Annotated in this window: 57 protein-coding genes and 1 tRNA gene (2 of these 58 running past the window's edge); 42 read left to right on the top strand and 16 right to left on the bottom strand. The window is 54.4% G+C overall.

All coding sequences use genetic code 11. The annotated features are described in order from the left end of the window. The 13 genes from ABIC79_RS07215 to dkgB form a co-directional block, all read left to right on the top strand. Nucleotides 1-1,152: the 3' portion of an AMP-binding protein gene (locus ABIC79_RS07215; protein ID WP_225444878.1), read on the top strand. The gene continues 228 nt to the left of window position 1, outside the view; 1,152 of the gene's 1,380 nt are visible here — the last part of the coding sequence; its start codon lies off the left edge, out of view; its stop codon occupies nt 1,150-1,152. Next, entirely contained in the window at nt 1,149-1,493 is a 345-nt protein-coding gene (locus tag ABIC79_RS07210) for a 3-hydroxyacyl-ACP dehydratase FabZ family protein (protein ID WP_013574232.1), read from the top strand. The genes ABIC79_RS07215 and ABIC79_RS07210 overlap by 4 nt, the downstream gene beginning before the upstream one ends. Next, nucleotides 1,493-3,205 carry a glycosyltransferase family 2 protein gene (locus ABIC79_RS07205; protein WP_373689699.1) on the top strand — a complete coding sequence of 571 codons (1,713 nt, stop codon included), beginning with the start codon at nt 1,493-1,495 and terminating at the stop codon, nt 3,203-3,205. The genes ABIC79_RS07210 and ABIC79_RS07205 overlap by 1 nt, the downstream gene beginning before the upstream one ends. Before the next feature lies 1 nt (nt 3,206). Next, nucleotides 3,207-3,650 carry an acyl-CoA thioesterase gene (locus tag ABIC79_RS07200; RefSeq protein WP_013574234.1) on the top strand — a complete coding sequence of 148 codons (444 nt, stop codon included), beginning with the start codon at nt 3,207-3,209 and terminating at the stop codon, nt 3,648-3,650. Next, nucleotides 3,647-4,252: a LolA family protein gene (locus ABIC79_RS07195; RefSeq protein ID WP_013574235.1), complete on the top strand. Its 606-nt coding sequence runs from the start codon at nt 3,647-3,649 to the stop codon at nt 4,250-4,252. Before ABIC79_RS07200 ends, ABIC79_RS07195 begins: the two co-directional genes overlap by 4 nt. Then, complete coding sequence (locus ABIC79_RS07190) at nt 4,242-6,548, top strand: MMPL family transporter (protein ID WP_126124641.1); 2,307 nt, start codon at nt 4,242-4,244, stop codon at nt 6,546-6,548. The genes ABIC79_RS07195 and ABIC79_RS07190 overlap by 11 nt, the downstream gene beginning before the upstream one ends. Then, nucleotides 6,545-7,120 (top strand): DUF3261 domain-containing protein, encoded by a 576-nt coding sequence (locus ABIC79_RS07185; protein WP_119261303.1) that lies wholly within the window; start codon nt 6,545-6,547, stop codon nt 7,118-7,120. The genes ABIC79_RS07190 and ABIC79_RS07185 overlap by 4 nt, the downstream gene beginning before the upstream one ends. A gap of 1 nt (nt 7,121) precedes the next feature. Then, the gene (locus tag ABIC79_RS07180) at nt 7,122-8,294 is read left to right on the top strand and encodes a beta-ketoacyl-[acyl-carrier-protein] synthase family protein (RefSeq protein ID WP_112151337.1); all 1,173 of its coding nucleotides are present in this window, start codon (nt 7,122-7,124) and stop codon (nt 8,292-8,294) included. Further along, entirely contained in the window at nt 8,291-8,770 is a 480-nt protein-coding gene (locus tag ABIC79_RS07175) for a hotdog family protein (protein WP_013574239.1), read from the top strand. The genes ABIC79_RS07180 and ABIC79_RS07175 overlap by 4 nt, the downstream gene beginning before the upstream one ends. After that, on the top strand, nt 8,767-9,498 hold the full coding sequence (locus tag ABIC79_RS07170; RefSeq protein WP_013574240.1) for a 3-ketoacyl-ACP reductase FabG2: 732 nt from the start codon (nt 8,767-8,769) through the stop codon (nt 9,496-9,498). The genes ABIC79_RS07175 and ABIC79_RS07170 overlap by 4 nt, the downstream gene beginning before the upstream one ends. Then, nucleotides 9,495-10,724 (top strand): beta-ketoacyl-ACP synthase, encoded by a 1,230-nt coding sequence (locus ABIC79_RS07165; RefSeq protein ID WP_013574241.1) that lies wholly within the window; start codon nt 9,495-9,497, stop codon nt 10,722-10,724. The genes ABIC79_RS07170 and ABIC79_RS07165 overlap by 4 nt, the downstream gene beginning before the upstream one ends. A 2-nt stretch (nt 10,725-10,726) precedes the next feature. Further along, the gene (locus ABIC79_RS07160; RefSeq protein WP_354566656.1) at nt 10,727-11,413 is read left to right on the top strand and encodes a 4'-phosphopantetheinyl transferase superfamily protein; all 687 of its coding nucleotides are present in this window, start codon (nt 10,727-10,729) and stop codon (nt 11,411-11,413) included. A 113-nt stretch (nt 11,414-11,526) separates the two neighbouring features. Next, nucleotides 11,527-12,330 carry a 2,5-didehydrogluconate reductase DkgB gene (gene dkgB / locus ABIC79_RS07155; RefSeq protein ID WP_013574243.1) on the top strand — a complete coding sequence of 268 codons (804 nt, stop codon included), beginning with the start codon at nt 11,527-11,529 and terminating at the stop codon, nt 12,328-12,330. Nucleotides 12,331-12,370: 40 nt separating this feature from the next. Here the strand turns inward: dkgB and yafC are convergent, their stop codons facing one another. Then, complete coding sequence (yafC, locus tag ABIC79_RS07150; RefSeq protein WP_013574244.1) at nt 12,371-13,267, bottom strand: DNA-binding transcriptional regulator YafC; 897 nt, start codon at nt 13,265-13,267, stop codon at nt 12,371-12,373. 106 nt (nt 13,268-13,373) lie between these two features. Between yafC and ABIC79_RS07145 the strand changes: the two genes are divergently transcribed. After that, on the top strand, nt 13,374-14,549 hold the full coding sequence (locus ABIC79_RS07145; RefSeq protein WP_354566655.1) for an MFS transporter: 1,176 nt from the start codon (nt 13,374-13,376) through the stop codon (nt 14,547-14,549). 194 nt (nt 14,550-14,743) lie between these two features. Continuing rightward, nucleotides 14,744-15,544: an endonuclease/exonuclease/phosphatase family protein gene (locus ABIC79_RS07140; RefSeq protein WP_013574246.1), complete on the top strand. Its 801-nt coding sequence runs from the start codon at nt 14,744-14,746 to the stop codon at nt 15,542-15,544. Nucleotides 15,545-15,630: 86 nt separating this feature from the next. Here ABIC79_RS07140 and mltD read toward each other — a convergent pair whose 3' ends face one another. Then, on the bottom strand, nt 15,631-17,019 hold the full coding sequence (gene mltD / locus ABIC79_RS07135) for a murein transglycosylase D (protein WP_013574247.1): 1,389 nt from the start codon (nt 17,017-17,019) through the stop codon (nt 15,631-15,633). A 69-nt stretch (nt 17,020-17,088) separates the two neighbouring features. Beyond that, nucleotides 17,089-17,844 (bottom strand): hydroxyacylglutathione hydrolase, encoded by a 756-nt coding sequence (gloB, locus tag ABIC79_RS07130; RefSeq protein ID WP_013574248.1) that lies wholly within the window; start codon nt 17,842-17,844, stop codon nt 17,089-17,091. Nucleotides 17,845-17,887: 43 nt separating this feature from the next. Here gloB and ABIC79_RS07125 point away from each other — a divergent pair, with 43 nt between their 5' ends. Next, nucleotides 17,888-18,613, top strand: a complete 726-nt coding sequence (locus ABIC79_RS07125) for a class I SAM-dependent methyltransferase (RefSeq protein WP_223509678.1) — start codon at nt 17,888-17,890, stop codon at nt 18,611-18,613. 60 nt (nt 18,614-18,673) lie between these two features. Here the strand turns inward: ABIC79_RS07125 and rnhA are convergent, their stop codons facing one another. Beyond that, nucleotides 18,674-19,141: a ribonuclease HI gene (gene rnhA, locus ABIC79_RS07120; RefSeq protein WP_013574250.1), complete on the bottom strand. Its 468-nt coding sequence runs from the start codon at nt 19,139-19,141 to the stop codon at nt 18,674-18,676. A gap of 260 nt (nt 19,142-19,401) precedes the next feature. Here rnhA and aguB point away from each other — a divergent pair, with 260 nt between their 5' ends. The 4 genes from aguB to ABIC79_RS07100 all read left to right on the top strand — a co-directional run bounded on the left by aguB (nt 19,402) and on the right by ABIC79_RS07100 (nt 22,409). Then, a complete protein-coding gene (gene aguB / locus ABIC79_RS07115) occupies nt 19,402-20,286 on the top strand; it encodes an N-carbamoylputrescine amidase (protein WP_013574251.1) in 885 nt (294 codons plus the stop codon). Nucleotides 20,287-20,289: 3 nt separating this feature from the next. Further along, the gene (gene aguA / locus ABIC79_RS07110; RefSeq protein ID WP_013574252.1) at nt 20,290-21,375 is read left to right on the top strand and encodes an agmatine deiminase; all 1,086 of its coding nucleotides are present in this window, start codon (nt 20,290-20,292) and stop codon (nt 21,373-21,375) included. An 81-nt stretch (nt 21,376-21,456) separates the two neighbouring features. Continuing rightward, nucleotides 21,457-22,194 carry a DNA polymerase III subunit epsilon gene (gene dnaQ, locus ABIC79_RS07105; RefSeq protein ID WP_013574253.1) on the top strand — a complete coding sequence of 246 codons (738 nt, stop codon included), beginning with the start codon at nt 21,457-21,459 and terminating at the stop codon, nt 22,192-22,194. Nucleotides 22,195-22,332: 138 nt separating this feature from the next. Then, nucleotides 22,333-22,409: transfer RNA gene (locus ABIC79_RS07100), tRNA-Asp, on the top strand. Between the two features lie 72 nt (nt 22,410-22,481). On the opposite strand, the gene ABIC79_RS07095 is transcribed toward ABIC79_RS07100, so the two are convergent. Then, a complete protein-coding gene (locus ABIC79_RS07095; protein ID WP_013574254.1) occupies nt 22,482-23,984 on the bottom strand; it encodes an NCS1 family nucleobase:cation symporter-1 in 1,503 nt (500 codons plus the stop codon). Between the two features lie 177 nt (nt 23,985-24,161). On the opposite strand from ABIC79_RS07095, the gene ABIC79_RS07090 reads away from it, so the two are divergent. From ABIC79_RS07090 to puuE, 3 genes are read left to right on the top strand one after another with little or no spacing between them, the layout of a single operon-like run. After that, complete coding sequence (locus tag ABIC79_RS07090; RefSeq protein WP_354566654.1) at nt 24,162-24,896, top strand: GntR family transcriptional regulator; 735 nt, start codon at nt 24,162-24,164, stop codon at nt 24,894-24,896. After that, nucleotides 24,896-25,654 carry an aspartate/glutamate racemase family protein gene (locus tag ABIC79_RS07085; RefSeq protein WP_119261308.1) on the top strand — a complete coding sequence of 253 codons (759 nt, stop codon included), beginning with the start codon at nt 24,896-24,898 and terminating at the stop codon, nt 25,652-25,654. Before ABIC79_RS07090 ends, ABIC79_RS07085 begins: the two co-directional genes overlap by 1 nt. Then, complete coding sequence (gene puuE, locus ABIC79_RS07080) at nt 25,647-26,585, top strand: allantoinase PuuE (protein WP_112151331.1); 939 nt, start codon at nt 25,647-25,649, stop codon at nt 26,583-26,585. Before ABIC79_RS07085 ends, puuE begins: the two co-directional genes overlap by 8 nt. Nucleotides 26,586-27,211: 626 nt before the next feature. On the opposite strand, the gene hpxZ is transcribed toward puuE, so the two are convergent. From hpxZ to ABIC79_RS07060, 4 genes are read right to left on the bottom strand one after another with little or no spacing between them, the layout of a single operon-like run. Next, nucleotides 27,212-27,595 (bottom strand): oxalurate catabolism protein HpxZ, encoded by a 384-nt coding sequence (gene hpxZ, locus ABIC79_RS07075; RefSeq protein ID WP_013574258.1) that lies wholly within the window; start codon nt 27,593-27,595, stop codon nt 27,212-27,214. A gap of 54 nt (nt 27,596-27,649) precedes the next feature. Next, nucleotides 27,650-29,053: an AtzE family amidohydrolase gene (locus ABIC79_RS07070; protein WP_223509681.1), complete on the bottom strand. Its 1,404-nt coding sequence runs from the start codon at nt 29,051-29,053 to the stop codon at nt 27,650-27,652. Further along, nucleotides 29,050-29,244 (bottom strand): oxalurate catabolism protein HpxX, encoded by a 195-nt coding sequence (gene hpxX / locus ABIC79_RS07065; protein WP_013574260.1) that lies wholly within the window; start codon nt 29,242-29,244, stop codon nt 29,050-29,052. The genes ABIC79_RS07070 and hpxX overlap by 4 nt, the downstream gene beginning before the upstream one ends. A 36-nt stretch (nt 29,245-29,280) precedes the next feature. Continuing rightward, nucleotides 29,281-30,867, bottom strand: coding sequence for a gamma-glutamyltransferase family protein (locus ABIC79_RS07060; RefSeq protein WP_217243979.1), 1,587 nt, complete (start codon nt 30,865-30,867; stop codon nt 29,281-29,283). 198 nt (nt 30,868-31,065) lie between these two features. Here ABIC79_RS07060 and ABIC79_RS07055 point away from each other — a divergent pair, with 198 nt between their 5' ends. The 9 genes from ABIC79_RS07055 (at nt 31,066) to uraH (ending at nt 38,407) form a co-directional block, all read left to right on the top strand. Further along, nucleotides 31,066-31,905 (top strand): MurR/RpiR family transcriptional regulator, encoded by an 840-nt coding sequence (locus ABIC79_RS07055; protein WP_037036543.1) that lies wholly within the window; start codon nt 31,066-31,068, stop codon nt 31,903-31,905. Between the two features lie 258 nt (nt 31,906-32,163). Beyond that, nucleotides 32,164-32,955, top strand: coding sequence for a transporter substrate-binding domain-containing protein (locus ABIC79_RS07050; protein WP_037036542.1), 792 nt, complete (start codon nt 32,164-32,166; stop codon nt 32,953-32,955). Nucleotides 32,956-32,979: 24 nt separating this feature from the next. Next, nucleotides 32,980-33,645 carry an amino acid ABC transporter permease gene (locus tag ABIC79_RS07045; RefSeq protein WP_013574264.1) on the top strand — a complete coding sequence of 222 codons (666 nt, stop codon included), beginning with the start codon at nt 32,980-32,982 and terminating at the stop codon, nt 33,643-33,645. Nucleotides 33,646-33,647: 2 nt separating this feature from the next. After that, nucleotides 33,648-34,298, top strand: a complete 651-nt coding sequence (locus tag ABIC79_RS07040; protein ID WP_099049209.1) for an amino acid ABC transporter permease — start codon at nt 33,648-33,650, stop codon at nt 34,296-34,298. Next, nucleotides 34,298-35,050 (top strand): amino acid ABC transporter ATP-binding protein, encoded by a 753-nt coding sequence (locus tag ABIC79_RS07035; protein WP_037036540.1) that lies wholly within the window; start codon nt 34,298-34,300, stop codon nt 35,048-35,050. Before ABIC79_RS07040 ends, ABIC79_RS07035 begins: the two co-directional genes overlap by 1 nt. An 18-nt stretch (nt 35,051-35,068) precedes the next feature. Further along, nucleotides 35,069-36,307, top strand: a complete 1,239-nt coding sequence (locus ABIC79_RS07030; RefSeq protein ID WP_013574267.1) for a pyridoxal-phosphate-dependent aminotransferase family protein — start codon at nt 35,069-35,071, stop codon at nt 36,305-36,307. Beyond that, a complete protein-coding gene (gene hpxK / locus ABIC79_RS07025; RefSeq protein WP_112197224.1) occupies nt 36,307-37,581 on the top strand; it encodes an allantoate amidohydrolase in 1,275 nt (424 codons plus the stop codon). The genes ABIC79_RS07030 and hpxK overlap by 1 nt, the downstream gene beginning before the upstream one ends. Then, on the top strand, nt 37,578-38,072 hold the full coding sequence (gene uraD, locus ABIC79_RS07020; RefSeq protein ID WP_166859922.1) for a 2-oxo-4-hydroxy-4-carboxy-5-ureidoimidazoline decarboxylase: 495 nt from the start codon (nt 37,578-37,580) through the stop codon (nt 38,070-38,072). Before hpxK ends, uraD begins: the two co-directional genes overlap by 4 nt. After that, nucleotides 38,072-38,407: a hydroxyisourate hydrolase gene (gene uraH, locus ABIC79_RS07015; RefSeq protein ID WP_354566653.1), complete on the top strand. Its 336-nt coding sequence runs from the start codon at nt 38,072-38,074 to the stop codon at nt 38,405-38,407. Before uraD ends, uraH begins: the two co-directional genes overlap by 1 nt. Before the next feature lie 13 nt (nt 38,408-38,420). On the opposite strand, the gene ABIC79_RS07010 is transcribed toward uraH, so the two are convergent. After that, nucleotides 38,421-39,689 (bottom strand): glutamine amidotransferase-related protein, encoded by a 1,269-nt coding sequence (locus ABIC79_RS07010; RefSeq protein WP_119261314.1) that lies wholly within the window; start codon nt 39,687-39,689, stop codon nt 38,421-38,423. Between the two features lie 213 nt (nt 39,690-39,902). Between ABIC79_RS07010 and ABIC79_RS07005 the strand changes: the two genes are divergently transcribed. Further along, nucleotides 39,903-40,409, top strand: coding sequence for a DUF1993 domain-containing protein (locus tag ABIC79_RS07005; RefSeq protein ID WP_013574272.1), 507 nt, complete (start codon nt 39,903-39,905; stop codon nt 40,407-40,409). A 53-nt stretch (nt 40,410-40,462) separates the two neighbouring features. Here the strand turns inward: ABIC79_RS07005 and ABIC79_RS07000 are convergent, their stop codons facing one another. Together ABIC79_RS07000 and ABIC79_RS06995 are read right to left on the bottom strand one after the other, a co-directional pair. Continuing rightward, on the bottom strand, nt 40,463-41,236 hold the full coding sequence (locus ABIC79_RS07000) for an amidohydrolase (RefSeq protein ID WP_112151324.1): 774 nt from the start codon (nt 41,234-41,236) through the stop codon (nt 40,463-40,465). Then, nucleotides 41,224-42,384 (bottom strand): pyridoxal phosphate-dependent aminotransferase, encoded by a 1,161-nt coding sequence (locus ABIC79_RS06995; protein ID WP_354566652.1) that lies wholly within the window; start codon nt 42,382-42,384, stop codon nt 41,224-41,226. The genes ABIC79_RS07000 and ABIC79_RS06995 overlap by 13 nt, the downstream gene beginning before the upstream one ends. Before the next feature lie 219 nt (nt 42,385-42,603). On the opposite strand from ABIC79_RS06995, the gene ABIC79_RS06990 reads away from it, so the two are divergent. From ABIC79_RS06990 to ABIC79_RS06980, 3 genes are read left to right on the top strand one after another with little or no spacing between them, the layout of a single operon-like run. After that, nucleotides 42,604-43,218, top strand: a complete 615-nt coding sequence (locus tag ABIC79_RS06990) for a methylthioribulose 1-phosphate dehydratase (protein ID WP_013574275.1) — start codon at nt 42,604-42,606, stop codon at nt 43,216-43,218. Further along, nucleotides 43,215-43,901 (top strand): acireductone synthase, encoded by a 687-nt coding sequence (gene mtnC / locus ABIC79_RS06985; RefSeq protein ID WP_013574276.1) that lies wholly within the window; start codon nt 43,215-43,217, stop codon nt 43,899-43,901. Before ABIC79_RS06990 ends, mtnC begins: the two co-directional genes overlap by 4 nt. 11 nt (nt 43,902-43,912) lie before the next feature. Further along, the gene (locus tag ABIC79_RS06980) at nt 43,913-44,458 is read left to right on the top strand and encodes a 1,2-dihydroxy-3-keto-5-methylthiopentene dioxygenase (protein ID WP_166859927.1); all 546 of its coding nucleotides are present in this window, start codon (nt 43,913-43,915) and stop codon (nt 44,456-44,458) included. 178 nt (nt 44,459-44,636) lie between these two features. Here the strand turns inward: ABIC79_RS06980 and mtnA are convergent, their stop codons facing one another. Continuing rightward, a complete protein-coding gene (gene mtnA / locus ABIC79_RS06975) occupies nt 44,637-45,665 on the bottom strand; it encodes an S-methyl-5-thioribose-1-phosphate isomerase (RefSeq protein WP_153374800.1) in 1,029 nt (342 codons plus the stop codon). A 117-nt stretch (nt 45,666-45,782) separates the two neighbouring features. On the opposite strand from mtnA, the gene mtnK reads away from it, so the two are divergent. From mtnK to ABIC79_RS06960, 3 genes are all read left to right on the top strand, one after another. Then, entirely contained in the window at nt 45,783-46,982 is a 1,200-nt protein-coding gene (mtnK, locus tag ABIC79_RS06970) for an S-methyl-5-thioribose kinase (RefSeq protein WP_354566651.1), read from the top strand. Nucleotides 46,983-47,077: 95 nt separating this feature from the next. Beyond that, the gene (locus tag ABIC79_RS06965; RefSeq protein WP_013574280.1) at nt 47,078-47,548 is read left to right on the top strand and encodes a YehS family protein; all 471 of its coding nucleotides are present in this window, start codon (nt 47,078-47,080) and stop codon (nt 47,546-47,548) included. A gap of 292 nt (nt 47,549-47,840) precedes the next feature. Further along, nucleotides 47,841-49,238, top strand: coding sequence for a carbohydrate porin (locus ABIC79_RS06960; RefSeq protein WP_354566650.1), 1,398 nt, complete (start codon nt 47,841-47,843; stop codon nt 49,236-49,238). Between the two features lie 168 nt (nt 49,239-49,406). Here ABIC79_RS06960 and fadE read toward each other — a convergent pair whose 3' ends face one another. Further along, nucleotides 49,407-51,875: an acyl-CoA dehydrogenase FadE gene (gene fadE / locus ABIC79_RS06955; protein ID WP_121019606.1), complete on the bottom strand. Its 2,469-nt coding sequence runs from the start codon at nt 51,873-51,875 to the stop codon at nt 49,407-49,409. 269 nt (nt 51,876-52,144) lie between these two features. On the opposite strand from fadE, the gene lpcA reads away from it, so the two are divergent. Together lpcA and ABIC79_RS06945 are read left to right on the top strand one after the other, a co-directional pair. Beyond that, nucleotides 52,145-52,726 carry a D-sedoheptulose 7-phosphate isomerase gene (gene lpcA / locus ABIC79_RS06950; RefSeq protein ID WP_013574283.1) on the top strand — a complete coding sequence of 194 codons (582 nt, stop codon included), beginning with the start codon at nt 52,145-52,147 and terminating at the stop codon, nt 52,724-52,726. A gap of 26 nt (nt 52,727-52,752) precedes the next feature. Continuing rightward, entirely contained in the window at nt 52,753-53,520 is a 768-nt protein-coding gene (locus ABIC79_RS06945; RefSeq protein WP_015696178.1) for a class II glutamine amidotransferase, read from the top strand. Here ABIC79_RS06945 and dpaA read toward each other — a convergent pair. Then, nucleotides 53,491-54,216: a peptidoglycan meso-diaminopimelic acid protein amidase gene (gene dpaA, locus ABIC79_RS06940; protein WP_013574285.1), complete on the bottom strand. Its 726-nt coding sequence runs from the start codon at nt 54,214-54,216 to the stop codon at nt 53,491-53,493. The two genes, ABIC79_RS06945 and dpaA, sit on opposite strands and share 30 nt — an antisense overlap. 283 nt (nt 54,217-54,499) lie before the next feature. Here dpaA and dinB point away from each other — a divergent pair, with 283 nt between their 5' ends. Then, nucleotides 54,500-55,558 carry a DNA polymerase IV gene (gene dinB, locus ABIC79_RS06935; RefSeq protein ID WP_121019605.1) on the top strand — a complete coding sequence of 353 codons (1,059 nt, stop codon included), beginning with the start codon at nt 54,500-54,502 and terminating at the stop codon, nt 55,556-55,558. A 134-nt stretch (nt 55,559-55,692) separates the two neighbouring features. Here dinB and pepD read toward each other — a convergent pair whose 3' ends face one another. Beyond that, on the bottom strand, nt 55,693-55,928 hold the end of the coding sequence (gene pepD / locus ABIC79_RS06930) for a beta-Ala-His dipeptidase (protein ID WP_013574287.1). The gene runs 1,225 nt beyond the window's last position; the window shows 236 of its 1,461 coding nt (coding positions 1,226-1,461); its start codon lies beyond the right edge, outside the window — the gene reads right to left on this strand; the stop codon is at nt 55,693-55,695.

The raw sequence follows: 55,928 nt of genomic DNA, 5'->3' as shown, positions 1-55,928 counted from the left end.
GCAGTGCTTTACAGCGGTAACACGCCGGTTTTACCTGGACATTTTCGCCCGGCCGTTCTGGCTGAACAACGCGATGAATTTGATGCGTTAATAACCGATCTTGATTTGACGATTGATTGCCCTGTTCTGCGTTTGCCTTGCTCAGTGGATCAGCCATTGACTGTTTTACCCAACTGGCCAGAAAATCCCGCGCTTCACTTATTTACCTCCGGTTCGACCGGTAAACCGCAAAAAATAATCAAACCAATTACCTGTCTTGAACTGGAGAGCCAGTGGCTTTCAGCGCGATGGGGCGATCAATTCGCAGATGCACACTTTGTTGCCACCGTGGCGCCTCATCATATGTACGGCCTGAGTTTTGCTTTTATGTTGCCGCTGTCGCTTGGCCGGCCTTTTGCGACGAAAAGTGTGGAGTATCACGAACAGTTGCAGTCACTTGCCAGTAAAAATACTTTGGTGCTGACCAGCAGTCCGGCTTTTCTTAAACGCCTTGATCCGGCTTTGGAGCCAACCCACTGCCGGCATGTCTTTTCTGCCGGAGGCCCGCTAAGTAATGAGGCCGCCTTGCTGGTAGAAAATGTCTGTGGTTGTCTGCCGACAGAAATCTATGGCACCAGCGAAAGCGGCATTATTGCTTTTCGTACGCAACATCAGCCAGACGAAGCCTGGACGCTTTTTGAAAATATCCGATTCTCTTCCTGTGCTGATGGCAATATTTCCCTGATTTCTCCGCTGATCCCGCAGCCGGAAGGCATGATCCTCAGTGATAAAATCCAGCTATTGCCCGCCGGACAACGCCAGTTTGTTCTTTTAGGCCGTAAGGATCGGATCGTTAAGATTGCAGAGCAGCGGATCTCACTGACTGAAATTGAGCAGCGTTTGTGTGCGTTGGATCTTTTAAGCGACGCCAGCGTGCTGACACTCGAAAAACAGGGGCGGCTTTATATCGCAGCCGTACTGGTATTAAGTCACGGTGGAGAGCTGTTATTACAGGCGCAGGGGCAGGCCGCGCTGCTTGGGCAGATTCGCCTGACGCTGCACCAGTGGTTATCGCCGGTCTCTGTGCCGCGATACTGGCGTCTGGCGTCTGCCATTCCTCTTAACCAGCAAGGCAAACGCGCGACTGCTGAATTACAGGAACTGTTCTTATGATTTTGCCGCAAGTGCTGAACCAGCAACTCGTCAGCGACACCCGTCTGCTTCTCACGTTCCGGTTGTCTGCGGATTTATTCTGGTTTAAAGGCCATTTCCCGTCGTCTCCGATTTTGCCTGGCGTGACACAGGTGAACTGGGCCATGGGCTACGCCGAAGAACTTCTGGGGCTGGATAAAGCGTTTTCCGGCATGGAAGTGGTGAAATTCCAGCGACCACTTTTGCCTGAAGAAACCGTAGATTTGCACATCGACTGGCTGAAAGAAAAAAACCGGCTGGTATTCCGGTACAGCGTAGGTGATGCCGTCGCCAGCAGTGGAAAAATTACCTTATGTCCATAATGCTGTCAGTTTCTTTTTCTCCCTGCCTGATTATTCCCTGCTACAACCACGGGCCGATGATGGCCGGTGTACTTGAGAGTCTCCGCCCATTCGGTTTGCCCTGCATTGTGGTGGATGATGGCAGCGACGTGCAGACAGCAGAAGAGTTGCAACGCCTGGCCAGTGTGACGCCGTGGATGAGCCTGACGCGATTAACTGTAAATCAGGGGAAAGGTGGGGCTGTGATGGCGGCCCTGCGGCTGGCCGTTGAAAAAGGCTTTACGCACGCCTTACAGGTGGATGCCGACGGTCAGCATCAGCTTTCAGATGTTCCCGCGATGCTGTCTGAAGCCAGAAGTCATCCGGATTGTCTGATCTCCGGGCAGCCGGTTTACGATGACAGCGTGCCGAAATCGCGCCTGTATGGCCGCTATATCACCCATTTCTGGGTCTGGATTGAAACCCTGTCATTCTCAATCAAAGACAGTATGTGTGGATTTCGCGTGTATCCTCTCAAACCTTGTCTGCAACTGATGGCGGAAAAAACACTGGGTTTACGGATGGATTTCGATACGGAAATCATGGTGCGCCTTTACTGGCAGGGCACGCGCAGCCGTTTCCTGCCCACGCGGGTGACCTATCCCGAAGATGGCCTCTCGCATTTTGATGCAGTGAAGGACAATCTGCAGATTTCCTGGATGCACACGCGGCTGTTTTTTGGCATGTTGCCGCGTATTCCTTATTTGCTGCGTCAGCGAAGAAAATGTCCCCGGCACTGGTCTGCTACACAGGAACGCAAAGGATTGTGGGGTATTCGCCTGATGCTGGCGGTTTACCGGACACTGGGATATCAGGCTTTTCGTCTGCTGCTTTATCCGGTCATCACCTATTTTTGGCTTACCGGCCGCAAACAGCGCAATGCCTCTGCCAGCTGGCTGGAACGTGTCCGCGTAACGGCCGCACATCGCAATATTTCCCTGCCTTATCCGCTGAGCACTTTCCGGCATTTCATGCGGTTTGGTGAATCTATGCTGAGTAAACTGGCGAGCTGGCAGGGCGATAAAACCCTGACCGATGCGGTACTGGTCAATCCCGAAATTTGCGAATCGCATATTGCCTCGGGGCGTGGCACGGTGATCCTCGCCTCGCATTTAGGCGATATCGAATCCTGCCGCGCGATTGGCGCGCTCAATCACCGCATTACCGTTAATGCGCTGGTATTTACCGAACATGCCGAGCGGTTCAATCAGGTAATGAAAGAGATTAACCCGCAGGCCGTGGTTAACCTTATCCAGGTGAACAAGATGGGGCCGGAGACCGCCATTTTATTGCAGGAAAAACTGGATGCCGGTGAGTGGGTGGCGATTGTCGGCGACCGGACATCTGCCAGTCCTCATCAGCGTGGAGAGCATGCCCGCGTGATTTACAGCGAGTTTCTGGGTGAACCCGCCGCATTCCCGCAGGGGCCCTTTATTCTGGCTGCAGCGCTACGCGCGCCCGTCATGCTGATGTTTGGCATCATGCAGCGACAGCGTCTGCATATTTACTGCGAATCTTTTGCGGATCCTCTGATCCTGCCGCGTGCCAGCCGCCTGTCTGCGTTACAGTCTGCCGTCGATCACTATGCCGCACGACTTGAGCATTACAGCCTGCTGGCGCCTCACGACTGGTTCAATTTTTATGATTTCTGGCAACATCCGACGGATGTTGCCCCTGACAGGAAACCTGACTGATATGACTTCCAAACTTGATCCGCGTTTTAACGATCCGCGATTTTCTACCCGCGTTGAAATCACGGTTCCTTTCCACGACGCAGATGCAATGGGCGTGGTCTGGCATGGCAACTATTTCCGTTATCTGGAAGTCGCGCGCGAGCAGTTACTCAAGCAATTTGATTACGGTTATCGTCAGATGCAAGCGTCAGGTTATGTCTGGCCGATTGTTGATACCCGCGTGAAATATATCGCGCCGCTGCTCTTTGAACAGCGTATTGCCGTTCATGCGCAGCTTGAGGAAATCGAAAACCGTTTGCGCATCGGCTATCAGATTTACGACATCGAAACCGGTAAACGCACAACGACAGGTTACACGTTACAGGTCGCGGTAGACGCTGCCACCAAAGAAATGTGTTTTGTCTCGCCGCAGGTTCTTTTTGATAAAACAGGAGTCAGCCTGTGAAAGCCTTTTTGCTATTTGTACTGACGGTTTTCAGCGTAACGGCAAACGCTGTTACGCTGGAAGAATTACAACAGCGTTTCAGTCAGGTGCCGGTACTCCGTGCTGAATTTGCGCAGCAAAGAACCATCAGCGGGATGGCGCAACCGCTCAATTCCAGCGGAAATCTGCTGATTGCCCGGCAACAAGGGCTGTGGTGGCAGCAGGAAAAACCGTTCAGCCTGACATTATTACTGACTGAAAACCGCATGGTGCAAATCATGGCGGGGCAGCAGCCACAGGTGGTCACGGCGGAGACGAATCCGCAAATGTTCCAGTTTAATTCCTTGCTCAGCGCGCTGTTCCACGCAGACCGCAAGGTGCTGGAAGAGAATTTTTCGCTTGATTTTACCGATCACGGTAAAGGCGCCTGGACGCTGATTCTTACGCCGAAGGTCTCGCCGCTAAACCGTCTGTTCCGCAGTATTACGCTCAATGGCGAAACCTTTCTGAACAATATCGATATTAATGACATGCAGGGCGACGCCACGCATATTCGTTTCTTCAATCAGAAAACGACGCCTGCCATGCTGACTGACGCAGAGAAACGCCATTTTGCATCCTGACCTTCATCGAAAACTGGCGCAAAGCTGGCTGCTGATTATCGTGCTACTGGTCGCAGCGTTGTTCTGGTTACTGCCACGCAGCCAGATTAACAGCAGCGTTCTGGCGCTGTTGCCGCAGCAGCAGGAAACGGATATTCCGCAGGCTTTTTCTGACGGCTTTACTCAGCGTCTGGATCGCCAGCTTATGTGGCTGGTCAGCCCGCCGCCGGGAGCGGGTATTCAGCCCGCTGCTGAGTGGCTGAAGCATTTGCAGGCGCTGCCTGAACTGAGTCAGGTACAGGGCCCGATGGACGCACAGCGTCAGCAGGAGTGGGGCACTTTCTTCTTCAAACATCGCAATGCGTTGCTCGATGACGCCACACGCCAGCGTCTGAAATCGGGCGCTGATGCGCAAAGTCAGTGGATCCTCGGCCAGATCTATTCGGCATTTTCAGGCGTCAGTGGCAAAGAGCTGGCAAACGATCCGTTATTGCTGGTTCGTGCCTCGCAGATGGCGCAACAGCAGAGCAGCGGCGGTATGACGCTGGATCAGGGCTGGCTGATGGTCCGTGATAAAAAGGGGCGTAGCTGGTACATGGTGCATGGCGAGCTGAAGGCGTCTTCTTATGACATCACGTCGGCTAAACAAACCGTAGCGGCTCTTGGTGCGGTGAAAGAAGCTTTTGAGGCGCGCTGGCCGGGTGCAAAAGTGCTTGAGCGTGGCACGATTTTCTACAGCAATTATGCCAGCCAGCAGGCTGAGCACGATCTTTCCACGATTGGTGCGGCGTCAGTAACTGGCGTGTTTGTGCTGATTTTACTGATGTTTCGTTCGGTCCTGCCGATGCTGCTCAGCTTACTGTCAATCGCCATCGGCGCGCTGTCAGGCACGGTGTTTACCCTGTGGGTATTTGGTGAAATCCACGTGATGACATTGGTGCTGAGCACCAGCATTGTTGGTATTTCTGCCGATTACACGCTGTATTTCCTGACCGAACGGCGGGTGCATGGCGATTCCAGCACACCGCTGGAAAGTCTGAAAAAACTGTTCCCTGCGTTATCGGTGGCGCTGCTGACCACGGTGGTGGCCTATCTGATGTTGCTGATTGCGCCATTCCCCGGCTTGCGGCAGCTGGCAGTGTTTGCCGCCGCCGGGCTGAGTGCGGCCTGCATCACCGTGATGTGCTGGTATCCGTATTTGTCCAGGCGTTTGCCGACAGGGCCAGCGCCGGGGCTGACGCTGATCATGCGCTGGTTACTGGCCTGGCGTAGTCGCAAAGCTGTGCGCATTGGCCTGCCGTTACTGATTTTAGTGCTGGTGGTGGCAGGAATATCGCGGCTGAAAATCAATGATGACATTGCGGATTTGCAATCTCTTCCGGCTGGTTTGCAACTACAGGAACAGCAAATTGCCGCGCTGACCGGGCAGACGAACGATCAGAAATGGCTGGTGGTATACGGCGATAGCGCAGAGCAGACACTGCAACGTCTGGAAGCATTGCGGCCAAAGCTGGCGCAGGCCAAAGAGAAGGGGGTGATTGACGGATTCCGGGCGATCACTCTGCCTTCTCAGGCACAGCAGCAGCGGGATTTATCGCTGCTTCGCCAGCACGCACCGCAAATTATTGCGCAATTGCAGCAGGCGGGGATCCCGGTGGCGAAGCCGGATCTCAGTGCGCAGACGGTTGATGTGCCGGAATGGCGCAACAGCGTGGTCAGTGAGGGCTGGCGTTTGTTGTGGCTGTCCCTGCCGGACGGGCGCAGCGCAGCACTGATCCCGGTGAATGGCGTTCATGACAGCGCAGCCATGGCGGCGCTGGCGGCATCCATGCCGGGAACCGGCTGGATCGATCGTAAAACTGAATTCAGCGAACTGTTTTCGCAATACCGTGTTTATCTGACCTGGCTACTGGCGCTCGCCGTTGCAGTCATTGCGGTCACTTATCTCTGGCGTTTTCGTCTGCCACACGGGCTTGTTTGCCTGGTTCCGACCTTACTTTCCCTTGGGATGGGCGTCGCTGCGCTGGGCTTCAGTGGCCATAATCTTAATTTGTTCTCCCTGCTGGCGCTGATTCTGGTGCTGGGGATCGGCATCAATTACACCCTGTTTTTCACCAATCCACGCGGCACTCCGACGACATCCATGTTTGCCATTTTTATGGCTGCGGTCACCACGTTGCTGACGTTCGGTATGCTGGTGTTCAGTTCCACGCAGGCGATCAGCAGTTTTGGCATCGTGCTGAGCTTTGGCATATTAACGGCATTTCTGTTGTCGCCACTGACCTTGCCAGCTAAAAAAAGAGGACGCAAAAAATGACCCGGTTTATGCTGCCAGCGCTGACACTCCTGATTTTTATGCTTGGCGGGTGCGCGACAAATCCCCCTTCAGATACGCAGCCGCAAGCCTGGCTGAAACGCGGCGTGCAGGTGAAATTACCCGCGCCCACCCTGGATAAACCGGTCAGCCAGCAGCAGTTGCTGACGGCCACGGTGAAAGGTAAACAACAGTCTTTGCTGGTGCTGCTCAATGCAGATGGAAAGTCGTTACAGCTTGCCGGGCTTTCCCCTCTGGGGATCCGCCTGTTCAAAGTGGTCTACGATCAAACGGGGATCCACACCGAACAGGCCATGAAGATCGACGGTTTACCTCCAGCAAATCAAGTTCTGGCCGATATTATGTTGAGCTACTGGCCAGCGCAGCGCTGGCAGCCGCTGTTGCCGGCGGGCTGGAAACTGGACGATCAGCCGCTGCGCCGCACGTTACTGGATAACCAGGGCCATACGATCACCCGCATCGACTATCTGCCACAGGGCAGCGGACGTCAGCCGGTATCAATCACGCAGATGGCGTTTCACTACCAGATAACTATCCAGAATGTGGGTGACTAACATGATTTATTTTTCGGCCGTGGGCATGGTTAACGCGCTGGGAAACAGCAATGCGCAAATCGCTGCCAGCCTGACATCAGGTGCCGCGCCGGGAATGTCGTTGCAGGAAGGATGGCTGACGGAAGAACGGCCGGTCTGGCTCGGCGCGGTGACCGGCGAACTGCCCGCGATCCCCGGCTCTCTGTCAGCGCACCGCAGCCGCAACAACCAGTTGTTGCTGGCTGCGCTGGCACAGATTGAGTCTCAGGTTCACGCGGCTGTCAGCCGGTACGGTAAAGATCGTGTCGCGGTCATTATGGGCACCAGTACCTCGGGCATTGCCGAAGGCGAAGAGGCGGTGCGCCATCTGCACCGGCATGGGCAATTTCCGTCGGGCTATGATTACCAACAACAGGAACTGGGCGATCCTTCACTTTTTATGGCGGAGTTGCTGGATCTCTGTGGCCCGGCTTACACATTATCAACAGCCTGCTCATCCAGCGCGCGAGCGATTATCAGCGGGAAACGCCTGATTGACGCCGGGCTGGCCGACGCGGCGCTGGTGGGTGGCGCTGACAGCCTGTGCCGGATGCCGGTGAACGGCTTCAACAGCCTGGAATCTTTCTCCCGCGGACGCTGTACGCCGTTCGGGCAAGATCGCGATGGCATCAATATCGGTGAAGCCTCGGCGTTGATCCTGCTGACCCGTGAGCCCGCAGACGTCGCATTACTGGGGGCTGGCGAATCATCCGATGCGTGGCATATGTCTGCACCGCATCCGGAAGGTCTCGGCGCGGAACGGGCAATCCGCATGGCACTGGCGCAGGCCGGGCTGAGTGCGGCAGACGTGGGTTACATCAACGCACACGGTACCGCCACACCGCTCAATGATCAGGCAGAAGCCGCTGTCATACACCGGCTGTTTGGCAGCCAGACGCCGTGCAGTTCGACCAAGCATCTCACTGGCCATACGCTGGGCGCGGCGGGTGCGACAGAAGCGGCGCTGGGCTGGCTGATCCTGACGCAAAATCTTAACCTGCCGCCACAGGATTTCAGCGTGATGCCCCGTGATACCCGTCTGGCGGCGATCCGGCTGGTGGAAAAAGGCGAAGCGCTGGTGAAACCCGTTATTCTCTCCAACTCGTTTGCCTTTGGCGGTAATAACGCCTGCATTGTGATCGGGAGGCCGTCATGAGTATGCTCAGCGCGGAGCATTATCTGCCGCATGAATCACCGATGGTTTTGCTGGATAAGGTACTTAGCGTCACAGAAGAGACCGCGCTGTGCAGCGTGGTGGTGTCCGAAAACAGCGTGCTGGCGCCGTTTCTCAATGTCCGTGGCGCGTTACCTGCGTGGTATGCCCTTGAGCTTATCGCGCAAACGGTCGGCGTCTGGAGCGGCTGGCACGGTGCACAAAGTGGCGAACCGCCTCAGGTTGGCATGTTGCTGGGCGGCAGGGCTTTGAAATGCAGCGTGCCGGAATTTGCGGCAGGCAGTGAATTATTCATCAGCGTCTCAATGGTGCTGCGCGATGAAAAACTCGCCAGCTTCGAAGGCGTGATCTGCATTAAACAAGAAAAAGACAACCTGCAGGTTGCAAAAGGACGGCTGAATACATACCAGCCAGACAAGGATGAACTTATTAAGTTAACTCAGGGGAAACAGGAATGATGCGTTCGGTATTAGTAACCGGTGCCAGCAAAGGGATCGGCAAAGCCATTGCCAGCCAGTTAGCCGGCGATGGTTTTTTGGTGGTCATTCACTACCACAGCGATAAAGCAGGGGCAGAAAGCACCCTGCAACAGATAACCGACAACGGCGGCAGCGGGCGAATTGTGCAGTTTGATATCAGCAACCGCCAGCAGTGCCGCGACGTTATTGAAGCCGATATTGAGGCGCATGGCGCGTACTACGGTGTGATCAATAATGCCGGGATTACCCGCGACGCGGCATTTCCGGCACTGACCGACGAAGACTGGGACGGCGTGATCCACACCAATCTCGACAGCTTCTACAATGTTTTACAGCCCTGCGTGATGCCGATGATTGGGCTGCGTCAGGGCGGGCGTATAATCGCGCTTTCCTCGGTTTCCGGTATTACGGGCAACCGCGGACAGGTCAACTACAGCGCGGCGAAAGCCGGAATTATCGGTGCCTGTAAAGCGCTGTCGCTGGAACTGGCGAAACGCAAAATCACTGTTAACTGTATTGCGCCGGGGCTGATCGACACTGGCATGCTGGATATGGAAAAAACGGCACTCGATGCCGCAATGGGTATGATCCCGCTCAAACGTATGGGCCGGGCAGAAGAAGTTGCCGGACTGGCAAGCTATCTGATGTCAGATATCGCCGGTTATGTGACCCGCCAAGTGATCTCCATCAACGGAGGCATGGTATGAGCCAGCGCGTAGTCATTACCGGTATGAAAGGCATAACGGCGTTCGGCAATCATTGGGACGAGATTTCCACCCGCCTGCAGCAGGGTAAAAACGCTGTCCGCCACATGGACGAATGGCTGATTTACCAGGGGCTGAATACGCATCTGGGTGCGCCGGTGGATGATTTTGTTATCCCGGCGCATTACACCCGCAAGCGCATCCGTTCGATGGGCCGCGTCTCGCTGCTGTCAACCCGTGCGGTTGAACTGGCGCTGGAGCAGGCCGGTTTACTGGAAGACCCGGTGCTGACTGACGGCGAAACCGGTATTGCCTTCGGGTCATCCACCGGCAGCACGGGTCCGGTCAGCGAATTCGCGACCATGCTGACGGAAAAGCATACTAACAATATTACCGGTACGACTTACGTGCAGATGATGCCGCACACCACAGCGGTGAATGCAGGTTTGTTCTTTGGCCTGAAAGGACGGGTGATCCCAACCTCCAGCGCCTGCACCTCGGGCAGCCAGGCGATCGGTTATGCCTATGAAGCCATCAGACACGGTTACCAGACGGTGATGGTGGCAGGCGGCGCGGAAGAACTTTGCCCGTCAGAAGCTGCTGTGTTTGACACGCTGTTCGCCACCAGCCAGCAAAATGAGCACCCTGAACTGTCGCCGCGTCCGTTTGATACGCAGCGCGACGGACTGGTGATCGGCGAAGGTGCCGGGGCGCTGATCCTCGAGTCACTGGAACATGCACAGGCGCGCGGTGCGAAAATTTACGCCGAGATCGTGGGTTTTGCCACTAACTGCGACGCGTCCCATATCACTCAGCCGCAGCAATCGACGATGCAGATTTGCATCGAAAAAGCGCTGAAAAATGCCGGTATACCTGCTTCTGAAATCGGTTATATCAGTGCACATGGCACGGCCACCGACCGCGGTGATATTGCCGAAAGCCACGCGACCGCTGCGGTGTTTGGCAATCAGACGCCAATCTCGTCACTGAAAAGCTACTTCGGTCATACACTCGGTGCCTGCGGTGCACTGGAAGCGTGGATGTCGCTGGAAATGATGCGCGAAGACCGGTTCGTGCCGACTATCAACCTGACGCAGCCGGATCCGCTTTGCGGCGAACTCGACTACGTAATGGGCGAATCACGTCATATTCAGACTGAATTTATCCAGTCGAATAACTTTGCATTCGGTGGAATTAATACCTCTTTAGTTTTCCGTCGCTGGCCGTAACGATGAATTTTGCGCGTGTCATTACTGCGTCGCTGGATGACAACTTTTCGTTGTCACGTTTGCCCGCAGAATGGCTCGAAAAAAGTGAAGGGATGAATCCTGCCCGCCGCCAGCAATGGTACGCGGGCAGGGCGCTTCTGGCCGAGGCCATGTCAGTTTTCAACGGCTGTGACAACTTACCCGTCCTGCAGATTTCCGCGCAGGGAAAACCGTCTTTTGCGGATGCTTCTCTGCCACATTTCTCCCTCAGCCACAGTAAAAATCATCTGCAACTGTTGTTATGTCCGGCGGGTGAAAGCGGCGGCGACGTGGAGCAAATCCGCCCGCGCCCACGTTATCTTGACGTGGCACGCGCAGCATTCAGTGATATCGAATGTCAGTGGCTGGTGGAGCAGGCTTGCCCGCAAACGGCATTCTGGCAGCTGTGGTGTCTGCGTGAGGCGTGGCTGAAACAGCAGGGCGGCAGTGTGTGGCAGATGGACAGGCTTCGCCTGGATCCAGGCAATCAGCAGTTTACTTCACAACTTGCCGCTGAAAGCCGGTTATGGTGCGCTGCGGATGAGTCCGTGATGCGCGCGCTGGCGTTGCCTGCCGGTGTCTCTGACGTTGATGAATATCGGTTTGATGCCGCGTCAGGCGGTTTTATCTGGCAGGTTTCACGGCACTGGACCCGTTTTTCCCTTTTCTGATTATTGCGCTCACATCAAAAGTCTTCTGGCAAAGCGGTCGTTTTTATCCATGAATGCGCAGTCCATACTCTCTCCAAGATTTATCTTCCTGAAACATTAAAAGAGAGAACACGATGAGTATTCCTGCATTCGGTCTGGGCACATTCCGCCTGAAAGATGACGTGGTCAAAGCGTCCGTAGCCACCGCCGTGGAACTGGGCTATCGCGCCATCGATACCGCACAAATTTATGACAACGAAGCGGCTGTCGGCGATGCACTGGCTGAAAGCGGTGTCTCGCGTGAAGAGTTTTACATCACCACCAAAATCTGGATTGAAAACCTTGCGGCTGACAAAGTCATCGACAGCCTGAAAGACAGTCTGCGCAAACTGAAAACCGATTATGTCGATCTGACGCTGATCCACTGGCCGTCACCGAATCAGGCCGTCAGCGTGGCAGAAACAATGCATGCGCTGGTTGAGGCGAAGAAAATGGGCCTGACCCGTGAAATCGGTATTTCCAACTTTACCGTTGCACTGATGCAGGAAGCGATCGACGCGGTGGGCGCGGATCAGATTGCGACTAACCAGATTGAACTTTCACCGTTCCTGCAAAACCAGACCGTAGTCGATTTTGCCCGCCAGAACGGTATTGCCGTGACGTCTTACATGACGCTGGCTTACGGCGACGCGTTGAAAGATTCGACGATTATTGAGATTGCCGCCCGCCATAACGCAACACCTGCACAGATCGTTCTGGCCTGGGCATTGCAACTGGGTTACGCGGTGATCCCGTCATCGACCAAACGTGAAAACCTGCAAAGTAATCTGCTGGCGCAACAACTGACGCTGACAGATGCGGATATGCAGCAGATCGCTGCGCTTGAACGCAACGGGCGTCTGGTCAGCCCTGAAGGTCTGGCGCCTGCGTGGGATTGATCCACAACGCCTTCCCCTGCAAAGGGGGAGGCGCAGGCATTTAAGCTCTTCCAGCCCCAAGCTTCTCACTCAGAAAATCAATAAAACACCGGATACGTGTGCTGACGGTCTGATCGCTGTAATACACCGCGTGCAACGGCATGGCGATGCGCATAATGTCCGGCACCAGCAGTTTTACCAAATCACCCCGCGCCACATCTTCATCAGTCATAAAATCCGACAGACAGGCAATACCATTGCCCTGCAAACACAGCCTGCGCAGTGTTTCACCGCTTCCTGAACTGATAAATGGTGTGACCGTCAGTTGCTGACCGTCAGCGCACAGCAGCGGCCATTTATTCAGCGCAACCACTTCGTTAAAGCCCAGACAACGGTGTTTCAGTAAATCATCGGCGCTTTGCGGCGTTCCCCATTTTTTCAGGTAATCCGGCGAAGCCAGCACGCTGCGATAGCTCAGCATCAGTTTGCGCGCCCGCAGGCTGGAATCTTCCAGCTCACCGACGCGGATCGCCACATCCACTTTATGGTCGATCAGATTGATATTGCTCTCGGAGGAGAATAGTGCGAGCGACATCTTCGGGAAACGTTCAGTAAATTCGGCCACCAGCGGTGAAATGACATGCAAAATGACCGGGGTTGCGGCATCGATTCGCAACAGCCCCTGCGGATCGTCGCGGTTCTCCAGCAAATCATCTTCTGCAGCCGCCATCTCATGCAGGATTTTTTGTACCCGGACGAAATAGCGCTCGCCTTCGTGCGTCAGGCTGATCTGACGCGTGGTGCGGTTGAGCAGGGTGATCCCCAGCTTTTGTTCCAGACGTTTTAATGTCCGGCTGACCACTGAATTATCCTGACCCAGTTGTTCAGCGGCACGGCTGAAACTGCCACTTTCCACCACAGTCACAAACGTAATCAACTCTTCGGAACTGGCTCGCATTGTTGTTACTCCAGCATAAATAAATTGATACTTTGGTTATTTAAGTCATTTAAGCACAAGCTGATAATCGTCGCCATCAAATCGATATTCATGTGGAGTAAAGGTTATGCCGCTTGCACTATTAGCACTGACCATCAGTGCGTTTGCTATAGGAACAACAGAGTTTGTCATCGTCGGGCTGGTGCCGACTATCGCGCAGCAACTGGGGGTTTCGGTCCCGTCAGCCGGTTTGCTGGTGTCTATATACGCCCTCGGTGTGGCGATTGGCGCACCGGTTCTGACGGCGCTGACCAGCCGCGTACCGCGCAAAGCGCTGCTGATTGGTTTGATGGTGTTGTTCACGCAGGGTAATCTGCTGGCGTGGCAGTCACCGAATTACAGCACGCTGGTGATGGCGCGTCTGCTGACCGGTCTGGCGCATGGCGTTTTCTTCTCTATTGGCTCGACGATCGCCACCAGTCTGGTGTCGAAAGAAAAAGCGGCTTCTGCGATTGCGCTGATGTTTGGCGGTCTGACCGTCGCGCTGGTGACCGGTGTGCCGCTCGGGACATTTATAGGTCAGCATTTTGGCTGGCGCGAAACCTTCCTCGCCGTGTCAGTTATTGGTGTCGTGGCGATTATTGCCAGCGCTATTCTGGTGCCCAATAACATCAAAAACAAACCTGCGTCACGCATTGTAGATCAGGTAAAAGTGCTGATGAATCCGCGACTGTTACTCATTTACGCCATTACCGCGCTGGGTTACGGTGGCGTATTCACTACCTTTACGTTCCTTGCTCCGATGATGCAGGAACAAGCCGGTTTCTCAGCCAGCATGGTGAGCTGGATCCTGCTGGCGTATGGCGTGTCGGTGGCCATCGGGAATATCTGGGGCGGCAAACTGGCTGACCGTCATGGCGCAGTCAAAGCGCTGACGATTATTTTTGCCGCACTCGCTGTGCTGCTCCTGATTTTCCAGTTCACTTCAGGTTTCGGTATTCCGGCGTTAATCACGCTGTTGGTGATGGGCATCTTTGCTTTCGGTAACGTACCGGGATTACAGGTTTATGTGGTGCAGAAAGCCGAAGAGGTGACGCCAAATGCGGTCGATGTTGCTTCCGGCCTGAACATTGCGGCCTTTAACGTCGGTATTGCCCTGGGGTCAGTGATTGGCGGGCAGGTGGTTTCCACCCTTGGCCTGGCGCAAACGCCATGGATTGGAGCGGTTATCGTCGCGGGCGCGCTGCTGCTTATCTGCCTGAGCGGGCATCTGGACCGAAAACCCAAAGCGGCGCTGGCCTGATTATCCTGTCATTCTGCGTCTGCACGGCTCGCCTCTGGCGGGCCGTTTTTATTTTTATGCTAGCCTATAGATGTGACCAGGTTGTATACCAATGTAAACAGATTTGGCCTGAGCGCTTGCGGGCGTATACTGAGCTTTCGCTGTGAGAATCTCTCTCATATAGCAACGATATAACGGGTAAACAGGCGATTAGCGTGCGGAAAAAAACATATGCAATGAGGTATGTCGCAGGTCAGCCCGCAGAGCAAATCTTTCCGGGAGTCCTCGCACATTTAGGACCAGATTTGCCGCCGGGTGCTGCACTGCCCAATTCGAATATTTTGCGCGTGATGGTGTGGAATATCTTCAAACAACAGCGGGCTGACTGGTTGTCAGTTCTGCGTGATTATGGCAAAGATGCGCAACTGGTCTTGCTTCAGGAAGCCCAGACAACCCCTGAACTGATCCGTTACGCGACCTCAAATTATCTGGCCGCCGATCAGGTGCCTGCCTTTATGCTGCCTCAGCACCCCTCTGGCGTGATGACACTCTCTGCGGCACATCCGGTTTATTGTTGCCCGCTGCGTGAGCGTGAGCCGCTTCTGAGGCTGTCTAAATCGGCTTTAGTTACGGTGTATCCGCTTGTAGATGGTCGTTTATTGATGGTGGTGAACATTCATGCGGTCAATTTCAGCATTGGCATCGACGTTTACAGCAAGCAGTTGGATCCGATTGGTGAGCAGATTGCTAATCACAAAGGGCCGGTGATCATGGCCGGGGATTTTAATGCGTGGAGCAAACAGCGTATCAATGCCTTGTTTGGCTTTGCGGGAAATATCCATCTGGAGGAAGTCCGTTTTCCTTCTGATTACCGCAAGCGGGCGTTCGGCAGACCGCTGGACTTCATTTTCTACCGGGATCTCAGCGTCACCAGCGCATCGGTGATGGAAACACGAGCCTCTGACCATAACCCGTTGCGGGTAGAATTTATGGCGGGAAAACCGCTGACGCAATAACGCTTAATTCGTCCGCTAAAAAACGCAGACATAAAAAAAGCACCCGGAATATTCAGGGTGCTTTTTTATTACCGGTACCTTTCGAATCAGGTATCAGGACTCATCTTGTTGCTGACGAACAACGTTAACTTGTTGCCCGGTTGCAGGTTGTCGGCATTGGTGTTCCAGCGCATCACATCCTTGATGTTGACGCCGTGACGCTTAGCAATGCTCGACAATGAATCACCTTTACGTACCTGATAAGTGATACTGCCGCGATTGGCACTGGTATTGCTGACGCTGTTATCCGCCACCTGCAGTGTTTGCCCAACTTTTAACGCGCCTGCTGAGCGCAAATTGTTCCAACGCTGTAAATCACGGGTCTTCACATTCAGCCGGGCTGCAATGCCAGACAAGCTGTCGCCGGAGCGAACCTTGTACTGTTTTGCACCTGACGGAGTGTTGCTGGCCAGTTTGGTTTCCTGTACTGCGGCAATATCGCCATCAGCCAGTGAATCTTTTAACTGGTCGGCATGCGCCTTCGGCAGAACAATGTAATGCGGGCCATTCGGCGCGGTTACATTTTTCTTGTAGCCAGTGTTAAACGACTTAAGCTTGGTCAGGGACATGCCCGCCATCTCAGCCGCCTGGGTCAGTTGCATCTGCTGTCCGACTTCAACACGCGCAAGAGCACGGTCTTCACTCGGTTTCGGCAGATTGATACCGTATTTCTTGCTGTGCTTGAGAATGTCGCTAAGGGCTAACATTTTCGGCACATAAATCGATGTTTCACGTGGCAGCGCCAGTGCCCAGAAATCCGTGGAACGGCCTCTGGCTTTGTTCGCTTTCACCGCTTGCATGACACGGCCTTCACCGCTGTTATACGCAGCAACGGTCAGTAACCAGTCGCCACCAAACATCTTGTTCAGACGTTGCATCATATCAAGCGCAGCAGTTGTCGAAGCCACAACATCGCGGCGTCCGTCATACCACTGGTTTTGTTTCAAACCATAGTTTCGACCCGTCTGCGGCACAATTTGCCACAACCCTGCAGCGTTAGCTGATGAGGTTGCTTTGGGGTCAAAAGCGCTCTCCACTATGGGTAGCAGTACCAGTTCCATCGGCATATTACGTTTCTTAATCTGCTCGGTGATCCAGTACATGTACGGCTCTGCCCGTAATGTTACATCGTGGAGATAGCTCTTATTTTTTAAATATTTAACTCTTTGCTCGCGGATCCGGGGATTATCCGGAACCTTCATCTTCAGCTCGTCGCCTATGAAGTTCCACAGATTTTGTTGGGAGACGGTGTCGTTTCCATCCAACCATCCCCCAGAGGCCGCTCGGCCATCACCTGTGAACTGTCCTGCTTCTTCACTTTGACTTGCTGAAGACAAACTCTGTGCATGTTGTTCCGGTACCTTCACGCCCTGCCTGGACGCCTGGCAACCTGTGAGCAACATGGAGGCGATTATTAGGATCGCGTTTGCCTTCATGTGTGTGTCATAGTTGCTTAAAAGACGAGCGATAATACTTTGCTTCGGAAAAAAACACAACCTTTGGGTCTAGTAGCTATCCTTGAGTGCCCTTAAATAGGCAAAAACCTGCCAGTCAGGCTTTAAGGGATCGTTAAGGTTTAATTTGTTTTGTAAATCAACGTCATCGCATCGTAAAAAGAGGTTGATTTTACGCTCAAGACCGAGGGTTGAAGGCAGGGAAGATTGTCCCTTTTCACGCATTTGTTGCACTTTGTGCTCATGAGAAAGAATATCATCATCCTCCGGTAAAATAGAGCGCGCAAACTTAAGATTTGAAAGAGTGTACTCATGTGCTGCGCAGACTAATGTTTCGTCAGGCAACGCCGCTAACCGTTGAAACGACTGGTACATTTGCTCCGGCGTCCCTTCGAACAAGCGACCGCATCCGGCGGAAAACATCGTGTCTCCACAGAAAAGATAAGGCGCGCTATAGTATGAAATATGACCAAGTGTATGACCGGGCGTAGCAAAGATCTGCCATTCCAGACCGCCAATTACCCTTTTTTCACCATTTTTAAGACTAGTCTGACTAAATTTATTCTCAGTTTCGTGAGGTCCGTATACTTTTAGACCCGGAAAATGGCTCGAAATCTCATCAACGCCCCCCACATGATCGTGATGATGATGTGTCAGAAGGATGGCTGTCGGGGTTAAATTGGCCTTTTTCAACGCGGCCAAAACAGGCGCTGCTTCGCCGGGATCGACGATCAGGCAATGCCCCTGCTGGTCATCGAGCATCCAAATGTAATTGTCCTGCAACGCCGGAATACTGATAAGATTCATGGCAACCTCTCTTTGGCAACTGCTTGAAAGAAGATAATAAACTATGCGACCAGCCCGCATCCGCAAGACCATTGTTGCTCCGGCTTCCTGGGATGAGATCCCGTGCGGCGGCTACTACCGTGCCGCGCTTGAGCAACAACTGCAACCCTGGTGGGGGAAACTTTACGGTTTCCACCTGCTGAAAATCGGCGCATTAAGTGCCGAAATCGACGCTCAGGCGTGCCCGATCTCGCATCAGGTAAATTTTGCCCAGGAAGGCGAGGGGCTGCATGTTCGGGGGGATCCGTACCATTTACCTTTCGCAGCAAAATCAGTGGATGCCTGCCTGCTCAGCCATACGCTGGCCTACGCGGATGACCCGCACCGCATTCTGCGCGAAGTGGACCGCGTGCTGATTGATGATGGCTGGATGGTGCTCAGTAGCTTTAATCCGCTCAGCCTGCTGGGCATTGGCAAACTGATGCCGCTTTTTCGCAAGCGTCAGCCGTACAGCAGCCGCTTGTTTACCCAAATGCGTCTGCTCGACTGGCTGTCGTTGCTTAATTATGAAGTGATGTTGCACCGGCGTTTTCACGTGCTGCCATGGAAAAAGAATGGCGGAAAATTGCTGAGTACGCACCTTCCCGCGCTGGGGTGCATGACGCTGATTATTGCCCGTAAACGGACTTTCCCGCTGACGCCAACCGCGAAAAAAGTTCTTGCGCAGAAACAGAAAATACCGCAGGCGGTGGGTGCAACGAAGAGTTACCGGAAGGAGCATCGCGACTGAAGTCTTGCGCCTTCCCCTTTCACAAGGGGAAGGTTGAGATGGGCTGTGGGGCCTGCGGAATTAATTCTCCGCCTGATAGCCTAAATCGTCCAGCGTCGGATTCCCTGCGGCTTCTTTCGCCAGTACATCACAGCGTTCATTTTCAGGGTGTCCGGCATGGCCTTTCACCCACATCCAGTTCAGTTCATGCGTCTGGATCGCGGCATCAAGACGCTTCCACAAATCGACGTTTTTCACCGGTTTTTTATCGGCAGTTTTCCAGCCACGTTTTTTCCAGTTGTGGATCCACAATGTGATCCCCTGGCGAACATACTGGCTGTCGGTGCTCAGCGTCACTTCGCATGGCGTGCTCAGAGCTTCAAGCGCCACAATCGCCGCCATCATTTCCATGCGGTTATTGGTGGTCAGACGAAAACCTGCGCTGAACTCTTTTTCGTGTTGCTTATAGCGTAAAATCGCGCCGAAACCGCCGGGGCCGGGATTACCCAGGCAGGAGCCGTCGGTGAAAATTTCTACCTGTTTGGTCATATCTGGCAGGCTCTTTCATCAAATGTAAAAACCAAGTCTGACATAAACCGCCGTGCCGGGCACAGCAATATCTTGAGGTGTAACTGTCTGAAAGCGGGGGGATGAAACAGGTTGCCCGGGCATTCATCACTCTTTTGGCTGGAGAGCGCTGTCTTTTGCAATATAATAGGAAAATGCAGAGTGCCAGTTCAAAACTCTGAGCGAGTTGAGCCTTTCATGGTTTTTTCACTGCCAATTTTTCAATGCTTTAAGGATGTCTGATGAGAAATGTAACGGTTTCTGCAACACAAATGAGCTGCAGCTGGGATCTGGAAAATAATATTGTTAACGCCGAAAAGCTGGTTCGCCAGGCACATGCCAAAGGCGCGCAAGTTATTCTGATTCAGGAACTTTTTGCTGCACCTTACTTCTGTATTGATCAGAGCCCTGAGCATTACAGCCTGGCACAGGAGCTGGACAACAGCGCGCTTATCCGCCATTTCTCTGCGCTGGCGAAAGAACTGGAAGTGGTGCTTCCTCTGAGCTTCTTTGAGAAGTGCAATAACGCCTATTATAACTCGCTGGTCATGATTGATGCTGACGGCAGTGTGCTGGATGTCTATCGCAAAACTCACATTCCGAACGGCCCGGCCTATCAGGAAAAACAATTCTTCATTCCTGGTGATACCGGCTTCAAAGTGTGGAATACCCGTTACGCGAAAATCGGCGTGGGTATCTGCTGGGATCAGTGGTTCCCGGAAACTGCCCGCTGTCTGGCATTGCAAGGCGCGGAAATTATCTTCTATCCGACAGCGATTGGTTCCGAACCGGCCTATCCGGAAATTGACAGCCAGCCACACTGGACCCGTGTTCAGCAGGGCCACGCTGCGGCAAATCTGGTGCCGGTGATCGCCTCAAACCGCATTGGTACTGAAAAAAGCAAATTCATTCCTGATTATGAAATGACCTTCTACGGTTCTTCCTTCATTGCTGATCAGACCGGTGCGCTGGTTGAGCAGGCCAACAAAACGGAAGAAGCCGTGCTGGTTCATACCTTTGATCTGGATGCTATCGCTGCACAGCGTGCATCCTGGGGTCTGTTCCGCGACCGCCGTCCTGAAATGTATGGCGCAATCGCGACGTCCGACGGTTCAACAAGGAAATAACTGATGTCTTCTATTGATATCAATCCTCAGGCTGAAGGTTTTGCGATGCCCGCTGAATGGGCTGCGCAGCAGGCTGTCTGGATGATCTGGCCTTATCGCACCGATAACTGGCGCTCAAACGGGCGTCCGGCCCAACTGGCTTTTGCTAACGTAGCGGCAGCGATTGCGACCAAAACGCCGGTATTTATGGCGGTTCCGGCAGCAGAAATGGCAAATGCACGCGAAGTGATGCCAGCACAAATTACGCTGGTGGAAATGGAAAGCGATGATGCGTGGATGCGTGATACCGGCCCGACCATTGTGGTCAATCCGCAAGGTGAACGTCTGGCTATCGACTGGACATTCAACGCATGGGGCGGCTTGCACGGTGGCCTTTACTCAAGCTGGGAGCGTGATCAGCGGGTGGCGCGTCAGGTGGCGAACTATCATCACATTCCTTATGTTTCAACGGATCTGGTACTGGAAGGTGGCTCCATTCATGTTGATGGTGAAGGCACTTTGCTGACCACCGCTGAATGTTTGCTCAATCCTAACCGCAATCCTGATTTGTCGAAGGCAGAGATTGAGGCGAAATTGCGGGAACTCCTCGGTGTTAAGCAATTCATCTGGCTGGAAGACGGCGTATTTAACGACGAAACAGACGGTCACATTGATAACATGTGCTGCTTCGTGCGTCCGGGAGAAGTTGCATTGCACTGGACTGACGATCAGCAGGACCCGCAGTACGCGCGTTCGGCGGCAGCGTTGAAAGTGCTGGAAGCGGCGAAAGATGCCAAAGGGCGCAGCCTGAAAATCTGGAAAATGCCCTCACCTCCGGTTATGCATGCCACTGCGGAAGAAACGATCGGGGTGTTGCCGGGCACAGCCATTGAGCGTGTGGAAGGTAACCGTCTGGCGGCGTCTTACGTCAATTACCTGATCAGCAACAACCACATTATCTTCCCGCTGCTCGACGCTAAAACGGATAAGCAAGCTGAGAAGTTGCTGGGTGAAATGTATCCTGAGTACAAAATCACGGGTATTCCTGCCCGTGAAATTCTGCTGGGTGGTGGTAACATCCACTGCATTACACAGCAAATCCCTGCGTAAGAAAAAGTGCCCGGCGCGTCACCCTGTCTCGCGCCGGGCAGATCGTTTCTGTAATTGACTGTCAGCGTTGGATAAAAAGCCATGGATTTACAAAACACCTCTAACAGGATCGTCGTTCTCGATACTGAAACCACCGGTATGAATAAACTCGGCGTCCATTATGAAGGGCACCGGATTATCGAAATCGGTGCTGTTGAAGTGGTTAACCGCCGCCTGACAGGGCGCAATTTCCATGTTTATCTCAAACCCGATCGTCTGGTGGATCCGGAAGCCTTTGGCGTTCACGGTATCAGCGACGAATTCCTCGCTGATAAACCGACGTTTGCCGACGTGGCCGACGACTTCATTGAATACATTCGCGGCGGCGAATTAGTCATTCATAACGCGACGTTCGACATCGGCTTTATGGATTACGAGTTCGACATGCTCGGCCGTAATCTGCCGAAAACCGAGACGTTCTGCAAAATTACCGACAGCCTGGCCATGGCGCGCAAGCTGTTCCCGGGCAAGCGTAATAACCTCGATGCCCTGAGCGATCGCTACCTGATCGACAACAGCAAGCGTACGCTCCATGGCGCGTTGCTTGACTCCGAGATTCTTGCCGAAGTCTATCTGATGATGACCGGCGGCCAGACCAGCATTAAATTCACCCACGAAGGCGAGCAAAATACTGGCGCTGACGGCTTGGGGATCCAGCGTGTTGCGCGGCCAGCCTCCGGGTTAAAAGTCATCGCCGCCACTGATCAGGAACTGGCGTGGCATGAAGAGCGTTTAGATTTAGTGGTGAAAAAGGGCGGTAGCTGTTTGTGGCGTTCGTAAGCCGTTTTTCTGACTTTTGGATTGAAATTGTCCAGCCTGCGGAAAAACTGTGCGGTTGATTGAAAATATCAGGAAAAGCATTGACGTAACGGCGGCCATTCCTTAATATCCGCTCCGTTCTTAACCAGAACACAACGCGGAGCGGTAGTTCAGTTGGTTAGAATACCTGCCTGTCACGCAGGGGGTCGCGGGTTCGAGGCCCGTCCGTTCCGCCACTATTCAGAAGCCCTGAGTGAGAAATCACTCAGGGCTTCGTCGTTTCAGCCGTCCTGGCTATTTCCTTCCTGTTATTCCGCTTCGGTTTTCATATAGCCAATTGCACCGCTGGTCGCACGATCATGACGGGCGATGTAACGATAGAAACCGCCAGCCAGGAAGGCACCAATAAACCAGCTGAAGTTCGCTACCTGATGCAGGCTCGGCGTAAAGCTTATCACCAGACCAATCACCACCGCCGGCACCAGCGCGGCAATCGCTTTCGGGTTGAACCCGTTGCGGTACCAGTAACGGCCGGAAGGCGTGGCGTTAAACAGCGCATCCACATCCATATGACCGCGTTTAATCAGGTAATAATCCGCCAGTAAAATCCCGAACAGTGGCCCGATAAAGGATCCCAGCACGTCCAGCGTATAGTGGATAATTTCCGGTGACTGGAACAGGTTCCACGGTGTCAGCAGAACAGAACCGACTGCGGCGATCATCCCGCCGGTACGGAAACTGATTTTCTGCGGCGAACAGTTAGAGAAGTCGAACGCAGGAGACACGAAGTTCGCCACGATATTGATACCGATGGTCGCGATGATCATGGTCAGCAGGCCGAGCGCCACAGCCACGCTGTTACCCACACGGCTGACGGTTTCGATAGGATCGGTGATCATCTGCCCGAACAGTGATTGTGTCCCTGAAACGATCACTACGGTCACAATCGAGAACAGCAGGAAGTTAAACGGCAGGCCCCAGCGGTTACCACGACGGATTTCGCCCATGCTTTTCCCGTAACGTGAGAAGTCGCCGAAGTTCAGCAGCGGACCGGAGAAGTAAGACACCACCAGCGCCGTGGCGGTCAGCATTTCCCAGCCTTGCTGGCCGACCGTCAGGGTTTTGGTGGATAACGTAAAGGAGATATTGCTCAGCCCGGTTTTATACAAAATCCAGCCCGCCAGCATCAGCATAACGACATATACCGCCGGACCCGCCACATCGATAAAACGCTTAATCGCGCTCATCCCGTGCCAGAACACCATCGCCTGCAACACCCACATAATGCCGAAACACACCCATCCCAGCGCCGACAATCCCAGCCAGTGCGGAAGGGTCATAGGTGTCAGCGATGGGAAGAATTTGAGCAGCACCAGCATTAACGCATTAGCCGCCAGATAGGTCTGAATGCCGTACCAGGCGAAAGCGATCAGCCCGCGGATCACTGCCGGTATATTCGCTCCGAATACGCCAAATGCCTGACGGCAAATGACCGCGTAAGGCACACCGGCCTGCTGGCTCGGTTTCGCCACCAGGTTGGCACAAATCTGCACGATACAAATCCCGCACAACAAACACAGCAGAACCTGCCAGCTGGTCAGGCCGAGCGTAAAGAAGCTCGCGGCCACCACATAGCCGCCCATACTGTGCACATCGGACATCCAGAAAGAAAATATGTTGTACCAGCTCCAGTTTTGGTCACGGGTGGGCGCTAAATCATCGTTACACAGCTTCGGGCTGTAATAAGGTTTGATGATCCCGGCGCTCTGTTCTGATGACGCCGTGGCGGAGGTGATTTCCTGATTTGGCATAAATCGTGCTCCTGTCATAAACAACATGTGAAAGTCGGAAGCCGGATGCCGGCTGCCAAAAGTTAAAAAGCAGTCACAGGAGCACTGCATGAATCAGGCCAAATTTCATTTTTTGTATACAAAAATTAACTTTCATGTATACGATTAAATTCTCGAACGGTATACGGAGTAACGGCAATGACCAGTTGGAACGGGCTTAATACGGCCTATTTTACCGAGGATAAGGACGACCATATTTATAACGCGCTGGTGAAATCTATTGTGGAACACCAGCTTTTGCCGGGCAGTAAATTGCCGGAAGAAGCGCTGGCTGAGGTGTTTTCAGTCAGCCGCACGGGGATTCGCCGCGTCCTGCAGCGCCTTGCCGCAGTGCAACTGGTGACGTTATTGCCCAAGCGTGGTGCGCATGTCACCACGCCGGACGCTGAAGAATCGCGCGATGTCTTCGCAACCCGTAAAATCCTGGAGTGCGCCAACCTGCCGCTGGTGATTGCGCATTGCCAGTCGCCACATCTGGTGGCGCTGAAAAAACTGGTGCAGGCAGAAAAGCGTGCGCACGATGAACGTGACGGTGCCGCTGCGATCCGCCTTTCCGCCGCCTTCCATGTTCAGCTTCAGGCTATTTCCGGCAATAAAGTGCTGACTGAATCTGTCTCGCAACTGACCCTGCGTTCCTCGCTGGCGATTGCTGCCTGGGGCGCACCGTGGCAACAGGGCTGCCGTTGCCATGATCATGACGACCTTATTGAGTTGCTGAAAAAGCGTGACGTCGCCGGGCTGACGGCAAGCATGGCGCATCATTTCGACACCATCGTCGCCAGTCTGCGTTTTGAGCAACATAACGGGCAGACCCCCGATTTTGCGCAGATATTTGCGGTTCAGAAGCCGGTTGCAGGTAAGGAGCCAGGCTGATGGTCAAATCACTTTGTATACAACTGATCAATCCGAACACCAGCCAGGCGATGACCGAAGTGATGGCGCAAACTGCCCGCTCGGTTGCGGGGTCGGATACACAAATTCTGGCCGTTTGCCCTGAAGAAGGCGCGCCGTCAATTGAAGGCCACTTCGATGAAGCGATTGCCGCGTTGGGCGTGTTGCAGCAGATAAAAGCCGGACGCGATGCCGGTGTCGACGGCCATATTATTGCCTGTTTCGGTGACCCCGGATTACTGGCTGCCCGCGAGCTGGCGCATGCGCCGGTTATCGGTATTGCGGAAGCGGCAATGCATCTGGCGACGATGCTGGCGACGCGATTTTCTATCGTGACGACCTTGCCGCGCACACTGACGATCGCCCGGCATTTACTGCATCAGTACGGGTTCGAACGCCATTGTGCGGCCTTGCACGCCATCGATCTGCCGGTGTTATCACTGGAAGACGGCAGCGGGCTGGCGCAGGAAAAAGTGCGCGAGCAGTGTATCGCGGCGAAAAAATCTGACGGCAGCGGGGCGATCGTGCTCGGTTGTGGCGGAATGGCCGATCTGGCGCAGGAACTGACGCGCGAGCTGCGTATACCGGTGATCGATGGCGTCAGCGCGGCAGTCAAAATGGTCGAGTCACTGGCAGCTCTTCGCCTGACGACCAGTAAACACGGTGATCTGGATTATCCGCTGGAAAAACCCTTGTCTGGCCGTTTTGCCGGGCTGAATCTGAGAGAACACTATGTCTGATACTGAATACGGTTTTACTGATGCTTACCCGCGCGACTTAATCGGTTACGCCGGACGCCCGCCCCACGCTAACTGGCCGGGCAACGCGCGCATTGCGGTACAGTTTGTCCTCAATTATGAAGAGGGCGCAGAGAATAACGTTCTGCATGGTGATGCCGGTTCTGAACAATTTTTATCGGACATTATCGGTGCCGCCAGTTTCCCCGACCGCCACATGTCGATGGATTCGCTGTACGAATACGGTTCGCGTGCTGGTTTCTGGCGCATCCACAATGAGTTTCAGAAACGCGGCTTACCGCTGACCGTTTTCGGCGTGGCGATGGCACTGGCTCGCAATCCGGAAATCGTCAGTGCGATCAAAGCAGCGGATTACGATGTTGTCAGCCACGGCTGGCGCTGGATCCATTATCAGGACATGAGCAAAACCGAAGAGGCGGAGCACATGCAAAAAGCCATCACCGTGCTGCGTGACCTGTTCGGCAAAGCGCCGTCCGGCTGGTATACCGGACGCGACAGCCCGAACACCCGTCAGCTGGTGGTGGAATCGGGCGGGTTGCAGTATGACAGCGATTATTATGGCGATGACCTGCCGTTCTGGACGCCGGTAAAACTGGAAAATGGCGAAACCAGGCAGCATCTGGTCATCCCTTACACGCTGGAAACCAACGACATGCGGTTTGCCTCTCCGCAGGGTTTCAACACCGGCGAACAGTTTTATACCTACCTGAAAGACACATTTGACGTGTTGTACGCCGAGGGTGAAACCTCACCGAAAATGATGTCGATTGGGATGCATTGTCGGATCCTGGGACGCCCGGGGAGATTTCGCGCTTTACAGCGGTTTCTCGATTACGTCGAATCGCATGATCGCGTGTGGGTGTGTAAGCGGCAGGACATTGCCGACCATTGGGTTAAACATTTCGGTGTTTAATCTCGAAATTCAACACCTTGGGCTCGCCGCCCAAACTGGCCCAGAGGACGCGTAAGCGCGCGCCCTCTGGACTCCCGCGCTTTTTCACTGCGCGCTATCGCTAGATAATATGTTTCAGGTATCACCGTGACAGGCTGGAAATCTTGCCGCTGCGCGGTTCCCTCTCTCGGTCCTGAAGCCTTAGGTCTTCAGGCCGCTCCGTTCGGCAAGATTTCTGAATCGCCCGCGCGATTTTAAATTCAAAGGCAGACTGCTTTCATCTTTTAGAAAAGTGCATTGGCGTGATCAAAAATTTTGCTGAACGGAGCGGCTTCGAGACCACAGGCTCGAAGACCGAGAGAAGGAACCGCGAAGCGGCAATATTTTGCGCCACTCTCTGTTCTACCGGAACATGTCCGTCATGCCTGCGATAGCGCGCAGTTAAAAGACGTGGGAGATCCAAGAGGGGCCCGTCCTGGCCCCTTTTGGGCGGTTTCGGCGCAGCGCGATAAGTGATCGCTGTTATTGAGAAACCGAAATTATCACCGTTCAGATTTCCCCTCGGTGGGAACCGAAATTGTCACCGTCCATTCCTGGAAAAGAACAGTTTCCTCAGCTTTCCAAAGCTGAACCGCCCATTGGTTCGGTCAAACCATCAGACTCACATGCGCCGCCACAATCTTCCATCCACTCGCCATCTTCACCCACGTTTGCTGCTGGCGACCAATCTTGTCGCTGCCTTCCCGGCGGAATTCTGTGCTGGCGACCGCCATGTCATCGCCAAACGTGGTGATAGTCGTGTTGACCAGTTCCCGGTCTAACCCTTGTGACGATCGCGCGGTGCGGAATGCGCGGATGGCGTCAATGCCGTAAAGATTTTCTCCCGCGCCGTAGCGCACGGTACGCGGGTCGTGCCAGAACAGTTCGTCGAGTACGGCGGTATCGTTGGTGATCAGCGCCTGTTCATAGCGATAAAACGCCGCATTCATTTCGGCGAGGATCGCCGGGCGGTCGATATGTTCAGTTTTCATAGTGACTCTCTTTACTCTTTTCACTTCACCCTGGGAAAACGGGGATGCGGGTTGTTACGCGGGCATCACCGGAGAACTGCTGACATTCACTATTCCCTGCTGCTCAAGTGCCCAGGCGGCACGCAGGCAGAGATCTTCGCGCCACGGTGGCGCAATCAATTGTAATCCTATCGGCAGGCCGGTCGACGTGGTGACCGGCACCGTCACCACCGGCAAGCCGAGGAACGAAATTGGCTGCGTCAGCATGCCCATGTTGGCGCGTGTCGGCAGATCCTGACCGTTGATGCGAATGGTTTCCTGACCAAGCAACGTTGCCGGACACGGCGTGGCAGGGGCGATCAGAATGTCCCAATGATCGAACAAGGGCAAGATTTGCTGCTGAAATTGCTGACGGAAACGCTGCGCCTGAACATACCATGCCGCCGGGATCATTGCGCCAGCGAGCAGACGCTCACGTGAAAGTGGCTCAAACTGTTCCGGAATGCTGCGCAGTTTTGGCAGGTACTGATTGCCACCTTCCGACGCGCTGATGATAAATGCGGCGGATCGTGCCAGCCCGGCCTGTGGCATTTCAATTTCTTCCTGGGCTTCCAGTGCCTGCGCTATCCGGTGTACGGCTGCTTTGGCGTGGTCGTCACACCAGAGAGAAAAGTATCCGCCCAGTACGGCGCTGCGCAGGCCCTGTTGCCCGCGCTTAAGCTGGGAAAATGTTTCTGTGACAGGTTTGTCAGCCTGAAAGTGATCCTGCGGATCCGTGCCCTGTATGGCGTCATAGACCTGCGACAAATCTTCGCTGCAACGTGCCATCGGGCCGATGTGATCGAGGCTGGCGACAAACGGCTGGCTGCCGCGACGTGAAATCCGCCCGAAGGTCGGTTTCAGGCCGAGAATACCACTTAATGAGGACGGCACACGGATCGAACCGTTGGTATCACTGCCGAGGGTGAAATGCACCAGCCCGGCAGCCACGGCGGCGGCCGAACCACCGGAAGAGCCTCCGGCTACCCGCGCCAGATCCCGCGGGTTACGGGTGGCACCGTAATGGCTGTTTTCTGTGGTGAAACCGTACGCGTAAGCATCCATATTCAGCATGCCGGAAAGCATCGCGCCCTGTGCCGCGAGGCGTGAAACCGTCCAGGCGTCATGGCGTGCAGCGGCATTGCTGCTGTTGAGGCTGGCACCGGCCAGCGTCACTTCACCGGCCACGTCCAGCAGGTTTTTCACCGCATAGGGAATGCCCGCCAGCGGCGGAAGTACGGCACCGCTGGCGCGGCTTTTATCCACTTTCGCTGCTTCACTCAGCATGCGATCGCCGGTGATCTGCGTCCAGGCGTTGATGACCGGATTGGCCTGTTCAACGGCGTCGAGCGTAGAGGTGGCGATTTCTGTGGCCGAGATTTCGCCCTGCGCAATCGCCTGATGTAACTGGCTGACGGTAAAGCTATCAAACGATTTCATGCGCGATACACCCCGGCAATTTCCAGACGCGGATCGAGCGGTAAATCCATCAGCGGTTGTGCCATTTGGGCAATGCGGCTGAACTGCACCAGCAATTCCTGACGGCGTGCGTCGTCGAGTTCCAGCGCCAGAACGGATTCCATCTGGCGGATATAGGCGGCCCAGTCGGTCGCTGCGGAGGTATTTTTCATTCTGCTTCCTTATCCATTCTGTTATGCAAACCCTGATCAAAAACCGGCGGCGCTGCCGTTGCTGCGCGGGTCGGAGGCACCTTCAAACATGCCGTTGGTGTGACGAACGATGGCACCGGCGTGACCGACGGCTTCACTGAAATCCGGCAACAGTTCGACGTCGTGACCACGCTGCCTCAGCCCGGCCAGCGTCGGATAGGCAAAACGGCCTTCGAGTTTCAGTGAATCCGAACTCTCGCCCCAGGTACGGCCAAGCAGCCAGCGCGGGCCGCTGATCGCCTGTTGCAACGATTGCCCCTGTACTACATGGCGGATAAACACGGCGGCCTGCGTCTGCGGCTGGCCGTCACCCCCCATCGAGCCGTAAACCATGGTGCGCCCGTCGTATAAGCGTGCGGCGGCAGGATTGAGGGTATGGAACGGTTGCTTGCCCGGTGCCAGCGCCAGTAAATGACCGGCATCAAGGCTGAAAGACGCACCACGGTTTTGCCACAACACGCCGCTGCCCGGCAGCACCACACCACTGCCGAACTCGTGATAAATGCTCTGGATAAAAGAAACCGCCAGCCCGCTGCTGTCCATCACGCCCATCCAGACGGTATCGCCTGGCCCTTTACCTTTACCCCAGTCGGCGGCGCTGTGTGGTTTGATGCGGGTCGCAAGAGCATCGAGATACTGTGGATCCAGCAGTTCCTGTGCATCCTGCGTCATCATGCGCGGATCGGTGATAAAGCGATCGCGCAGACCGAACGCCAGTTTGGTGGCTTCCACCACGCTGTGAATGGTGGCACTTTCGTCCATGGTTTCCAGCGGCAAACGGTCAGTCAGGCCGAGGATCGCCAGCGAAACCAGCCCCTGCGTCGGGGGTGTCAGGTTGTAGATTTCGCCTTTACTGTGTTTGAGCCGCAACGGCACACGGCGCTGTGGCCTGTAAGCCGCGAGATCAGCGCGGGTCACCGGCATGCCGAGCTTTTCCATGTCGGCGGCCATATTGTCGGCCAGCTCACCGCGATAGAAACTGTTCAGCCCGTCCTCGCACAGCATCGATAACGTCTGCGCCAGTTGCGGCTGAGTGAAGCGGTTTCCGGCGCGGGGCACATCGCCGTTAGGCAGAAAAACATCGGCAAAGCTGCGGAAATCTTTCAGTTCGTGTTGTTTGGCGCGGGTCGCCGCTTCCTGCGATGCCGTCACCGGAATACCATCAGCGGCATAACGGATGGCGTCACGCAGCAGGCGGGAGAGCGGTTTTTGCTCGCCGCCAAATTCAGCCGACACATTCAGCGCTTCCTGCCAGCCGCCGACGGTACCCGCTACCGTCAGCGCGGCTTTCGGGCCACGGTGCGGAATGTGCGTTTCACCGGCGTAGAAATCGAGAGAGGCGAGGGAGCCTGCGGCACCGCTGGCGTCTATCGCCACCGGATTGCCCTGCGGCGGCACGATCAGCCAGAAGCCATCGCCCCCCAGCCCGTTCATGTGCGGATAGACCACGGCAATCGTCGCGGCCGCAGCCACCATGGCCTCGATGGCATTGCCGCCTTCACGCAATACCGCAAGCGCACTCTGGCTCGCCAGATGATGAGGTGTGACCGCCATGCCCAGCGGTGCGCTGTTACTGTTAATCATGCGATGTCCTTTTTAGAAACGCTTTTTTATGCTGCCCGTGCTTGCAGGGTTGTGGGCGCGTAGGGATAAAGTTAAGCAAGAGGTGTTCCACATCGGCAAAACCTTGCAGCTTTAGCGCTAATTTCTCTTGCATTGGCAAGCATAGTGCATGGTATGTTCCGCTGATTTACTGAAACATTGGTTACAAAAGGGCCAGAGATGAAACAGATTGATGAGCGTCTGCGTGACCATTACGCAGAACTGACGCCGCAGGAACAGCGGGTGGCCGACTTTATTTTTGCCAGTATTGACGACCTGATGAGCTATAACAGCGCCGAACTGGCGCGGCTTAGCGGCGTATCGAAAGCCACGGTCAGCCGCCTGTTCAAACGCCTCGGTTACCCGAGCTACCGCGATATGCGCGATGAAATGCGCACCCTGCGCCAGAGCGGGATGCCGCTGACCGACAGCCGCGACGCAGTGCAAGGTAACACCTTGTTATCACGGCACTATAAACAGGAAATGGCCAACCTGACGCAGTGGATTAACCAGATTGATGGCACCCAGTTCGGTGCGCTGATCGCCGCCCTGAATCAGGCGCGGCAAGTACGTTTGCTGGGTTTTCGTAACAGTTACCCGGTGGCGCTGCACCTGCGTCAGCAACTGATTCAGGTGCGCGCTGGCGTGATGATAATGCCGCAGCCGGGGCAAACGCTGGCGGAAGAACTGGTGGATCTTACCGCGCAGGACGTGGTGATATTCGTCGCTTTCCGCCGCAGGCCGCGCATGGCGAAGGCAATTCTGATGCAGTTACAGTCACTTGGCGTGCCGGTGTTGTTGATTTGCGAGCCGCAGGCGCAGACACTTATCCCGCTGGCAACCTGGCATCTGGCTGCTCCGCTCGACAGCGTATCGGCGTTCGACAGTTATTCTTCTGCCATGAGTCTGGCGAATTTGCTCAGCAATGCATTGCTGCACGATATGCTCGCTTCAGGCCGCCAGCGTATTCATCAGATAAGCGATTTGTATAACGATCTGGATGAGCTGGAGCAGCGCTGATTCCCGTTTGAAGAACAAATCGGGCGCTTTTCTGGTGCTTGCGCACAATTTCAGTGCATCATATTTTTCATTGGTTCACGCTTTTTGCCCTGATTCAGGGCAAAAAAACCTCTTCTGATCGCGCCTCTCATTGTCTAATTCCTTGTCATACCGTGACTTTGTGCACAATTTTTCTGCTGCACGGCTTTTGGCACATTCGTTGCAAAGCTATAAACATAAGAATCTATCGTTCCAAAAACCTTTCACCGGAGATAATCTATGAACATGAACAAACGGCTGTTGGCATGGGCAGGTGCGGCAATGCTGGTGCTTCAGGCATCCAGCGTAATGGCGGATCAGTTGCAGGATATTCAGAAACGTGGCGTGCTGCGTGTGGCTGTTCCTCAGGATTTCCCGCCGTTTGGTTCGGTGAGCAAGGATTTGCAGCCGGAAGGTTATGACATCGATATGGCGCATTATCTGGCCGATAAGATGAAACTTAAGTTGCAACTGGTGCCGGTCACCAGCGCCAACCGCGTGCCTTATCTGCAAACGGATAAAGTCGATCTGGTGATTTCAAGCCTGGGTAAAAACGCTGAGCGCGAAAAAGTCATCGACTTCAGCAACGCTTACGCACCGTTCTTCCTCGGCGTGTTTGGTGCCCAGGGTGACAAACTGTCCGACCTGAAAGAACTGTCCGGTAAAACCATCGGCGTGACCCGTGGCGCGGTGGAAGATCTGGCACTGACCGGCGTGGCACCGAAAGATGCCAAAATTCAGCGGTATGAAGACAACAACACCACGCTGTCTGCATACCTTTCCGGCCAGGTGGAATACATCGCTACCGGCAACCTGGTGGTCGCCGCGATTGCCCGCATGAACCCGGCCAAAGCACCGGTTTCGAAAGTCATGCTGAAAGATTCACCATGCTACGTCGGTCTGCGTAAAGACGAACCCGCGCTGAAAGACAAAGTGAATGAACTGATCGCCGAAGGCATCAAAGACAAGACGCTGAATACACTGTCTGAAAAATGGATGAAGGCACCGCTGCCAGCGTCCATCGGCGCGTGATCAGAGGCCTGACGGAGATCTTTCATGACCTATCAGCTTAACTTTAGCGCGCTATGGCCTTATATGCCGGAACTGCTGGCCGGTTTATGGACCACCATTGAGCTGACGGTAATGGCAACGGTTGGCGGTGTCGCAATAGGGATTTGCGGCGCGGCCATCCGCTGCGGCAACCATAAAACCCTGCGTGCGGTCTGGGGCGTGTATGTCGAAGCCATCCGTAATACGCCGTTTGTGGTGCAGCTGTTTTTCATTGTCTTTGGCCTGCCAGCCATTGGCCTGAAAATGACTGCCGGTGAAGCGGCGCTGCTGGCGATGCTGATTAACCTCGGCGCCTACAGCACGGAGATTATCCGCGCCGGTATTCAGGTGACGCCGAAAGGTCAGTGGGAAGCCGGGCGCGTGCTGGGATTAACCCGCAGTCAGACGTTTCTGCGCATCGTGCTGCCGCCGTCGCTGAAACGCATTTATCCGTCGCTGGTCAGCCAGTGCATTATCGTGATGCTCGGATCTTCCGTGGTATCGCAGGTGTCCTATGAAGAACTGACGTTTGCCGCGAACTTAATTCAGTCGCGCACCTTCCTCAGTTTTGAAGTGTATCTGGTCACCACGTTGTTTTATTTATTGCTGTCGGTTGCGATGCGTCAGTTGTTGCTGCTGGCCGGACGCCGTGTCTTTGGGAGTGAAAACTGATGATGACCTTCACCGACTGGGACATTGTGCGCAATCTCCTGCTGGCGGCGCGCTGGACGTTATTGTTGTCGCTGACCGCTTTTATCGGCGGCACGCTGGTGACGTTGCCGTTGCTGTTACTGCGTCTCACCAAACGCCGCTGGCCGACGCTTTTTGTCCGTCTGTATTCCGAGCTGTTTCAGGGCACGCCGCTGCTGATGCAGCTATTCCTGGCCTTCTTCGGCCTTGGCCTGTTTGGAATTAATGTCAGCCCGTGGACCGCCGCCGCGCTGGCGCTGACGCTGTATACCAGCGCTTATCTGGTGGATATCTGGAGCGGCAGTATTGCCGCATTACCGAAAGGCCAGTGGGAAGCGTCGCGCTGTCTCGGCCTGAATTTCGGCCAGACGTTATGGCGGGTGATCACCCCGCAGGCGCTGCGCATTGCTATCGCGCCGACCGTCGGGTTTTCCGTGCAGGTGGTGAAGGGGACCGCGCTGGCCTCGATTATCGGTTTTGTCGAACTGACCAAAGCCGGAACGATGCTGAACAACGTGACGTATGAGCCGTTCAAAGTGTTTGGATTAGTGGCGCTGGGCTACTTCCTGATGTGCTATCCGCTGTCCCGTTACAGCCAGCATTTAGAAAAATCATTGCGTGGAGAGAAACAGTAATGCCACTGATCACCATCAACCAGGTTCAGAAATTTTACGGTCAGAACCACGTACTGAAAGGCGTGGATCTGGATATTGACAGCGGCGAAGTGATTTCGATCATCGGCCGCAGCGGTTCAGGCAAAAGTACGCTGTTGCGCTGCATGAACGGGCTGGAAGGCTATCAGGAAGGCAGCATCAAACTCGGCGGGATGACCATTACCGACCGCGATTCTCAGGCGCGTGACATCAGCCGTTCCGTGGGCATGGTGTTCCAGAGTTTCAATCTTTTCCCGCACATGACCGCGCTGGAAAACGTCATGCTGGCGCCACGCCGCGTGCTGAAAAAGTCCGCTGCCGAATGCCGTGAACTGGCCGCGCAGATGCTGGCGAAAGTCGGTCTGGCGGATCGCATGGATTATTACCCGTCGAATCTTTCCGGCGGCCAGCAGCAACGCGTGGCGATTGCCCGTGCGCTGGCCATGAACCCGAAAGTGCTGCTGTGTGATGAAATCACCTCGGCGCTGGATCCGGAACTGGTCGGCGAAGTATTGAAAGTGCTCGAGCAACTGGCGAAAGAAGGCATGACGCTGGTGCTGGTGACACACGAAATGAATTTTGCCCGCGAAGTGGGTGACCGCGTGGTGTTTATGCATCAGGGCACCGTGTGGGAACAGGGCGAAAGCCGGGCGCTGTTTGCTAACCCGCAAACGCCGGAGTTAAAACAATTTATAGCATCCGTACGCGGCCTTACTGAGGCTGCCGCAAGCTAACATCGTAAAGGATTAACTATGTCAGATTTCATCTCTCCCGGACAAATCAACCCGCCAACCCGTCTGCTGATGGGGCCGGGACCCATCAATGCCGATCCGCGCGTACTGCGGGCGATGGCGAGTCAGCTGGTCGGGCAATATGATCCGGTGATGACCGGCTACATGAACGAAGTGATGGCGCTGTACCGCGCCTTGTACAAAACCGACAATCAGTGGACGTTCCTGATCGACGGCACCTCGCGCGCCGGTATCGAAGCCGTGCTGCTTTCCGGTATCCGTCCGGGCGACAAAGTGCTGGTGCCGGTGTTTGGTCGTTTCGGTCATCTGCTGTGCGAAATTGCCCGTCGCTGTCGTGCGGAAGTTCATACCCTCGAAGTGCCGTGGGGCGAAGTGTTTGATCCGCAGCAAATCGAAGATGCGATTAAATCCGTTAAACCGCGCTGGTTGCTGACCGTGCAGGGCGATACCTCCACCACCATGTTGCAGCCGCTGGAGCAACTGGGTGAAATCTGCCACCGTCACGGTGTGCTGTTCTACTCCGATGCCACGGCGTCCTTTGGCGGTAACCCGCTGGAAACCGACGCATGGGGTTTAGACGCCGTATCTGCCGGTTTGCAAAAATGCCTCGGCGGTCCGTCAGGCAGTTCGCCGGTGACCATCAGCCCGCGCTTTGAAGAACAAATCCGCCGCCGTAAATGTGTCGAGCAAGGTATCCGTACCGCCGACCATGCTGATGGCGACGACGAGATGATCTACTCCAACTATTTCGATCTGGGGATGATCATGGATTACTGGGGGCCGGAGCGTCTTAACCACCATACCGAAGCCACAAGCATGCTGTTTGCGGCGCGTGAATGTGCGCGCATCATTCTGGAAGAAGGGCTGGATACCGGCATCGCCCGTCATAAATTACACGGCGGCGCATTACTGGCAGGCATTCAGGGCATGGGGCTGGAAGTGTTCGGTGACCTGAATAACCGCATGAGCAATGTACTCGGCGTAGTCATTCCACCGGGCATCCACGGCGAACAGGTTCGCCAGATGATGCTTAATGATTTCAGCATTGAAATCGGCACCTCATTTGGTCCGCTGGCCGGGAAAATCTGGCGTATCGGCACCATGGGTTACAACGCGCGTAAAGACTGCGTGTTGCAAACGCTGGTGGCGCTTGAAGCGGTGCTCAACCGTCTCGGCTTTGCATCGAAATACGGCGCAGGAGCGCAGGGTGCCTGGGATCATTACGCGGGAGGTCAGTAATGGCTGAAGCTTTTACGCTGGCTGCGGTTTCAGAAAGCGCAAAGCTTGCCGCTGAACGGGTGATGGCGCGTTGCGACGCACTCGCCGCCATCAGCGAAACGCCGGGACAACTGACCCGCGTCTATCTCTCGCCGGAACATTTGCAGGCTAACCGACAGGTGGGCGAGTGGATGACTGCCGCCGGGATGCGTGTCTGGCAGGACAGCGTCGGCAATATCTGCGGGCGCTATGACGGGCTGGATGCGACAGCACCGGCCATTTTGCTGGGATCACATCTCGACAGCGTGCGTAATGCCGGGCGTTACGACGGCCCGCTGGGCGTGCTGACCGCGCTGGAGGTGGTGGCGCATTTGCATCAGAACGGCATTCGTTTGCCGATGGCGGTGGAAATTGTCGGGTTCTGCGATGAGGAAGGCACACGTTTTGGCATCACGCTGCTCGGCAGTCGTGGACTGACCGGTACCTGGCCCGCGGACTGGCTGGAACGTCAGGACGCGCAGGGGATTTCGGTCGCCCAGGCGATGCGTGATGTCGGGCTGGATCCGCTGAGAATCGGCGCATCACAGCGTGCGGTCAGCGACTTTTGCGCTTACCTGGAATTGCACATCGAGCAGGGGCCGTGCCTGCAAACGGCGGATGTGCCGCTCGGCGTGGTCACGGCGATTAACGGCGCGCGTCGCCTGAATTGTGAATTTACCGGTCACGCCGGTCATGCCGGTACCGTGCCGATGGGGCAGCGTCAGGACGCGCTGACTGCCGCCGCCGAATGGACGCTGGCCATTGAAAGTATCACCACCGCCACCGGCCGCAATCTGGTGGCGACAGTGGGCACGCTGGAATGCCTGCCGGGTGCGGTGAATGTCATTCCGGGACAGGTGAAATTGTCGCTGGATGTACGCGGACCGCGTGATGATGATTTATCGGCACTGCTGGAAACGCTGCTGGCGAAGGGCCGCGATATTGCTGCACGTCGCGGGCTGACGTTTGCCGCCGAACAGTTTTATGGCATCAGCGCGACTGAATGTAACGACGGTTTACAGCATCGTCTCAGCCAGAGTGTTTTGCATTTACAGGGGCAGGCGATGTCGCTGCCAAGCGGCGCAGGGCACGACGCGATTGCTATCGCTGAATGCTGGCCGGTCGGCATGTTGTTTGTGCGCTGCAAGGACGGCATCAGCCATCATCCTGATGAATCGGTCACCACCGGCGACGTGGCTTACGCGGTGCAGGCGTATATCAATACGGTGCTGAGCTTTGCTGAGGGACATTTATGACCTTTGAAGAATTCAACGCATTATCCGAATTCGAAGCCGTTGCGTTGTTACGCCCGCTGGTGAATATCCCGTCGTGGGCGAAAACCGTCAGCGATGCGCGGCCTTATGCTTCTGTGCAAGACGTATTGCACAGCGCCGGAGCGGCCTGCGAAAACTGGCAACCGGAAGATATTACTCAGGCGCTGTCGGCGCACCCGCGTATCGGTGAACGCGCCGCCGGTGCCACTAAAGAAGCGCAGCTTTCCCGTGGCGAACAGGCGACGCTCAATATCAGCCAGCAGGCAGTGATTGATGCACTGCACGAGGGGAATCTGCGTTATGAGCAGCGTTTCGGGCGGGTGTTTCTGATCCGCGCTAAAGGGCGCAGTTCAGGGGAGATCCTTGATAATCTGCAACGGCGGCTACAGAATTCGCCGGAGGCTGAAGATCAGGAAACGGCGCAACAACTCAAAGAAATTACCCTGCTGCGTTTAAAGGAGATATTTCAATAATGACCCGCATCACTACCCATATTCTCGATACGTCTTTAGGGCAGCCCGCGGCGAATGTGCGCGTCTGGCTGGAATGTATTGAAGGGCAGAACGTCACGCTTATCAGTGAAATCCAAACCGATGCCGATGGCCGCGCCGCAAAATTAACGCCGGAACCGGCCACCTCCGGGCATTACCGGTTGTGTGCGGATATCGGCGCGTATTTCGCCGCCACCGGTCGTGAGACGCTGTATCACTCGGCGATCATTGATGTGGTGATCGACGGTGATCAGGATCATTACCATCTGCCGCTGCTGATCAGTCCGTATTCTTATTCAACGTATCGCGGCAGTTAGATCTTTCTGTCAGTCAGCCCATCAGCAGGTGCGGATGTTTAAGCCGCACGCTTTGGGTCAGCGCGGCGTGGCTGACATCGCGGTCACGGTTGCCCTGACGTACCTGTTGCAGGAACGCCATCAGCAGCGGATTTGGCCGCTCGCGGCGTGACATCAGCTCCGGCTGCCCCTGCACACCCATAAAGAACGGATGATTGTTCAGCTCAACAGCCTGCGCCTGTTCGCCACTTTCGTCATACCCTGAAACGATCAGCCCAGCGTTTTCCAGCTCAGCCAGCAAATGCGGATTCAGATAGCGGCGCTGGTTGTAGCGCAGCATAAATTCATCCCCCGTTTTATTGGCCAGCAGGCTGCCGTTGCGGGTAATGACCGGATGATTCCCCACACGCGGCTGCACGTGCTCGGCCAGCGGCAACGCGGTTTGCAGGCTGCCGAGCGTCGACGGCCCGTGCATCACCACGCGTTCCTGCCCGAGCACTTTCTGCCCCAGCGCAGTGATCATCTGATGCATACCCTGATTAATCCCTAATACCGGCGTCTGGTTTTCCAGAGCCCAGGTGGCGGTCGCCAGTTGTCCGGCCTGCGTGTCGCTGCGGGTGAGTGTCGCGCCCGGCAACATAATGCCGTCAACCTCAAACAGCGTGCAATCAAGCTGGCTGCCCAGTAACGTCGATGGCACATAGATCACATCAATGTTCATTGCCAGTGCATCGGCGGCGTCTCCCAGTGCAGCCAGCATCGCCGGATAACTGTCACGCTGCTCGGTAAAATCCCCGACCAGTGCCACGCGCAGGGTTTTTCCTGCCCGCATGACCGGTTGTGAAACCGGGCCTAATGCCCAGCGGCCAAAGGCATCACGCCCCCAGCCGTTGCTGCGAATTTTGCCGGTGATGCCGTCTTCCAGCTGGAATTTATCCTGATTACGCACCACGGTTAATGATTCAATTTCAATACCCTGTTCCGCGATTTGCACTGCCAGTTCTGCGGATAACGGTTCACGCAACGGTACGACGATATCTTCTTTAAGTGCCCGATAAATCAGGGATTCAACACCGGATTCTTCACCCGCACCGCGCCCGGTCAGGCGCTCAAGCCACAGCAGTCCGCTGGTCAGTGCATGCCCTTGCGCCGTCACGTGCTGGCGGGCATTCGGGTAACGTTGCGCATCATGGCTGACGGGAAAGTGACACAGCGGCAAAGCGCGTAGCTCAGCAAGTATCGCTGCCATCGCGCCGTACAACGCAGGTTCGGGCGTGGAGTGGGCAATAAAGGTGATAGTCATCAGTGATCCTCTGTCAGATGTTTTTGCGGGGGTATTGAATGCAAGAAGTGATCCACACCGGGATGTTTTTACATGCGCTGACAAAAAGACAGGGGCAGCTCGCAAAGCGGATTTTTCGTCACACTTCATTGCTATAAAACGGCGCGCTGTTCAGACCATAACGCGCTAAGGTAGCGCCAGTTGTTCTAACCCATCATTCATTAAGGAAGCATCATGTCAGCATCGCTTTATGGCAGTACGGCGGCACAATTTGTTCGTGGTTTACAAAATCTTTCAGCCTTGCTGGAAAAAGGCGCGGCATGGGCAAAGGAAAACGGAAAATCAGAAGAAGAAGTCCTGAATACCCGTCTGGCAGAAGATATGTATCCACTGGCGCGACAGGTGCAAATCACCAGTGATATGTCGAAAGGCGCAATTGCCCGTCTGGCCGGTATCGCCGCGCCTGCAATGGAAGACAATGAAGTGACATTCGCCCAGTTGCAGGAGCGCATCGCCAAAACGCTGCGTTTTATCGAAAGTGTGGATGCACAACAGCTGGAAGGCGATGAATCCCGTGAGATCGTAGTGAAAGGCAGAAATCGTGAAATGAAATTCACTGCGCACAGCTATGTTACCGTGTTTGCCGTGCCGAACTTCTACTTCCACATCACCACCGCCTACAACATTCTGCGCCATCTGGGCGTGAACATCGGTAAAATGGACTTTATTGGTGGGAACTAAACAGACAGGCAGGAATTAAAAATGCCCCGGACTGAAAAGTCCGGGGCATTTTTTTAGTCATGTAACAAATAGGTATCGGCATCGCGCCAGGCGGGGAAGGTTTCGCGGTAATCCTGTAACGCTTCCAGCGACAACTCTGCGTCGATAATCATCGCCGAACCCGGCTCAGCACGCGCCAGCTCTTCCCCCTGCGGATTAATAATCAGGCTGTCACCGCTGTAGTAGTGGCCGTTGTCATCGGTGCCGACGCGGTTGCATCCGGCGACATAAGCCTGATTTTCAATCGCCCGGGCGGCGAGCAGCGTCTGCCAGTGGCGGCTGCGCGGGGCAGGCCAGTTGGCGACGTAAAGCGCCAGGTCATAATCCTGCCGGTTGCGGGAATACACCGGAAAACGCAGGTCATAGCAGACTTGCGGCAGAATACGCCAGCCTCGCCATTCCACGATTTCACGACGTTTACCCGCTACATAATAATTGTGTTCACCGGCCATGCGGAACAGGTGACGTTTATCGTAAAAATGCACCTTGCCCTGCGGTTCAACCAGCAGGAAACGGTTTACGGCGCCTTCCGTAGTGCTTAACGCCACACTGCCGCCAATCATCGCCCCGAGTTGTTTCGCCCACTGTTGCAGCCATTGCACGACACGCGATTCAGGCAGCGCACTGCCCGGTGCCTGCATGGCGAAACCGGTGGTAAACATTTCAGGAAGAACAATCAGGTCGCGGCCGGTCAGCGCACTGAGCAGGCCGTCGAAATGTGCGAGGTTCGCCTCGCCATCCAGCCACACCAGCGGCTGTTGCAATACGGACAGTTTTAAAGTTGACACAGGCGCTCCGAAGCAGCGTCCAGCGTGGCTTCCTGTTTGGCAAAGCACAGCCGGATCAGTTTATGTGGGAAAGGCGCGGCGCAGAAGACCGACATCGGAATGGCCGCTACGCCCACATGTTCAGTCAGCCAGTGGCAGAATGCAACATCGTCTAAACCGGAAACCTCGCTGTAATCGACCAGCAGAAAATAGGTGCCCTGGCTCGGTAAAACTTTCAGGCGGCTGTTCGCCAGCCCTTGCGCCAGACGGTCGCGCTTGGCCTGATAAAAGGCCGGTAATTCCTGCCAGTGTTCCGGCGCTTCACGCAGCATATCCGCCAGCGCCAGCTGAACCGGCGTGGTGACGGAGAAGGTCAGATACTGGTGCACCTTGCGCAGTTCGGCGCTGATCACCGCCGGTGCGATGCAATATCCCACGCGCCAGCCGGTCATGTGGTAAGTCTTGCCGAACGACGATACGGCAATGGCGCGCTGACGCAGCTGCGGATGTCGCAGCACGCTGGCGTGACCTTCCGGCGCAAAACAAATGTGCTCGTACACTTCATCGCTCAGCACGAAAATGTGTTTATCCGCAATGATCTGCCAAAGCTGCCCGACGTCGCTGTGGCTCCAGACGGTAGCCGACGGGTTATGCGGCGTGTTGATGATCACAAGCTTTGTGCGGTCGGTAATCTGATCGGCGAATTCCGCCCAGTTCACTTTGAATTCCGGTGGATGCAACTGAATGCGTTTCATCACGCCGCCTGCCAGTTCTACCGCCGGGGCGTAACAGTCATAGCTCGGGTCGAAAGCAATCACTTCGTCGCCTTTCGACACCAGCGCGGTGATGGCGATATACAGCGATTCTGTCGCGCCCGCCGTGATGGTGATGTCGGTGTTGGCGTCCGGTGCATAGCCGTAAATCTGTTCGGTTTTGGTGGCAATCGCTTCGCGTAACTGCGCCGTGCCGGTCATCGGGGCGTACTGGTTCGCGCCCTGACTGACGTGATACGCCAGACGATCCCTCAGATATTGCGGGCCGTCGAAATCAGGAAACCCCTGCGACAGGTTAATGGCATTGTGTTTCTGCGCCAGCGCACTCATTTGGGTGAAAATCGTGGTGCCTAATGCAGGAAGTTTACTTTCGGGGATCAATGCTGCTGTGCTCATGGCGGGTCAATACTCCTGGACCGTTGACCTGACAGGCGTCAGGTGTGCAAATAGCGATGTTGCTCACAATATAACACGATGTTAATATTTGGCAATCGAGACGCTTAGATGGCTAAATGCCAATTCGATCTAAGCCGCAACACATTGAATATATCGCGGTAAATAGCGTCAATTTCATTCCGAACTCCGTCCCTCAACGCACAGCTTTTCAGGAATACGATGACAGAGAATTTGCAACTGGGCGCGCTGCTGGCAGCCTGTCACTGGATTGGTCAGAAGGGCTGGAGCCCGGCAACGGGCGGCAATATGTCCGTCCGCGAAGGCGATGCTCATTGCCTGATCACCGAATCGGGAAAAGATAAAGGATCACTCACCGCAGACGATTTCCTGCTGGTGGAACTGGAAAGCGGCCTTGCGCCCAGCGGACGTCGTCCTTCTGCGGAAACCGGGCTGCACACCATGCTGTATTCCCGCTATCCTGAAACAGGCGCGGTGCTGCATACCCATTCGGTCAATTCGACAGTGTTATCGCGGGTAGAACGCAGTGGTGCGCTGGTGCTGGAAGGCTATGAGATGCAGAAATCGCTCAGCGGCCAGACCTCGCACCTTGATCAGGTGGTGATCCCGATTTTCGACAACAGTCAGGATATTCCCGCGCTGGCGCAGAAGATCATCGCATCAGCGGAGCACGCGCCGTTGCAGTATGGTTTTCTGCTGCGCGGTCATGGGCTGACCTGCTGGGGACGGGATGTGGCCGAAGCGCGCCGCCATCTGGAAGGGCTGGAATTTTTATTCCAGTGTGAACTGCAACGTCGCCTGCTGGAGGCTAAATGATCCGCGCCATTGTGACTGATATTGAAGGTACCACCACGGATATCCGTTTTGTGCATCAGGTGTTGTTCCCGTATGCCCGTCAGCGTCTTGCTGAATTCCTGCGCCATGAGCATGAACAGCCGGACGTTGCGGCGGCACTGGATGCCTTACGCGCAGAAATCGACCGGCCACAGGCCAGCGTCGAGGCGCTGATTGAACAACTCTTTACTTACATGGATAACGACGTGAAATCGACGTCGCTGAAAGTGTTGCAGGGCATCATCTGGCGTACCGGCTATGAAAACGGCGATTTTCGCGGGCATCTGTATGCTGACGTCGCACCGCAGCTGGAAGCGTGGAAAGCTGAAGGTCTGCAACTTTGCGTGTATTCCTCGGGGTCGGTGGACGCGCAAAAGCTGTTGTTTGGTTACAGCGATGCCGGTGATTTAACCTCACTGTTCAGCGGATATTTCGATACCCGCGTCGGTGCTAAGCGTGAAACCGAGTCATATCAGAACATCGCTGAGCAACTGATCCTGCCGCCGCAGGATTTACTGTTTTTATCAGACATCCGTCAGGAGCTGGATGCCGCGCGCTTAGCGGGCTGGCATACCTGTCAGCTGATCCGCGATGACGCGGACGAACTCAGCGATCACCTGCAAGTTAATCGTTTTGATCAGATAGCCTTAGAAACATTCTTATAAGAGGGTTGACCATGAGTGCATTAACGATTTTTAGTGACCAGGATCCTTCCGCACCGTTGTGGGAAAGCCGCGACGGGGACGCGATCGCTGCTGAGCTGAGCAAAATTGATGTGCGTTTCGAACGCTGGCAGGCTGACCGCGATTTAGGCGAGAACCCGCAGCCGCAGGACGTGATTGCCGCCTATCAGCATGAAATCGACAAACTGGTCGAAGAGAAGGGCTATCAGAGCTGGGATGTGATCAGCATGCGCCCGGACAACGAACAGCGTGAGGTGCTGCGCACCAAATTTCTCTCTGAACATACACATGGCGAAGACGAAGTGCGTTTCTTCGTCGAAGGTGCCGGGCTGTTTTGCCTGCATCTGAACGGCAAGATTTTTCAGATCCTGTGCGAGAAAAACGATCTGATTTCCGTACCGGCTAATACCCGCCACTGGTTTGACATGGGCGGATCCCCGTCGTTTACCGCGATCCGTGTATTCGATAATCCGGAAGGCTGGGTGGCGCATTTCACCGGCGACACGATTGCCGATGCGTATCCGCGGATGGGGGAGTAAGCTTTGACTCCCTCCCCTGCGAAGGGGAGGGTTGGGGTGGGGTTTTAAAGCAAAATCAAGATGTTGAAGTGTGCTTTAACTGAGGTGTTAGCCCTTAAAACCCCCTCCCAGCCTCCCCCTTCGCAGGGGGAGGAGTAAAACCGAGTTGTTCGCCACAGTTTGCCGGGAGGAGAAAAGATTACTTCAACGCCTTCGCAAACACACCATCCCGTACCTGCTCCGGCGTCACCACCCCCACATCCAGCACCCATCCGCTGATCAACTCCGCCGGTGTGACATCAAACGCCGGGTTATAAACCTGCGCACCGAGCGGCGCCCATTGTACGGAACCAAAGCTGCCGGAAACGCCGGTCACTTCATTTGCCGCGCGCTGTTCGATAGGGATGGCGGCACCGTTCGGGCAGTGCGGGTCATGGGTGGTATGCGGCGCGGCAACATAGAACGGAATACCGTGATATTTCGCCAGCACCGCCAGGCTGTAAGTGCCGATTTTGTTGGCGACATCGCCATTCGCAGCAATGCGGTCAGCGCCGACCCAGATGGCATCAACGCGTTTTTGCGCCATCAGGCTGGCGGCCATCGAATCACAAATCAGCTGATAAGGAATGCCCAGCTCGCCAAGTTCCCACGCGGTCAGGCGCCCCCCTTGCAACAACGGACGGGTTTCATCCACCCAAACCTGTTCTATATTGCCCTGTTCATGGGCTCGGCGGATCACGCCGATGGCCGTGCCGACGCCCGCTGTTGCCAGGCCGCCGGTGTTGCAGTGGGTGAGCAGACGGCTGCCGGGCGTGACCAGTTTTGCGCCGTGAGTGGCAATGCTGTCGCACAATGTCTGATCTTCATCCACCAGCCGCAATGCTTCTTCCACCAGCGCTTTCACGTAATCAGCTTGTTGCAACGCGGCCTTCATACGGTCGAGATTGTTCATCAGATTCACTGCGGTCGGGCGCGAGGCACGCAATGTCTCCAGAGCCTGATGCAATTCATCCTGCGCCATTCCCTGCTCGGCCAGCAGCGCCAGCAACAGACTGGCGGACAAACCAATCAGCGGCGCACCGCGTACGCGCAGGGTGCGGATGTGATCCACCAGTTCGCTGACATCACGGCATTCGCGCCAGTCTGAACGTTGCGGCAGAGCTTGCTGGTCGAGGATCCACAGCTGGTTTTCACGAATACGTAAACTGGTGGTTGTGAGGCTTTGCATTGTTAGTTAAATCCTTGTTGCCCGGTTGCATCTGTTCACTTATTCTGCCAACATGCTTCACGGATGTATAGACGTCTAAACGCTTTAAAGGCTAAAAAAAGAATTCGAGAGGTCAGGATGTCACGCTACTACACATTTACCGCCAACGATGCCGTTGAATATGCCCGTCAGTTTGGTGGCGTGGCGGATCCGCAATCTCTTGTCACGGCCGATGAAATCGGTGACGGAAACCTGAACCTGGTGTTTAAGATCCGCGATACTGCGGGGAAAAGCCGGGTGATTGTCAAACAGGCGCTGCCGTACGTGCGGTGTGTGGGGGAATCCTGGCCGCTGACGTTAGATCGTGCGCGCATTGAAGCTGAAACCCTGATTATCCACGGCCAGTATTGTCCGCAGCACACGGTTAATGTGTTGCATCACGACGCTGAACTGGCGGTGATGGTGCAGGAAGATTTATCGGATCATCAGATCTGGCGCAGTGAACTGGTACTGGGGAAACATTACCCGCAGGCGGCAGCCCAACTGGGTGAGTATCTGGCACAAACACTGTTTCATACTTCCGATTTCTACCAGAATGCGCAGGCCAAAAAAGCCGAAGTCTCGCGTTTTACCAACCCTGAATTGTGTCAGATCACCGAAGATCTGTTCTTCACCGATCCGTATGTTGACCATGAGCGCAATAATTTTGAGCCGGTATTGCAGCCGGCGGTGGATGCACTGCGTCAGGACAAACCGCTGCGTCTGGCTGTGGCCGCGCTCAAGCATCGTTTCCTGAGCAAGGCCGAAGCGCTGTTGCACGGTGATATTCACAGCGGATCGATTTTTGTTGCTGAAGGCAAACTGAAAGCCATTGACGCGGAGTTCGGTTATTACGGCCCGATGGGCTTTGATCCCGGTTCTGCTATCGGCAACCTGTTGCTGAACTATTGTGGTCTGCCGGGGCTGCTGGGTGTGCGCGAGGCGGCGGACGGCCGCGAGCAGCGCCTGAAAGATGTGCGTGAACTGTGGATGAGTTTCTCAGAGCGTTTCCTGCAACTGGCGCGGGATAAATCTCAGGATCCGACGCTGGCGGAAACCGGCTATGCCGGACTCTTTTTGCAGGAAGTCTGGCACGATGCCGTCGGTTACTGCGGCGCGGAGTTAATCCGTCGCACCATCGGCCTGGCACATGTTGCTGATCTCGATACCATTAAAGATGATGCGATGCGCGCCGACTGCCAGCGCCATGCGCTGAGCCTTGGGCAAAAACTGATCCTCACTGCACAACAAATCGGCGATGTGGAGTCACTTATTGCGCGGATACGTCAGTTCAGCTAATCCTGTAAGTTTCTTGTATAATGCCCGCCTTCGAGGTGCGTAGGGGTAAACCCGGTGGCATTTCCTCGGTTTACTTTTAACAGGAATACAGAATTATGATGCATAACCATGTCTTACGCAGCGTGCGCTACATGTTGGATTTAAGCGAAGGCCAGCTGATCGAGATCCTTAAAACCACCGGTACGCCCGTCAGCCCTGACGTGATGTCGCGTTATCTGAAAAAAGAAGACGAAGAAGGTTACATGGAAGTGCCTGACGAAGTGATGGCGAACTTCCTCAATGGCCTGATTACCTTCAAACGCGGTAAAGACGATCGCTTCCCGGCACCGGAAGTGGAAAAACGCCTGACCAATAACATCATGCTGAAAAAACTGCGTGTGGCGTTTGAGCTGAAAACCGAAGACATGATTTCTGTACTGACGGCGGCTGATTTCAAAGTGTCTGAAGGTGAACTGAGCGCATTCTTCCGCAAAGAAGGCCACAAAAATTATCGTCCGTGCGGCGATCAGGTGATGCGTTATTTCCTGAAAGGGCTGACGGCGAAAGTGCGTCCTAAAAAAAGCTGAATATAAAGTATTCATGAAATAAATATTTATATACTGAATACTTTAATAGTGAATAATAAGCGGGAGCCTTTTTTAAAAGGCTCCCGCTTTACGTTTATTTACTCTGTAATGACGAAATTTCGTTATTTTACTTCCCACATCACGTTTCTCTAGTTTATTTTTGACAGCATATTAATTCGGAAACTATCTTCATCCTTCGCCGTAATACCTCAGGGCACTATTTCAAAAAATAAAACACCGCTGTTAATTGACTGGCAGCGGGTAATTTTTATAGTGAAAAGGATATCTTATTATGACAAAAATTAAACTATTGGCCTTATTCGTCGGATTCGCCATTTCGGGTTCTGCGGTTGCCGCCAAGTCTGGAAGCAGCCTTGAAGCCCGTATGGCACAGCTTGAGCAGCGTCTTCAGCAGGCGGAAACACGGGCTGAAACTGCCGAAAAACAAATCCAGCAGTTGAAGCATCAGGATATTAAGCGCGAGCAGGAAATTGCCCGCGTGAAAGAAGCCAGTCCGGTAGAAGTTAAAAAGGATGGCATATCGGAAGACAAATTATTAACACTTAATGGATTCGATAATTTAAAACTGTACGGTGATGTGGAATTTAACGTTGACGGTGCGAGCCGCAGCGGGCAATTAACCTCCGTCAGAACCAGTGACAATAAAAACTGGAAATCGGGGAATAATGAGCGTTGGGATGTTAACGGACGGTTATTAATCGGTCTTGATGGTTATCGTCGAAATGATAATGGTCAGTTCTCCGGTTTCTCTGTGCAGCCAACGGCTGACCTGAACGGTTCAATGAATCTTGATGATGCCGCTTTCTTCTTCGGTGAAGAAAAAAACTGGATGGCAAAAATCGGCCGCTTCGAAGCTTACGATATGTTCCCGCTTAATCAGGACACCTTCGTCGAATACTCCGGGAATACCGCCAATGATCTGTACGCCGACGGCTACGGTTATGTCTACATGATGAAAGAAGGGCGCGGTCGCAGTGACAGCGGCGGCAACATCATGCTGAATAAGAATATCGGCAACTGGTATTTCGAGCTGAACACCCTGCTGGAAAACGGCACCTCACTGTTTGCTGAGCAAAACTACCACGGCAACCAACTTGAGAATGATAAAAACGTCGCGTACCTGCGTCCGGTCATTGCCTGGAAAGGGGATGCGTTCTCTGTGGCGGCGGCAATGGAAACCAACGTGGTGAACAATGCGTATGGCTACACCGGTGAAAATGGCGAATTCGTTGATCAGTCCAAACGTAATGGTTATGGCATGACCATGACCTGGGACGGGCAGAAAGCTGACCCTGAGAACGGCGTGGTGGCTAACCTGAGCACGGCCTATATGGATGCATCGGATGAAAAAGACTTCACCGTCGGTGCCAATGCCTTATGGAAACGCTTCGAGCTGGGCTACATCTATGCGCACAACAAAATCGAAGACTTCAGCATCAATGGCGTCCGCGCATCCGATTACGACGATGACTGGTTTGATGAACCGGGCAGCTACGACATTCATACCGTTCACGCCAGTTACCTGATCCCGAACGTGATGGATATGGAAAACTTCAACGTGTATCTGGGCGCTTATGTCTCCATGCTGGAAGCAGATAAAACCTACAGCGGCGATGATGACAGCGATGAGCGGTATGGGGCGCGGGTACGCTTTAAATACTACTTCTGATTACCCGTCATATTTCGCGTCACAGATGCGTTGGCTGCACTCCCAGGGTGAGTGAGCTTACCGCCTTTCTGCAACACGAACTATTTAGGGTAATATGTATGTATCTTCATAAATAATAAAAGCCTGAGTGCGTAAACACTCAGGTTTTTTTATGGATTAACAGTTAAATCAGGCAGCTTCGGTGTGGCGGGGTTTCGCCTCAGCCTTTTTTACGCTGTCTTTCTCCGCTTCTGGTTTTTGTGCGGCCAGTGCGTCAGGTTCAAACTCATCGACGTTGATTGAACGCAGACGGCTTTCTTCCGCACGGCTCAGGATACGCGCATCGTCGGCGCTCAGATGACCGGCATCCAGACCTTTTTGCGCCAGAATATCCAGACGGGTGAACGGCAGTTTTTTGCCCATCGTTTCGCACAGACGTTTGTGAACCGGCTCAGCGGCCAGAATATCCTGCAAGGCTTCTTCCAGCAGACCGACCGGGTTGTGCTCGCCGGGTGTCAGATACTGACCACGACCGATGCGGCTGCGTGTCGCTGAAGGCACCTGCAGAATACGCGCCAGTTGGTGATCCAGACGATCAGACGGTGCGGAGTGCGAACGGCCCAACGGGAAAATCACCAGGCGCATTACGCCAGCCACAAAACGGTTCGGGAAGTTACGCAGGAGATCGTCGATAGCGACTTCGGCCTGATGCAGACAATCCTGCACGCCCCAGTGTACCAGCGGTAAATCCGCTTCGTGACAGCCTTCTTCGTCATAACGTTTCAGCGTCGCCGTCGCCAGATACATCTGGCTGAGGATATCACCGAGGCGGGCGGAAATGCGTTCGCGACGTTTCAGGCTGCCGCCGAGCACGCCCATCGACACATCAGCCAGCAATGCCAGGTTAGCGCTCAGACGGTTGATGTGCTGATAGTAACGGGCGGTTTTATCATTGACCGGCGTATCACTGGTGCGGCCGTTAGTCAGACCGAGCCAGAAACTGCGCATTTTGTTACTGCCGACGTGGCCGATATGCCCGAACAGCGCACGGTCAAAATCAACCAGATCGTTTTTCTCCGCCGCCGCCATTTCACGAAGAACATAAGGATGACAGCGGATCGCACCCTGACCAAAGATGATCATGCTGCGGGTGAGAATGTTGGCACCTTCCACGGTAATCGCAATCGGCGCCCCCTGATAAGCGCGGGCCACGAAGTTGCTGCTGCCGAGCATAATGCCTTTACCGCCGGTGATATCCATCGCATCCATCACGGCGCGCTGGCCACGGTGAGTACAGTGGTATTTGACGATAGCGGACAGCACCGCTGGTTTTTCACCCAGCATAATGCCGTTCGTGATAAGCGTTGCGGCGGCATCCATCACGTAAGCGTTACCGGCAATGCGCGCCAGCGGTTCTTCGATACCTTCCATTTTACCGATAGGCAGTTTGAACTGACGGCGGATATAGGCATAAGCCCCGGTCGCCAGCGCCAGAGATTTCAGGCTGCCGGTAGAGTTAGACGGCAGCGTGATGCCACGACCGACAGACAGACATTCCACCAGCATACGCCAGCCCTGACCGGCCATTTTCGGGCCGCCAATGATGTAATCGATCGGTACAAAAATATCGCTGCCGCGCGTCGGACCGTTCTGGAATGGCACGTTCAGCGGGAAGTGGCGGTGACCAATTTCAACACCGGCGGTGTCTGTTGGGATCAGCGCACAGGTAATGCCCAGATCCGTTTCGTTGCCGAGCAGGTGATCGGGATCTTTCAGTTTAAATGCCAGGCCCAGCACGGTGGCGATAGGTGCCAGCGTGATGTAACGCTTGTTCCAGGTCAGGCGCATGCCAAGCACTTCCTTACCCTGCCACTGGCCTTTACACACGATACCAAAGTCCGGGATGGCACCGGCATCAGAACCCGCTTCCGGGCTGGTCAGGGCGAAACAGGGAATTTCCAGACCTTCGGCCAGACGCGGCAGATAGTGATCTTTCTGCTCCGTGGTGCCGTAATGTTGCAGTAATTCGCCTGGCCCGAGGGAGTTCGGCACACCGACGGTGATCGCCAGAATGCCTGACACACCGGCCAGTTTTTGCAGCACACGCGCCTGCGCATAAGCCGAGAATTCCAGACCGCCGTACTCTTTCTTAATGATCATCGCGAAGAAGCGGTGTTCTTTCAGATACGCCCACAGTTCCGGCGGCAAATCAGCCAGTTCATGGGTGATCTGGAAGTCATTCGCCATACGGCAGGCTTCTTCAACCGGCCCGTCAATAAAGCGCTGCTCTTCCTCTGTCAGTTGCTGCTCAGGATAATCCTGCAATTTCTTCCAGTCTGGCTTGCCACCAAACAGGTCACCTTCCCACCAGGTGGTGCCTGCTTCAATCGCTTCTTTTTCCGTGCGCGACATTGCGGGCATCACTTTACGGAAGGTGCGAAGCGCCGGGCCGGAGAACAATGAACGGCGCATGACAGGGATATTGAAGGGCAGGAGAATGATCGCCAGCGGCAATAACAGCCAAAGTGTCCACAGATTAATGGCACCCATAACCGCCGTAAACGCCAGTAAAATCAGGCTGCTCAGGGCGAGATTGACCTTGTGATAGAACAACGCACCAAGGATCACGATAAATGCAACAATGCTAAGAACCATCATAGTAAAGCTCCTGAGTAGTAGGAGGTCTGACCTGTTGTAGGGATATAATGGTTTTAGTTCATGCCCATTTCTTTATCAATGTGTTTACATACTAATTACAACGCAGCTCACAAACCGGCCGCACGAAGCGTCAAAAACAGAAACTATCGGAATCATTACCGCTTCATGGCTTCTCGCTGTTTCGGCTTTCCGTTAAACTGCACAGCGGAACGTTTTATTGCTATCGGCCGTGCTGAAACCGGCTGCAAATGGACATAAAAGAGGCTGCTATGTACCAGGATATTATCCGTACTGAACTGAACGAAGCTGCTGACACGCTGAATAAATTCATCAGCGATCCGGCAAATATTGAGTCTATTCAACGTGCAGCGGTGCTGCTGGCCGATTCATTCAAAGCGGGTGGGAAAGTGATTTCCTGTGGTAACGGGGGTTCACACTGCGATGCCATGCATTTCGCCGAAGAACTGACAGGCCGCTATCGTGAAAACCGTCCGGGCTATCCGGCAATTGCGATTTCTGACGTCAGCCACATCTCTTGCGTCGGCAACGATTTCGGTTACGAATACATCTTTTCCCGTTATCTGGAAGCCGTAGGCCAGAAGGGCGACGTTCTGCTGGGCATTTCCACTTCCGGTAATTCCGGTAACGTGATCAAAGCCATCGAAGCCGCACGTGCTAAAGGCATGAAAGTTATCACCCTGACCGGTAAAGATGGCGGGAAAATGGACGGTTCAGCCGATGTGGAAATCCGCGTTCCGCACTTTGGTTTCGCTGACCGCGTGCAGGAAATCCACATCAAAGTCATTCATATTTTGATTCTTCTGATCGAAAAAGAGATGGCAAAGGCATAAGCCTTTTGCCGTAAAGGAGGCTGGTGATGTGCGAATTGCTCGGGATGAGCGCTAACGTTCCTACTGATATTTGTTTCAGTTTCAGTGGATTAGTGCAGCGTGGTGGCGGGACCGGCCCGCATAAAGACGGCTGGGGCATCACCTTTTATGAAGGGAATGGCTGTCGTACTTTTAAAGATCCGACGCCAAGCTTTAATTCGCCCATTGCCCGCCTTGTTCAGGAATATCCGATCAAATCCTGCGCGGTGATTTCTCATATCCGTCAGGCAAACCGTGGTGAAGTCGCGCTGGAAAATACTCATCCGTTTACCCGCGAACTGTGGGGACGCAACTGGACTTATGCGCACAACGGTCAGCTTCGTGGTTATCGTCAGCTCGATACCGGTACGCTGCGTCCGGTGGGCCAGACCGACAGCGAATACGCCTTCTGCTGGTTACTGCACAAACTCACCCAACGCTATCCGCGCCGCCCTGCAAGCTGGCCGCCAGTGTTTCGCTATATTGCGTCGCTGGCTGATGAATTACGGCAGAAAGGGGTGTTTAACATGTTGCTGTCGGATGGCAATTTCGTGATGGCCTATTGCTCGACGAATTTGCACTGGATCACGCGGCGTGCGCCTTTCGGCAAGGCAACGTTGTTGGATCAGGATGTGGAAATTGATTTTCAGCAGCAGACGACACCGGATGATGTCGTCACCGTGATTGCCACGCAACCGCTGACGGCGAACGAAACCTGGAACAAAATTGCTCCAGGTGAATTCGCATTATTTCATCGGGGCGAACGCCAGCTGTGAAGGCAGCGGGGTATTGGACAACGGTTGTAGCACTTCATATCTACCGTCAGTGACCACGACATTTGGTGGCTGATGGTGTTTCTCAAAGTACGCATATCCCGGCTGTAACTGGTTCCAGAAACTGTAATAGCTGGAGTTTTTATGCGCCTTCATGTTGGCATCGGTCATCCTGAACGGGTAAATGCTAATCTTTAAATTGCGTTGCCCGAACTGGAATGCCGCCTGTACGTAGGTGAATATTTCGTCCATGTAGCCGTCGGTCATGGCGTAGCAACCAATAGACTTACAGTTACCGTGGATCATCAGATACTTACCTGAATAACCCTGCGAGATATCATAAGCATTGGGGAAACCGATGTTGATGGCGCGATAAAAGCGGCTGTCGGGTTTCAGGTGGTGAATATCCACGTTGTAGAAACCTTCCGGGCTTTTGAAATCGCCTTCGCGACGTTTATTTCCCAAACCGCCGGAAAAATCGCAGATGCCATAACTGCCGATCAGACGAAATTCGCCGTCGAGCTGAGCATACAATTCGAGTTTACGTTCCTGTTTGAAGATCTGGATATAAACAGGTGCACCCAGTAATTGTTTTTTTAGTGCCGCGTTGACCGGGACAGCATCGCTGGCCACGGCGTAATTTGCTGTAAATAAAGGCAAACTGAGGAGCATCGCAAGAAACAGCGCGATTCTGATCATTCTAAGTCCTGCTCGGTAATAATTTTGATTATTTTGTCTACAGCTGAACTGCCTGTAAGACCGCCACTGATTTTCTTCTTATGTACTGTCTGTCGGAAACGCTGTCATATTAATACTGATTAAATTTTTAGCAATCACCAAATAATGAATAATGACTTTAGGAATAGGAAAATTATTACGTTGCCATTAATGGTGATTAATTAAGTCAAACTAACCCTCATTTTCTATGTTGGACATCCCTGTATTCAACTGTATACTTATACAGTTATTGAGGGGGAGGGTTATGCGTAAAATCATTCATGTGGATATGGACTGCTTTTTCGCTGCGGTCGAAATGCGCGATGATCCTTCCCTGCGCGACATTCCTATTGCCATTGGCGGCAGTCGTGACCGCCGTGGTGTTATCAGCACCGCTAATTATCCTGCCCGCAAATTTGGCGTGCACAGCGCGATGCCCACCGGCATGGCACTGAAACTTTGCCCGCACCTGAAAGTGATCCCCGGCCGAATGGAGGCCTATAAAGAAGCGTCAAACCATATCCGCGAAATCTTTGCGCGTTATACGCCATTGATCGAACCGTTGTCACTTGATGAAGCTTATCTGGATGTTTCCCACGCGACGCAATGCAACGGCTCTGCAACGCTTATCGCTGCTGAAATCCGTCAGGCCATTTTCGATGAGATCCATCTGACGGCATCTGCGGGCATCGCGCCGATCAAATTTCTGGCAAAAATCGCCTCGGATCTGAACAAGCCCAACGGTCAGTTTGTGATCACGCCGGAAAAAGTCGGGGCGTTTTTACAGGATCTTCCGCTGAGTAAAATCCCCGGCGTCGGCAAAGTCACCGCTCAGCGTTTGCAGGAGCAGGGGCTGATCACCTGCGGCGATGTGCAGCGTTATGATCTGGCAAAACTGCTTAAACGCTTTGGCAAATTTGGCCGTGTGCTGTGGGAACGCTGTCAGGGTATCGATGAACGTGAAATTTCCCCCGAGCGGTTACGTAAATCGGTCGGCGTTGAACGCACACTGGCAGAAGATATCCACAGCTGGGAAGAATGCGTGTCGCTGATCGAACGTTTGTATCCTGAACTGCAAACACGTTTAAGCCGTGTCAGCCCGGATCTGCGCATCGCGAGGCAGGGTGTAAAACTCAAATTCCATGATTTCCAGCAGACCACGCAGGAACACGTCTGGCCGGTGCTGAATAAAGAAGATCTGCTGAAGGTCGCGCGTGAAGCCTGGGAACAGAGGCGTGGCGGAAGGGGAGTCAGGCTGGTGGGATTGCATGTGACGTTGCAGGATCCGCAAATAGAGCGGCAGCTTCTGCTTCCCTGGGAATAATCCCCGTCATCCTTCAAACTGTCTCTGCGTTGGCTGCCTTCGCAAACCCCGGTCACATACTTGTGTATGCTCCCGGGGATTTACTCAGTTGCCGCCTTGATACAGCCCGAATGATTTAGGGGACCGATCGAGTATTAACCGCGTTCAGGAATCGCTTTCAGCAGGGCCGTCAGCAGTTTCCAGTACAGCTCGACGCTGGCGATTTCCACCTGCTCATCCGGCGAGTGTGGCCCGGTGATGGTTGGCCCGATGGAAACCATGTCCATGTCCGGGTACGGTTTTTTGAACAGACCGCATTCCAGACCGGCGTGGATCACCATGATGTTCGGAGTTTTATTGAACAGCGTCTGGTAAGTTTCACGCACCAGCG

Source organism: Rahnella sp. 2050, assembly GCF_040544515.1.
Taxonomy (GTDB): Bacteria; Pseudomonadota; Gammaproteobacteria; order Enterobacterales; family Enterobacteriaceae; genus Rahnella; species Rahnella aceris.
The sequence above is the reverse complement of the archived record's forward strand: the minus strand, read 5'-3'. Positions and strand labels throughout refer to the sequence as shown.

Excerpts from the sequence above, each read along its gene's own strand:
- rnhA (WP_013574250.1), bottom strand. The coding sequence starts at position 19,141 with ATGACCAAACAGGTAGAAATTTTCACCGACGGCTCCTGCCTGGGTAAT.
- ABIC79_RS07185 (WP_119261303.1), top strand. The coding sequence starts at position 6,545 with ATGACCCGGTTTATGCTGCCAGCGCTGACACTCCTGATTTTTATGCTT.
- ABIC79_RS07055 (WP_037036543.1), top strand. The coding sequence starts at position 31,066 with ATGAAACAGATTGATGAGCGTCTGCGTGACCATTACGCAGAACTGACG.
- ABIC79_RS07165 (WP_013574241.1), top strand. The coding sequence starts at position 9,495 with ATGAGCCAGCGCGTAGTCATTACCGGTATGAAAGGCATAACGGCGTTC.
- hpxK (WP_112197224.1), top strand. The coding sequence starts at position 36,307 with ATGGCTGAAGCTTTTACGCTGGCTGCGGTTTCAGAAAGCGCAAAGCTT.
- ABIC79_RS06945 (WP_015696178.1), top strand. The coding sequence starts at position 52,753 with ATGTGCGAATTGCTCGGGATGAGCGCTAACGTTCCTACTGATATTTGT.
- ABIC79_RS07030 (WP_013574267.1), top strand. The coding sequence starts at position 35,069 with ATGTCAGATTTCATCTCTCCCGGACAAATCAACCCGCCAACCCGTCTG.
- hpxX (WP_013574260.1), bottom strand. The coding sequence starts at position 29,244 with ATGAAAAATACCTCCGCAGCGACCGACTGGGCCGCCTATATCCGCCAG.
- ABIC79_RS07160 (WP_354566656.1), top strand. The coding sequence starts at position 10,727 with ATGAATTTTGCGCGTGTCATTACTGCGTCGCTGGATGACAACTTTTCG.
- ABIC79_RS07170 (WP_013574240.1), top strand. The coding sequence starts at position 8,767 with ATGATGCGTTCGGTATTAGTAACCGGTGCCAGCAAAGGGATCGGCAAA.
- aguB (WP_013574251.1), top strand. The coding sequence starts at position 19,402 with ATGAGAAATGTAACGGTTTCTGCAACACAAATGAGCTGCAGCTGGGAT.
- dpaA (WP_013574285.1), bottom strand. The coding sequence starts at position 54,216 with ATGATCAGAATCGCGCTGTTTCTTGCGATGCTCCTCAGTTTGCCTTTA.
- ABIC79_RS06980 (WP_166859927.1), top strand. The coding sequence starts at position 43,913 with ATGAGTGCATTAACGATTTTTAGTGACCAGGATCCTTCCGCACCGTTG.
- mtnC (WP_013574276.1), top strand. The coding sequence starts at position 43,215 with ATGATCCGCGCCATTGTGACTGATATTGAAGGTACCACCACGGATATC.
- ABIC79_RS07175 (WP_013574239.1), top strand. The coding sequence starts at position 8,291 with ATGAGTATGCTCAGCGCGGAGCATTATCTGCCGCATGAATCACCGATG.
- ABIC79_RS07060 (WP_217243979.1), bottom strand. The coding sequence starts at position 30,867 with ATGATTAACAGTAACAGCGCACCGCTGGGCATGGCGGTCACACCTCAT.
- ABIC79_RS07005 (WP_013574272.1), top strand. The coding sequence starts at position 39,903 with ATGTCAGCATCGCTTTATGGCAGTACGGCGGCACAATTTGTTCGTGGT.
- uraD (WP_166859922.1), top strand. The coding sequence starts at position 37,578 with ATGACCTTTGAAGAATTCAACGCATTATCCGAATTCGAAGCCGTTGCG.
- ABIC79_RS07145 (WP_354566655.1), top strand. The coding sequence starts at position 13,374 with ATGCCGCTTGCACTATTAGCACTGACCATCAGTGCGTTTGCTATAGGA.
- dnaQ (WP_013574253.1), top strand. The coding sequence starts at position 21,457 with ATGGATTTACAAAACACCTCTAACAGGATCGTCGTTCTCGATACTGAA.
- ABIC79_RS07085 (WP_119261308.1), top strand. The coding sequence starts at position 24,896 with ATGGTCAAATCACTTTGTATACAACTGATCAATCCGAACACCAGCCAG.
- hpxZ (WP_013574258.1), bottom strand. The coding sequence starts at position 27,595 with ATGAAAACTGAACATATCGACCGCCCGGCGATCCTCGCCGAAATGAAT.
- uraH (WP_354566653.1), top strand. The coding sequence starts at position 38,072 with ATGACCCGCATCACTACCCATATTCTCGATACGTCTTTAGGGCAGCCC.
- ABIC79_RS07050 (WP_037036542.1), top strand. The coding sequence starts at position 32,164 with ATGAACATGAACAAACGGCTGTTGGCATGGGCAGGTGCGGCAATGCTG.
- ABIC79_RS07125 (WP_223509678.1), top strand. The coding sequence starts at position 17,888 with ATGCGACCAGCCCGCATCCGCAAGACCATTGTTGCTCCGGCTTCCTGG.
- mtnK (WP_354566651.1), top strand. The coding sequence starts at position 45,783 with ATGTCACGCTACTACACATTTACCGCCAACGATGCCGTTGAATATGCC.
- ABIC79_RS07090 (WP_354566654.1), top strand. The coding sequence starts at position 24,162 with ATGACCAGTTGGAACGGGCTTAATACGGCCTATTTTACCGAGGATAAG.
- ABIC79_RS06995 (WP_354566652.1), bottom strand. The coding sequence starts at position 42,384 with ATGAGCACAGCAGCATTGATCCCCGAAAGTAAACTTCCTGCATTAGGC.
- ABIC79_RS06990 (WP_013574275.1), top strand. The coding sequence starts at position 42,604 with ATGACAGAGAATTTGCAACTGGGCGCGCTGCTGGCAGCCTGTCACTGG.
- ABIC79_RS07035 (WP_037036540.1), top strand. The coding sequence starts at position 34,298 with ATGCCACTGATCACCATCAACCAGGTTCAGAAATTTTACGGTCAGAAC.
- ABIC79_RS07205 (WP_373689699.1), top strand. The coding sequence starts at position 1,493 with ATGCTGTCAGTTTCTTTTTCTCCCTGCCTGATTATTCCCTGCTACAAC.
- fadE (WP_121019606.1), bottom strand. The coding sequence starts at position 51,875 with ATGATGGTTCTTAGCATTGTTGCATTTATCGTGATCCTTGGTGCGTTG.
- dinB (WP_121019605.1), top strand. The coding sequence starts at position 54,500 with ATGCGTAAAATCATTCATGTGGATATGGACTGCTTTTTCGCTGCGGTC.
- mltD (WP_013574247.1), bottom strand. The coding sequence starts at position 17,019 with ATGAAGGCAAACGCGATCCTAATAATCGCCTCCATGTTGCTCACAGGT.
- lpcA (WP_013574283.1), top strand. The coding sequence starts at position 52,145 with ATGTACCAGGATATTATCCGTACTGAACTGAACGAAGCTGCTGACACG.
- ABIC79_RS07180 (WP_112151337.1), top strand. The coding sequence starts at position 7,122 with ATGATTTATTTTTCGGCCGTGGGCATGGTTAACGCGCTGGGAAACAGC.
- yafC (WP_013574244.1), bottom strand. The coding sequence starts at position 13,267 with ATGCGAGCCAGTTCCGAAGAGTTGATTACGTTTGTGACTGTGGTGGAA.
- ABIC79_RS07095 (WP_013574254.1), bottom strand. The coding sequence starts at position 23,984 with ATGCCAAATCAGGAAATCACCTCCGCCACGGCGTCATCAGAACAGAGC.
- ABIC79_RS07045 (WP_013574264.1), top strand. The coding sequence starts at position 32,980 with ATGACCTATCAGCTTAACTTTAGCGCGCTATGGCCTTATATGCCGGAA.
- mtnA (WP_153374800.1), bottom strand. The coding sequence starts at position 45,665 with ATGCAAAGCCTCACAACCACCAGTTTACGTATTCGTGAAAACCAGCTG.
- ABIC79_RS07040 (WP_099049209.1), top strand. The coding sequence starts at position 33,648 with ATGACCTTCACCGACTGGGACATTGTGCGCAATCTCCTGCTGGCGGCG.
- ABIC79_RS07200 (WP_013574234.1), top strand. The coding sequence starts at position 3,207 with ATGACTTCCAAACTTGATCCGCGTTTTAACGATCCGCGATTTTCTACC.
- ABIC79_RS06960 (WP_354566650.1), top strand. The coding sequence starts at position 47,841 with ATGACAAAAATTAAACTATTGGCCTTATTCGTCGGATTCGCCATTTCG.
- ABIC79_RS07070 (WP_223509681.1), bottom strand. The coding sequence starts at position 29,053 with ATGAAATCGTTTGATAGCTTTACCGTCAGCCAGTTACATCAGGCGATT.
- ABIC79_RS07010 (WP_119261314.1), bottom strand. The coding sequence starts at position 39,689 with ATGACTATCACCTTTATTGCCCACTCCACGCCCGAACCTGCGTTGTAC.
- dkgB (WP_013574243.1), top strand. The coding sequence starts at position 11,527 with ATGAGTATTCCTGCATTCGGTCTGGGCACATTCCGCCTGAAAGATGAC.
- gloB (WP_013574248.1), bottom strand. The coding sequence starts at position 17,844 with ATGAATCTTATCAGTATTCCGGCGTTGCAGGACAATTACATTTGGATG.
- ABIC79_RS07210 (WP_013574232.1), top strand. The coding sequence starts at position 1,149 with ATGATTTTGCCGCAAGTGCTGAACCAGCAACTCGTCAGCGACACCCGT.
- puuE (WP_112151331.1), top strand. The coding sequence starts at position 25,647 with ATGTCTGATACTGAATACGGTTTTACTGATGCTTACCCGCGCGACTTA.
- ABIC79_RS06965 (WP_013574280.1), top strand. The coding sequence starts at position 47,078 with ATGATGCATAACCATGTCTTACGCAGCGTGCGCTACATGTTGGATTTA.
- aguA (WP_013574252.1), top strand. The coding sequence starts at position 20,290 with ATGTCTTCTATTGATATCAATCCTCAGGCTGAAGGTTTTGCGATGCCC.